Consider the following 57,671-nt stretch of genomic DNA (forward strand, 5'->3'; position numbering starts at 1 on the left):
TCTGCCTTCTGCCTTCTGCCTTCTGCCTTCTGCCTTCTGCCGTCTGCCGTCTGCCGTCTGCCTTCTGCCTTCTGCCTTCTGCCGTCTGCCGTCTGCCGTCTGCCGTCTGCTTAAAATGTAGCCCTCACCCCAAAATTGTAAGCCTTTATATTAGGATAAAAACCTCCCCTGGTAATTGTATTGGAGCTCGTCCCTGCATCATTCAACTCAGGGTCCCAATACTTCCAGGTTGAAGTAGTAAACAGATTGGTACCATTGAAAAACACCCGCAGGTTTTTGATCCGGTTCTTGCGCACTATACTGGCAGGCAGAGTATACCCCAGTTCAGCGCTCTTTAGCCTGATGAAATCAGCCGGGTGCAACCACCAGTCACTCACCAGGTAGTTGGAGTTGGGGTCAAGGTTACTGTTCAGGCGTGGATAGAACGCATGAGGATTGGGGTTCTCTTCTGTCCAGCGGTCTTTTACGATCGCATACAGGTTGGAACTGTTAGCGCCATTGTTAAAAGGAAGGGTGCCATCACCAGCGCCATACAACAACCACACTTTCCCGGTTCCCTGTATAAAGGCGCCGATATCGAACCCTTTATAACCAAAAGCGATATTCATCCCATACATCATTTTAGGCGTACCATTGGCATCCACGCGCGAGATATCATAGTTATTGATAACGCCATCTCCATTCTTGTCTAAGTATTTGATATCACCCACCTTTACGTTCCCGGTTTGTTTGGCCCATTTATCAATCTCCTCCTGACTTTCGAACAAACCAACGGCAGTATACAATTCTTTGGCGTCCACTTCATGTCCTTTCCATTCCATCCAGGGATATGGTTGCGGCGCTACGCCATCCTGCAGGTTTTTATTTTTATTATAAGTGAAGGTACCGGTGAATGTAAGCCAGGTTGTTTTGGCAAATGTTCTGTTATATGAAAGTGTTAGATCTACGCCCCTGTTCAGCACAATGCCAATATTCCGCACGGGCGTTACGCTACCGAAACCAGAGATCCCGGGAATGGTTGCATCGGAACGCAGGATCCCTTCTCTTCTTTCCCGGAACAATTCGGCGATCAACTTCAGGTCATTATGGAGGAAGTTCATTTCAATACCCAGGTTATGGCGGTATGAAGTTTCCCAGGTGGCATCGGTGGCTATTTGCGTTTGCGAATAACCGCTATAGTAAGTAGAGAGGGAGGTTGGCGTGCCGAATTGATACGCGTTGGTTGATTTGGTCAACATATCCAGGTACAAAAAGCGGCTGCCATTATAGCCACCATTACCAGTGAGACCATAGCTATAGCGTAGTTTGAAATAAGGCAATACATCGGCAAGCGGTTGAAAGAATTTTTCCCCCGATACGATCCAGCCTACTCCAAAGGAAGGAAAGAAACCATAACGCCTGGAGGGCGCAAAGTTTTCAGAACCGGTGTAACCAAAGTTGCCTTCTACAAAATACCGGCTGCTAAACCCATAGGTGGCACGGCCTGTTAAACCACGATTGCGGAACGGAATGGCGCTGGTAAAAGTAGTAGCATTGGCATCGGCGTACTCCGATTGATTGAACAGCAATAATGCGCCCACCTCGTGTTTTCCGCCAAAACTGGCCGAATAATTCAATGATGCTTCGGAATACATGCGATGATTAGCGGCTCGGGCAGAGGAATAGGAAAGCAGATCGGTAGCCGTATTGATAGCCCGGGTAAGCAGATTACCAGCTGAATCGCGTCCTTCTGCATATACCATAGAGGCAGCGCGTGCGGTGGCAACGGTAGCGCTTGTATATATGTCATAAGAGAACATTCCGGAAATCGATAATCCTTTTAATAACATCCCCAGGTCTTGCTTTATGCGAATATTAGGACGGATACTCGAAGAGTCATCATAACCGGAGCCAAAGCCAAAGGCAAAACGGGCGGGACTGCTAACGCCATTGGGTGTGCCTGGCCAGGAGCCGTTTGAATACCGCGCCGGAATAATATGCGGAGGCACGCGTAAGGAATATTCAAACAGGTTGTTCGACACATTCGCTACAGCCGCATCATACGGCCCGTTCCGTCTTTCAATGATCGCTGAAACCCCCAGATCGAGTTTAGTGGTACCGGTTACATTTACGCCAATGTTGGCGGTAAAATTATACCGGTGATAATAAGACTTCGTATCGTAGTTATCGTCTTTATAGGGTTTTATCATCCCGGTTTCATTATAATAACCGCCTGAGATATAATAGGTGGCCCTTTCTGCACCACCGCTTACATTAAAGTTGGCGCGTTGGGTTAAGCCATGATCACGGAACAATTCTTTCTGCCAGTTTGTATTAGGATACAGATCAGGATCAACGCCACTCCGGTGCAATTCAATTCTCTCATCTGTATAGAACGGATCACGGCCACGGGTTGTCAATGCTTCATTATACAGTCCCATCCAGGATGGCGCATCGAGCATTTCAGGCAACTGAACAAATTGTGTTATACCTGAGTTCATTTCTACATTGATGGAAGGTTTACCGGCCACGCCGCGTTTGGTATTGATAAGGATAACACCATTAGCGCCGCGGGTACCATATACGGCGGTGGAGGTGGCGTCTTTCAATACAGTCAGGCTCTGAATATCTTCGGGGTCCACATCATTAAAATTCCTGTCTGGCACCCCGTCTATGATGATCAGGGGAGTTCGGGTACTGGTGCCAAAAGTGGAAACACCACGTACCAGTACACTGGCATTATCTGCCCCGGGCCCACCGCCGCGGGAGGTTGTAATTATCCCGGAAATACGTCCGGCCAGCATACCGGCAATATCCCTGGCAGGTAGTTTCAGGTCTTCGGGATTCACCGTTGCCTGTGCCCCTACTACGCTTACCTTTTTTTGCTGGCCGTAACCGATCACGGTCACCTCATCCATACTCCCGGTAATAGGCGTTAATTTAACATTCAGGTCTACGCGGTTTTTTACCGGTTGTTTATCCATGCGATAGCCGGTATAAGAAAACTCAAGGGAATCGGCGGGGTTTACATTTATGGAATAGAGACCATCCTTATTGGTGGTAGTTGCTATAGCGGTGCGGGTAATTCTAATGGTTGCGCCCGTTAAAGGCTTATCCAGCTCATCGGTAATTTTACCGGTAACAGTTAACAGGCGGTCCTGGCCAATGGCCGTTGAGGCCAGGAATGCAAGCGCGGTAAGTGGTAACAGCATACACCACCTGACCATACGCAATGGCGATTTTTTCAGGGTCATAAGCGTTAGTTTTTAAAGCAGGCTTTTAGCTAAAACTTGGGTAAAATGAATGGGGACAGCATATAGGGGCTGAGTGGGTCATCCCAGTAAGCAGGTTGTTTCATGACAAGCGGTTTTGGCGTTAGTTTTGTTATTATGTTCTACATAACAAAAATGAAAGAAATATCCGAAATTCCAAAATATTTGTGTGTTATCATTCCAAAATGAGGCCTAAAGCATTCATTTTAAGGAGAAATGGCGCTCAAAATCAATTAGCGGGGAGCTATTATGTAGGTCTTATTATTTTCCTATGCTACGGTTAGCGGTTATGGTTTCAGCAGTCAGCGTTCATCACTCAAAGACCTTAATTCCTACCTGTTGGGTACACATTGGCACCTCGGCGCCCGAGGACCCAAAGTATAGGATCAGCGAAGGAACAGTGAAGGATCAGTATAGGCAAAGAGAAGGAATCAAAAAGCCATCCCCCGTTTTCGACCATTCGTCCCACCATTTGCCGCGAACCGTCCCAGCTAAATTGAAATTTCAGTGGAGAAATTACCAAACGTCCCACCGTTTTTCGAAGACCGTCCCAGCGGTTTCCGAAGGCCGTCCCATGATGAAGTTAATGACTAAAAGTAAAGAGTAACTTTGTATGGCATTCGTTAACGGCAGTTCTTTGACTTTTGGGGTGAGTTATATGCGACAAAAGAAAACAGGCACTATCATTTCCAATGAAACAATAGTGCCTGAAATAAATTATCTCCAGTGTTCGGCTAAGCCTTACAGACCGGCAACAATATCAAACTTGATGGTAGCTTTACCTTTCAGTTCAGTAGTTGTAGTACGACGAACGGAAGCAGAAAGTTTGTACGTAAATGAAGTTGAATTAAAATACTCTTTCAGGTCAACATCTTTTACCGGAATGTCGAAAGAAGCAACATTTGCGTCTGCAATGCTGGTAGTTCCGGCAATAACTGTATAGTCAGGCTTTGCGCTGGAAGCTAAGCTAACTTCACAAGCTGAAAAAGAACCGATGTGATCAGTTGCAGTTGCGTTTGAGAATGCCAGGCTGATACTTTTGATTTTTGCTGATTTAATGTTTGCACTACCCAGGCTCGAGTTCTGAAATTTAATAACCGAGTCGAGATTAAGTCCAACAGGCAGAGAAACTACAGCTTGTGCACCTTGTTGTTGAGGAGCAATGTAGAAATCTGCAGTTACTGTTTGAGTAGGCACATTAATAGAGATAGCATCTTTAACCTTATCGCAAGAATGTAAAAGGGTACTCAGGGCTAATACGGCAACTAAACCAAGTGTTCTGTACAAAATTTTCATGATACTGATTTGGGTTAAATGTGGTTTTAAAAACGCACAAATATAACATTTTCGTATACATGTTATATACCCAATGGTGCGAACACCGTGTTTTTGTATGCAAATAGCCTGTATTGTTAGTAAAACACCAGGGAAGAATTAAATTTTAATAAAAACACCGCATTCACTTGCACATTTCATTTTTTTTACACGACAATACTTCTTCAAAAAAAACAAATGCTGCCGCAAACATTTGTCGGCGGCAGCTAATTGTGTATGTCTGGCCCTTAGTCTACTTTCTTGGTCAAAGGCAATTTCACATACTGCACCAGTACTGAATCACCTTCATTCAGCAGTGATTGCAGATCGGGATTTATGATATTGATAGCCGGAACTTCAGTGGCAGTAATAGCGCAATCTTTAGTAACAACCGCGTAGGTTAACAGGGGTGCATAATAATTAGCGCCACTCATGATCAATGGGTATGTTTTGCGATAAGTTGCACAGTTTGCATCAGGACAATCAGAAAATGCTGAATATTGAGGAACATGGCCCAATAAAGCGCCACATGAAGTAGCATATACCGGGAAAGGAGTTGACGTATATTCAGTAACTAGCTGTACAGAATCTTTAGTACCGGTGATCTCCATATTAACGCCATTCACATTTACCCGGTTATTGTTCAAAAATTTCAGCGCCTGAGTTGATGAAGCCACTGGTACGGTGCTCATACCAACAAAGAAATTAGCCTTTGCCTCTGTAGTAACATTTCTGTTAATGAAATCCTGGATCAAAGCAGGATCAGTTACAGCGCCATTCTTGGTGCGAATAGACAACTCTTTCACTTCCATTGTAGAACCAGGATAATAAGTTGACAGAACGGTATCATCAGGAGTTGGGGTTTGCGTGTCTTTAGAACAAGAATACAAAACAATACCAGTTGTTACTACTAATACAGGAATCAGGATTTTGAATTTCATCGCGTTTGTTATTATAGTTTTTATAGAATACAATGATTTACCGTTTGGAGCGCATACGCTGGCCATTACAGGCGCAAAATAGGCGTCCATTCATTTTTCCTCCGGGCTAAAGCTTCGCTAATAATTCATTATTAAAGGATCTTTTCCTTCAATTTCAGGCAAGTAGAGGCAAACAACTGATTATAGTTGTAAAAATGGGCAACTCATCGTTCCTGCAATGGAAATGACAAGCGTTTGGCAGATGTTACTAAAGTTTTCGTGGCAAGTAAATTTCTGGTGGCAATCTGGATGCAATTTTCTGCAATCGGTGGGAAATGATTATCAGGGATGGCAGCAAGTATTTATAATTGTCAAAATTACACTAATCAGTTCGATTAAACAATAGTTGAGTGGAAATATTTTATAATAAGAGGCAATTCTATTATTCAAAAAGCATGCTATAATAATACAGGCAGAATGTAATCGGTTTAAAAAAAATAATTACCAATGCATGCAACCTTTTTGTTAACTATATTATAATAAAAGAAAACTCCCGTATTGAAATACAGGAGGTAGAGATAATCATTTTTACCAGGAATAGACATTCACAGTGGAACGATTATCGCTGTACGAAATAAAATGCAACTTATCCATAGTGCCATCAGGTTCAGCAACCTGATATTTATAAAACTGATTTATTGTTGAGTTTTTATACTTACATTAAAGAATGGGTCTGTAAAATCGGTTTCGGTTGCATTGAACAACAATGCCCCATACTTATTTTCAGGAGTTACAAAGTATACAACAACACCAGACACTACATTAGTAGTAGCGAATTTCTGATTGCAGTTGGCCGCTTTGGCAGCTGCTGCCAGTTTTGATGAGGTGGTAAGATTTAAAAAAGCACCTCCCTGCCCGGTTTTAGGTATTGAGAACAACGTACCGCGTTTTGTCCGGCCGCTTACATCAAATAAATCAAATGGCAGCGGATTGGCAGCCAACACCAGCAACAGGCAAATGGGTAATAAGCCGGTTTTCTTTCGTAATAAATTAACTTCCATGGGTTTACTGTTTTGAAATTAAGCACGGCTCATCTGCTTGCCACAGTTTGATAATTGCAATGCATTGCCCGGTCCGAGGTATCGGGAGAAAGTCACTAATGATCGGGATTGATAATAATGTAAGAAATGACTCTGTGTAAGAAAGCGGGTGCACATTCATATAGCAATCGTTATGGTTAATCGAAGACGCAGTTAGCGTACCGTATTGGTTTAAATAGTGCTGAGGGGCATTTTTCATATGGCATTTCCCCTGATAGCGATTACCACAAACCTATTATCTACCAGTGGTTTGCAGGTCAGGATTTTGGTTTTTATGGTTCAATTTTTGTTCAAATGCTTCTGTTTTTTTGTTTTTCCCAGATAAAAAGTCAGATTTACAATTATGAGCGGTTACATTTGACGTAGGACCGTTGAATCGATTGCTAATTGCACCACCTACTTGCAACACCATGAAATTGCCATTGAAATTTTTCAGGAACTTATTCCTGTTCCTGTTTATTCCCCTAACTGCCACTACGCAACCGCGATGCAGCATGGTACCATGATCCGGAATTCGAAATAGAGACCATGGCCACGTCGGTAAACATGAGCCGGTCGGCATTTTATAAGAAGTTCAAGAGCCTTACCAACATGGCGCCGCTGGAGTTTGTAAATGAAAGGCGGTTAAAAATGGCCAGACAATTGTTCGATGGCGACGAAATGAATATTTCAACCGTGGCATACACCACAGGTTTTAACAGCGCCAAATATTTCAGTACCTGTTTTAAAAAATATTACGACTGTTCACCCTCTGATTATGTAAAAAGCAGGAGCCAGCAACAGATCATTGGTAAATAAATTTTCCCTACTTTTAACCTCTAACGATTACTGAAAGGGGGACCACATGAGTTATAAAGCCATTGCAATACTTTCTTTATTGCTTACGCTTGCCATACACCTGTTCGCCGATAATTATCCGGTCAAATACCTCGGTATTGAACAGGGGCTGTCGAATAACGTTGTCACTACCATTTACCAGGATTACAAAGGTTTTATGTGGTTTGGCACCTACGACGGTCTCAACCGTTATGATGGGTACAATTTCCGGATATTCCGGAACATCATTGGCGACAGCACCTCTTTACATAACAATACCATTTATACCATCGAGGGCGATGCCGCCAACAACATTTGGGTGGGCGGTCTCAAAGGCGCCTGTGTATTCGATCCCGTGCGATCGAATTTCTCCCGTTTGCAATACAAAAGCTGGAACGATGCCACCCTGCATTACGTACAGGATAATATCCATACCATTCAGGCGGCAGCCGGGCTCATGCTTATCGGTTCTCAACAAAACGGGTTACTAGTTTTTGAAAACAAATCAAAAGCCGGTTGGCAAATACCACTGCAACAACATTCGAATTATGATGTAACCGCTATTGAACCCGATGTTACCCATAACACCGCATGGCTTTTTATTCAACAGGTAGGACTGTGTCAATACGACCTTGCCAAAAAGCAGATCCATATAATAAACAACACCATCAAACAAAGCAATTGTTTAAAGCTCGACAAACAAGGGAACCTATGGCTGGGAAACGAAAATGGATTGTATAAGTACAATCCCATTTCCAATCAATATTCCGGAAACTATCTTACCACGCGAAGCAAGGTGGTGAACCTGTATTTCGACAAACAGCAGATTGGCTGGATTGGCACAGATGGCAATGGCTTACTGATGCTGCCACGAGGTGCAGCCAAAGCATCCCCTTATATTTCCCCTACTGGCAAATTGATGGTAAACAGCAATGCGGTATATGCGATCTATGAAGACGCAGATGACCGCAAATGGATCGGCACCCTGCGCGGCGGCATCAATGTGATAGAACCTAAAACAAGTTCTTTTACACACATAACATACAATCCGTCGGGCAACGATAATCCCGTCAATAATTTTATCATGTCGTTTTGCGAAGATGAAAAGCAAAATGTATGGATCGGTACCGATGGCGCTGGATTGCGTTACTGGGACCGGATGAAAAACGAGTACACCCAATACACCAGTAACAACGGCCAAAACGCCATCAGTAGTAATTTTATCACCAGCATTGTAAAGGATAATAAAAATGAAGTCTGGGTGTCTACCTGGCTGGGCGCTGTCAATCGCTTTAACCGGCAAACCGGCACCTTCACCCGTTACGATTGTTACAACCCCATTACGCATGAAAAGGAAAACAACGTATGGTTGTTGTACCAGGACGCACAAAACAGGTTATGGGCCTGCGCAACCAATGAAGGCAGTCTGTATTTATTGAACCGGAAACACGATCGTTTTGAATTATTTGATAACACGATCACCAATTTACAATGTTTGGCCGAAGACCGGCAAGGCGCCTTATGGGGAGGTAATTATGCTACCCTTATCCGCATTGATCGCGACCATAAACAACATGTACGTTATAACATCGGACATACCATACGTTGCATCCATGAAGACCGCCATCATAACTTCTGGATCGGCACTCAGGATGGAGGTTTGCTGTTGTTCGATCGTAAAACAGGAAACTACCAACGATTTACCACCGCCGATGGATTGCCCGGTAATACCCTGCTGAGATTGTTGGAAGACGATGCCGGCAACTTGTGGTTAAGTACCTATAATGGCTTGTGCCGTTTTAAGCCGCAAACAAAAAAGGCGCGAAACTTTACCCAGTCAGACGGCCTGCAAAGCAATCAGTTCAGTTTTAATGCCGGCCTGGCATTATCGTCGGGTGAATTCCTGTTTGGGGGCATTAAGGGGTTTAATGTTTTTTATCCGGACAGCATACAAGATGCAACCGAACAACCTGCCATCTATTTAACTGGCCTTAAAATAAACAATACGGTTGCCGAAGGCTGCGATCGCTGTGTAACAGCCAGAACGTTGGACAGGATAGATGAGGTCACCATCCCTTTTGAGCGGGCGGTTTTGTCGCTCGATTTTCTGGCACTCGAATACGCCGGGGCCGACAAGATCAATTACGCATACTTTTTACAGGGCTGGGATAAAGACTGGAATTATGTAAACCACATCAGGACCGCAAACTATTCCCGCCTGCAGGAAGGGAAATACCTGTTCAAAGTAAAGATCATGGACCCTGATGGCACCTGGGGGCATGAGACCCAATTGCTGCAGATCAATGTACTGCCGCCCTGGTACCGCACCTGGTGGGCATACTTACTTTATGGCGGCTGCTTTGCCGGTGCTATTTACATTTACATTCGCTATACCAGAACACAGGAACGGCTACGGTACGAGATCAAGCTGGCGCATATAGAAAATGAGAAGGACAAAGAGCTGATGGAAAAGAAGCTGACCTTTTTTACCAATATTTCGCATGAATTTAGAACACCCCTGTCCCTGATCATAAATCCGGTAAAAGAAGCACTGCTTCATGAACAACGAAACGATCTGAAGATCGCTTATCGCAATGCCCGCCGGTTGTTAAGCCTGGTTGATCAGCTGTTGCTTTTCAGAAAAGCTGATAATGGGTCCGACAACTGCCAGATCTCTGCCATCGATCTCATTCAATTATGCGATGAAGTATATCAATGTTTTGCCCATCAGGCCCGCACAAAAAACATCAACTACCAGTTTACGTCCACCATTCCATCGCTGACCATTTACGCCGATCATGAAAAAATAGAGATCGCCCTGTTTAACCTGCTTTCCAATGCATTTAAGTTCACACCCGATAATGGAACGGTCTTGTTTAGCGTAGCGGAAACAAGTAATGAGGTGACCCTGTCTATCGAGGATACTGGTTGTGGCATCGATAATGCCGACAGTGAGCGCATATTTGAAAAGTTTCAACAGGGCCATCATGGCAAACGGCAATCAGGGTTTGGTATCGGGCTTTTTCTGGTTAAACAATTTATCGAAAGCCATAAAGGAACAGTAACCTGTAACAGCATACTGGGCCAGGGTACCACTTTTACCATTACTTTACTTAAAGGGATCAATCACCTGCCTGCCGGATTTGAATTTACTACCGGATCCTTTGGTGAGAAAAACAACCTGCTGCACGAACTGGCCGCCGGAACAGCACAACAACCCGATGAAGAGCCCACCTCCCAACGGATTATACAGGAAGGCAAACAAGCTGAAGAAGTGGTGACAAAGAAACGATCTATTTTGCTGATCGATGATAATCCTGAAATAACACAGTACCTGCAACAGATCTTTGAACCTGGCTACCTTATCTATACCACCAACAGCGGCGACGAAGGTTATAAAGTTGCCTTACAACATATACCCGACCTTATCATCAGCGATATCAATATGCAGGGCATGGATGGCATTGAACTTTGTTCTAAATTAAAACAGAGTGACCTATTAGGGCATATCCCGGTGATCCTGTTAACGGCTTCTACCGCTACAGAAATAAAATTAAAAGGTATTGAAGGCGGGGCCGATGATTACATTACCAAACCTTTTGACAAGACCTTGTTACAGGCCAAAGTAGAAACCATCTTGCGGAACCGGAACCTGTTACAGCGTTTCTTTTTTGATAGCATCACCCTCCGGGAAACGAATACAAGAGTGCCAGCCGAATACCAGGAGTTCCTGCGAAAATGTATTGCTGTTATTGAACAAAATATAGACACAGAAGATTTCACCATTAAGAAATTTTCCAAAGCAATGGGCATGAGCCACCCGGCCCTTTATAATAAGGTAAAATCCATTTCCGGACAATCGCTCAACGCATTTATCCGGTCAATCAGATTAAGAAGGGCTGCTGTGCTTATGTTAACGGAGAATATGAATATCCGTCAGGCAGCTTTTCAGGTAGGCATCAATGATGTCCGGTACTTCCGCGAACAGTTTGTGAAAGTTTTTCACATGACGCCGTCGGAATACATTAAGAAGTACCGCCACTCGTTTAATAGGGAATATAATATTATAAAGAGTTCCTTGTGATCCTTTAAGATGTTTTTGGGCTCGTGAGGCGTGAAACGTGAGACGTGAAAGGCCTCACGAAATCCGAAACTCACTTCGGCAATCGGCAATCGGCAATCGGCAATCGGCAATCGGCAATCGGCAATCGGCAATCGGCAATCGGCAATTTCCGATTAATAGCCAGACTTGCTTCGGGCAGACGGCAATTAGCTCGCGAAATTCAAGCCATCCGCCAGTCGTAAAACGGGAATCGGCTCGCGCCAATCCGGACGAACTAAACAACCTACAAACCTAATAACTCAAAAACTAAAGAACTAACAAACTAATAAACTGGCAGCTGGTATTTTCCTTGTTCCTGACCAACTGATCCAGCTGGTCAACTGATCAACTCGTCAACCCAAACCCACGAATTATTTCCGCAATAATCTCCGTCTGTTCCTCCGGTGCAAAATGTCCGCAGTGTGGAATTAATTTTGCGGTAAGATTAGATAATCCGCTCTTTTTTAATCCTTCTACATACTGACCCATATCGCCACTTTCCATTTCACCTCGAATATATAATACAGGTACATTTACAGACTCTCCTTTTGCATTGCTTTTTTCATCATGGAGGAAAGCCCGGTACCAGTCGAAACTTGTTTTTAAGGCAACGGCGTTACTATAGGCATTTGCATATTCATTCCGCCTGTCTTCACCGATCGCCTGTTTATGAAAAGAAAGGGTATTGTAAAAATAATCGAAGAGAATCCTTTGTTTACCGGCAAATACAGCTTCGGGTAAAGCAGGCACTGCATACAAAGCAAAATGCCAGAGGTATGGATTTCGTTTAACCTGCTCCCAGGGTTCTATTCCGGGGATAGCAGTATTCATAATTATAGCTTTGACTAATTTTTCGGAGAACTGCTTTATAAAAGAATAGGTTGTCATGCCGCCAATATCGTGACCCACCAAAATTATCCGTTCTATATGCAAGGTCTCTATGATATTTTTTATAAAACCGGCCATTGAACATTTGTCGCCTGAGGCTATTGGTTCAGACATCCCAATGCCTGGCAGATCGATGGCCAGCACGTAATATGTATCTTTTAAGATATTCATCACCCCTTCAAACTCCTGCCAGTTTTCCGGATACCCATGTAAAAACAAGATGGCCTGATTGGCCGAGTCGCCCGCCAGGGCCACATGCACAGAAATTCCGCCCACATTAATTTGCTGGTGGGTTATTAAGCTGGATGCATTCTCTTTCATATAGCATTAAAATAAAATATTATGCCACTATAGAAATGCCAGTTTGTTAGTTCTTTAGTTTATTAATAAACTAACAAACATTCGAGGCTCCAAAGCACCCCTTATCAAGAAACCATCCCTGGTAAAACAGGCTTCTCCCCTTAAAATACCCCCCTCTTTTTAGGAAATACCCCCCTCTTTACCCCCTGTTCCATACCTACTTTGCCATCAATCCATGTCACGGTTCCAAACCGTGAAACGGATACTGACTTAGCCAGGTTCAATTTATTAACCAAACGAGCTTGTTTGTATGAGACAATTTCTGCAACTGACCATCAGAGCAGCCTGTTACCCATTGTACAGGACGGCCCCCAAACTTCTATTTCTAACATTTTTCCTGTTAACCAATCTGGCACTTTTTGCGCAATCTGCCGTACAGGGCCGGGTTATGGCTGGGGATGCACCCCTTGCCGGAGTATCGGTCACTATTAAAGGCACACAAACAACTACAGTTACCGATGCGGAGGGAAAATTCACCATTCAGGCGCCAGAAAAAGCCATCCTGGTATTTACCCATGTAAATTATGCAGCCCAGGAAGTAGCGGTCACCGGCAGCAACCTGGAGGTCACCCTTTCACCTGCCAATACCAACCTCTCTGAAGTGGTTGTGATCGGTTATAACGCCCAAAAGAAAGCCACGCTCACCGGTTCTGTATCAGTTGTAAAAGGGACCGACCTGGTCAAAAGCCCGCAAGCGAATGTGTCCAACTCCCTGGCCGGCCGTTTCTCCGGTGTTATTCTCAACAACCGCAGCGGAGAACCCGGTTACGACGGTTCGGGCGTTACCGTGCGCGGACTGGCAACTACCGGTAATAATGATGTACTGGTGGTAGTCGATGGCGTACCCGGACAAATTGGGGGCATGGAAAGGTTGAACCCGAATGATATTGAAAGTATTTCCGTCTTAAAAGACGCTTCTGCCGCCATTTATGGCAGCCGGGCCGCAAATGGCGTTATCCTCGTTACCACCAAACGCGGCAAAACCGGCAAACCATCCATTTCGGCCAGTTACAATCATGGCTTTTCTTCCCCTACCCGCCTACCAGAAATGGCCGATGCCCAAACGTATGCCCAGATCAGTAATGAGATAGCTTATTATAATAACCCGGCCGGCGGTCTGAATCAACAGTATTCAGCTGCCGAAATTCAGAAATTTGCTGATGGTTCCGACCCATTGAATTACCCCAATACCGATTGGGCTAAAACCACGTTGAAAAACTCAACCGGGCAAGATCAGGCCAATGTATCTATAGCTGGTGGTTCAGATAATATTCGGTATTACCTGAGCGCCGGGTTGCTTGGCCAGGATGGGTTGTATAAAAATGGCGCTACCAAATACAACCAGTACAGCTTTCGTTCAAACATCGACGCCAGCATCACAAAAGATTTTAAAGTAAGTCTGTACCTGTCGGGCCGCGAAGAAGACCGGCAATTCCCGGCAGCATCTTCAGCCGACATTTTCCGTTCTATTTACCGGGCGTATGCTACCCTTCCAGCCTTCTACCCTAATGGATTGCCTTCCACTGGTATTGAAGGAAATAACCCGGCCATGATGGCCACCAGCGCTGGCGGATTGAATAAGAACCCAGGTCAGGTATTCAATGGCATTTTGAAAAGCAGTTACAATATTGCAGCTATAAAAGGCTTATCGGTTGAAGGCTTTGCCGCTGTAGATAAGTCGTGGTATTTCACCAAAACATTCGCTACCCCTTACTTATTATATTCCTACGACAAAGCCAACGACGTCTATAATTCAAGAATTGTAGGTGGTAACAACAATGCCGCCTCACTGAATGAAAGTCAGAAAAATCAAACGCAGTTAACAACCAACATCCGGTTGAATTACGCCAACAGCTTTGGCCAGCATAACCTCAACGCATTTGTCGGCTATGAACAATCAGAGCTAAAACGCGATTCATTGGGTGCATCCCGCATAAACTTTCCAACAGCCCAAACCCCTGAATTAACCCAGGGCGGTACCGCTGCTACCGATCGCGACAACGGTGGCAACAGCTATCATTATACCCGGAAAAGTTACCTGGGTAAACTCTCGTACAATTATGCTGAAAAATACCTGTTTGATGCCCAGCTGCGGATAGATGGTTCTTCCACCTTTCCTTCAGGTAACCGGTATGGTTATTTTCCCTCCTTTTCTGCCGGTTGGCGTATAAGCAACGAATCGTTCCTGCACAACGTTTCATTTATAAACGATTTAAAGGTACGGGCATCGTATGGCATGCTGGGTAACGACAATGTGGCCCTGTTCCAATACCTCCACAACTACACCTTCAACACCCAGGTGGTACTGGGTTCAAGCACAGGTTATAATATAGCCCCGGCTATAGACCTTACCAAACTGGCCAACAAACAAATTCACTGGGAAGAAGCACGCAAAACTGATCTTGCCCTGGAAGGGGTTGTATTCAACAACTTCAATTTTGAGTTTATTTATTTCCGGCAGCAGCGTACCAACATTTTGGCCACCCGAAATGCGTCCCTTCCTGCGGTGACCGGTATTGTAAATCCATATGGTTCCGATCCGCTGGTACCTTCCGAAAATATCGGCGAGGTAAACAGCAATGGAATAGAGGCGAGCCTCGGCTATAATAACCGCAAAGGGAAATTCCATTATGGCGCCAGTGGCAATATCACCTATGCCAAAAGCAAGATCGTATTCATTGATGAAGCCCCGGCGGTTTTGTCGTACCAAAAACAAACGGGCCGTCCTTTGAATACTTCTTTATTGTACAACTCCCTGGGCATTTTTCGTTCAACTGATGAAATTACCAAATACCCCCATCTGAGTGGTGCGCAACCTGGTGACCTTATATTGCAGGACGTCAATGAAGACGGAAAGATCACGGCCGATGACCAGGTAAGAACAAAATATGGCAACATTCCTGAGATCACTTATGGCATTCTGTTAAATGCCGATTACAGTTCATTTGATATCTCTATCGTATTTGCCGGTCAAACGCATGTAAGTCAGTTCGTGCTGCCTGAATCGGGCACAGTGGGTAACTTTTACAGCAGCTGGGCCGATAACCGCTGGAGCCCTTCGAACATCAATGGCGCCTATCCCCGGGTTGATACGCGTACCTCCGCCTCTGTAAACGGGGGCCTGTACCCAAGCACTTTCTGGTTAAACAATGCTTCGTTCCTGCGATTGAAAAATATAGAACTGGGTTATACGGTGGCAAAGCCAACCTTAACAAAAATGAAAATGCAATCCCTGCGGGTGTACCTGAGCGCCTTTAACCTGTTCACCATTACCAAAGTAAAAGACTACGATCCGGAAGGGAACCAATACAGCGGGCAGTTCTATCCCCAACAACGAATTGTAAACCTTGGGGTAGCCTTACAATTTTAAACAGCAAACCGGCAGACAATGAAAACAATTATTCGAAATATATTTTATACCGCTACTATTGCAACGGTTATTACTTCGTGCAAAAAAGACTTCCTCTCCATTCAGCCAACAGACAGACTTCCCCAGGAATACATCCTGGGCGACTCCTCCTTATTTGAAGACTATGTGGTTGCCCGTTATGTAGGCATTCGATTACAGGAGAAAGAAGGGGATGGTACCAATCCCGGGTTTGGCCGTGGTTTTGAATACGCCATGTGGAGCTCGTTGACCGATGAATCTATCTACAACAATGACGACAATACCTGGCTGGTGCAAAAAGGATTGCTGGCGCCGGAAAACACCGGCATCGCCGGCACCATCTGGAGTCGCAGCTATCGCGGTATCAGGGATTGCAATTTTGCGATCAGCAATATAGCGAACGTGAAAATGACCACCGCTCATAGAGCCAGGTTACTGGCCGAGCTGAAATTCATCAGGGCCTTTCGTTATCACGATCTCATCAGAAATTATGGCAGCGTTATCCTGATGGGTGATTCCGCTTATAACCTTACTGATAATTTACAGGACGATGCCCTGTTTAAAAGAGCCTCGCTGAAAGAATCGATCGATTACGCAGTAGCGCAGCTGGATGATGCAGCCAATGGATTGCCATTGAACAACGATGATGCCTGGTTATTGGGCCGGGCCACCAAAGGCGCTGCGCTCGCGCTTAAATCAAGATTGTTATTATATGCTGCCAGTCCGTTATATGGCACCGGCACCTGGCAGGCAGCCGTAACCGCCGCCCAGGCAGTGATAGGGTTGAACAAATACAGCATTTATACAGGTGGTTATGCCAATCTGTTCCTGACAAACGATAGTAAAGAAGGCATCTTTGAACGGCTGTATACTAAAAACTCCAACCACACCCATTTGGAAATAGCCAATGGCCCTAATGGTTATGGAGGTTGGGGCGGCAACCTGCCTTTGCAAAACCTGGTTGATGATTACGAGATGGATAATGGTAAACCCATCACCGATCCTACCTCAGGTTACAATGCCAACAACCCATACGTAGGGCGCGACAAACGTTTTTACGCTACCATCCTGTATAATGGCGCCAGTTATCGCGGCAATACCATTGAAACATTTACCCCAGGCGGTAAAGACAGCAAGGATGGTCCGGATAACTGGAACACCTCAAAAACCGGTTATTACCTGAAGAAATATATGAACGATGCCTATCCCCTTCAGAATCCCTGGGGCAATGCAGGCTTCCAACCCTGGTTCTATATTCGCTACGCAGAAATATTATTGAATTTTGCAGAAGCGGCCAACGAAGCATACGGCCCCGATGTAGTACCTTCCGGTTCAACCCTGAGCGCCCGTGCGGCTGTTAATTTGATCAGACAGCGACCCGGTGTAAATATGCCCGACCTGCCAGCCGGTTTATCACAAGCACAAATGCGGGATGCCATTCGCTATGAACGGCGCGTAGAACTGGCATTTGAAGAACATCGTTTTTATGATGTAAGAAGATGGAAGATCGCCGATGTAACAGAGAACAAACCAGCAGGTGGCATCACTGTTACCAAAAGCGGGGCTAACTTTACGTATGCGATCAAAGTGGCAATCGACGGCCGTCACTTTGAAACCAAACATTACTGGCTTCCAATACCCCGGGCTGAAATTCAGGCCAGCAATAATAAAATTCAACAAAACAGCGGTTACTAATGAGACGGAATTATTTTTTGTTTTTGCTTCTGTGGTTACCGGTATTAGTCCATGCCCATCCAATCAGGTACGATCGGCTCATTAACTACGATTGGCGTTTTTATAAAGGTGATGCGCCTGGTGCTGAAAAGCCTGCTTTTAATGATGCCAGCTGGCGTACGGTGAATTTACCACACGATTGGAGTATAGAAGGCCCGTTTAGTAAGGAATGGGCCAGTGGTACGGGCTATTCACCCGGTGGCATTGGCTGGTATCGCAAAACGTTCGATTATGGAATAGAAATGCCAGGGAAGCTGGTTTACATTTATTTCGACGGGGTGTATAAGAACAGCGAGGTGTGGATCAATGGGCATTATCTTGGTAAACGGCCGAACGGGTTCACCCCCTTTCAATACGAGCTTACCCAATACCTGTTACCCGGCAAAAACACCATTGCGGTAAAAGTTGATCATACCGACTTTGCTGATTCAAGATGGTATACCGGTTCCGGCATTTATCGCGATGTACACCTCATTATCACCGACCCGGTACATATTGATCAATGGGGCGTGGCATTCAGCACACCGGTAGTTACAAAGACAAAGGCTACTGCAAACGTAAAAGTAAAAGTGGTCAACAGCTCGAAAATAAAAAAAACGATCTCCGTAGCATGCAGATTTGCCACCAGGTCTGATGTCACCGTACCAGATGCCCAAAAAACAATAACGCTTGCACCCAACGCAACAACCGTGGTCGATTGTTCATTTACTATTGCCAACCCCAGGTTATGGTCAGTTGACAGTCCCAACATTTATAATTTAATTGTGGAATTGCGGTCAGCCGGTAAATTGCTGGATGCGACAATCGACATAGTAGGTATCCGCTCCATCCGGTTCGATGCCAATAATGGTTTTTTTCTAAATGGAGAACCCACTAAACTGCAGGGTGTATGTATCCACGACGATGCCGGAGTGCTGGGCGTAGCTGTACCGGAGGAGGTTTGGGTGCGACGGTTGCGCACATTAAAAGAAGCTGGTTGCAACGCTTTACGGCTGAGCCATAACCCGCATGCGGATTACTTATACCGCCTGTGTGACCTGATGGGATTTGTAGTGATGGACGAAGCTTTTGACGAATGGGAAGTGGGCAAGAACAAATGGGTGCAGGGCTGGAACAAGGGAACACCCGGCAAAGATGGGTATCATACATATTTTACGGAATGGGCCGACCGCGACCTGCGCGATATGGTCCTGCGCAACCGAAACCACCCGTCCATTATCATGTGGAGCATTGGCAATGAAATAGATTATCCCAATGATCCGTATACCCATGAGATCCTGAACACCGGTAACAATCCACAGATCTATGGTCGCGGACAACTCGCCGATCATCCACCCGCTGCGCGTCTCGGTGAAATTTCACAACACCTGGTAAAGGTGGTTAAACAATACGATACCACCCGGCCGGTAACCGCCGCCCTGGCCGGGGTAGTGATGTCAAACACCACCAGCTATCCCACCAACCTGGATATTGTGGGCTATAACTACCAGGAGTATCGCTACGCCGCCGATCACCAGCAGTATCCCAACCGCGTTATTTATGACAGCGAGAATGGCATGCGGCTCAGCGCCTGGGAAGCGGTTGAAAAAAATCCGTATATAGCCGGACAATTCTTATGGACGGGCATCGACTACCTCGGTGAAGCCGGCGCCTGGCCCAATCGCAGCAACCAGGCCGGTTTATTAGACCTCGGCGGGTTTGTAAAACCAGAATATTATTTCAGAAAAAGTATCTGGACAAAAGAACCGATGATCTATATGGGTACAACACCCATTCCCAAATCTGAAGACAACGGCATCTGGAGCCACAAACAGGCAGCCCCTGTGTGGAGTGGCACCGACGGTGATTCTATACGCGTGAACTGTTTCACCAACTGTTCGGAAGCTGAGCTGTTTTTAAATGGACAATCAGTAGGCAAAAGAACAATGGCCGATGCACACAACCGCATTCTCTTCTGGAACACCGTGTACCATCCTGGCGAACTGGTAGTAAAGGGTTACCGCGAAGGAAAGGAAGTGACCCATTACATCCTGAACACAACAGGCAAAGCAACCGCTATAAAAGCTACGGTCTACAAAGACCCGCAGATTTACGGGGTCCAACGTTTACAACAAATAGAAGTAGCCATTACAGATGAAAAAGGACAACAGGTGTACGAAGCAGACAATGCGGTCACTGTAAGTGTTACTGGCAATGCTGTCCTGAAAGGTATAGAAAACAGTGACGCTTATGACGTAAGTGATTATCATGCAGCCACCCGAAAAGTAAAACAGGGCAGGTTGATCGTTTACGTACAACCAACGCTTCCAGGTGGCGCCTATGAAGTAAAACTGGAATCACCGGACCTGGAACCAGTAAAGCTATCATTCAAATAAAAAAAGAGTCCCGACGGTTACTGTCGGGACTCTTTTAATAACCAATGTTTCCCACCCCAATACCAACAAGTGAGTATTTTCAAAAAGCTGTAAATGGCATTTATTTGCATTATTAATGAACCCATAAAATGCCAGTAGCGCTTTTAACCATTACAGGTATTGTATTCCTTATTCTCCTATTCGCTTATTTGTTAAGCCAAAGACCAGCCCTCCCCATTAGTTATTTGCCAATGGATGCTTCCAAAAACTATTGTACACCTGCCGGCTGGAAAGGGACACCCGTTGATCGAAAAGGGCGATTCCTGAATCATGAATATCCATTCTATCAGAATTATCTAAAGATCTTGCAATGGCTTCCTTCCCATTTATTTAATCTTATCAGGAACAGGAATATCTCTTTCGATGCCATTATACATTCAAATAATGAATTCCTTTACCAACCCAATACATTGATCTGGCTGGGTCATGCTTCTTTCTATTTAAATCTAAATGGCGTAAAAGTGCTGATAGATCCACACTTCTACAACACTTCTATTTATAAAAGACATACGCCCCCACCCATTACGCCTGAATTATTTACCGGCATAAACCTGATCCTGATCTCGCACGACCATGCGGACCATTGTGATAAAAAAAGCCTGCGGTTGTTGTTGCAAAAGAACCCTGCAGCAATGGTTTTAAGCGGGTCAGGCATGGAAAAGCTGTTACGGTCCTGCTCAAAAAATCCGGTGAAGATCATTACGGCTGAATGGTACCAGCAATACCCGCTGAGTGGTTTGCCCGAGATTTATTTTGTTCCCTCCCGGCATTACTGCAAAAGAATATTCGAGCGTTTTAACGGCAAACTTTGGGGCGGTTTTGTGATTAAATATACAACAGGGAACGAGGATGACCGCACGCTTTATTTTGGGGGTGATTCAGGTTATGGAAATCATTTTAAGGACATCCAGGCATTGTTTAAGCCCGATGTAGCCATCCTGGGCATTGGTGCCTATGAACCGCTCTGGTTTATGCACCCCAATCATATGTCGCCCCGCTATGCAGTAAAAGCTTTTGACGCTACCGGCGCCGTTAGTATGATCCCCATGCATTATGGTACGTTCAATTTATCGAACGAGAACATGCACTGTCCCATAGCCGCATTACAACAGGAAGCGGGCAACCGGCATATCATTGCGTTGCTGGCAGGTGAAATATTGCCCCTGGCCAAAACATCCTGAAAAGCGCCCAGACGATCAACAACAATAACAACTGGCAAAGGACCATTTTACCTAAAAACACCCAGAAATGCAATAAGCGTCTTTTCACAAATGTTCTCAACCGGGAATCGGGACGCCCCTTTTTATTTTCCACATGCACACTGGAGTAGTACAGCTTGAAGAACTGGGTCTTTAAAAACAGATCGGGTACCATCACCAATGTATGTACCCAGTTAAAGTAACTAAAAAACTTTCTGCGGATCTGGTGCAAGGGGAACAGTGATTTATAACAATACCAAACAAACTCTACACAGCTTAACCGTTTAAAATCAACAAAATTGAATTCGAAATCATACTGTTTTCCCAGCAATGCATTGGCCATATCAAGTACGAGGGTCACATATTCTTCACGTGGTGGAATAGTGGCCAGTCTCCCATCTGTAGAAAGGTCGCTTTTCAGGCTGTCGAACAAAGTGATCTCCCGGTTTCCGATCTGACTGATAATGGAAGATTTGTCCGCAACTACATCAGCAATAAACGATCTTACATCAAACGCCCGAACGATCTCATTGCTCAGCACACTTCCTCTACCTTCCGGTATAATATCCGGCAGCTTTTTAACGGCGCGCTTTCTGTGTTCCGCCACAAACGACATACTGGTGCTGCCTGGCCGCCTTATCTCATCCTGCTGCATTCTGGGGTCGATCTCGAACCGCAAAATTGCAATATCGTCACACCGGGCAAATTTATCCAGGTCAACCCAGCTTACCCCTGTTTTGCCAACGGCATGTATCACCTGGTTTTCCTTCTCGCCCACCTTACCATAATAGATAGCAGCATGGGTAAAATAAGTGGTCTGTGAAAGTATTAACCCATCGATATAATGATCATGTCTGCGCAATAACACATCTCCTGGTTGAATGATCCTGGTTATTTGATCAATTTCTTTGAATCGGTATTTTTTAGGCGGGTCCGCATCAAAATGAAAAAACAAGGGGAACCGGGTATTATATTTTATCCCGGTGATCTTACCGCCCACATCGGAGAACCCGCCATTTCTGATTATACATATCGTAATACTTATAAACGGCACCAATGCAACACCGGCCCCGACATATTCAGGTAAATGCAACACATAATTACAAAAAAGTAAAGGGAGCACTACCAGCGCAAAAAATACAATACCGGTAATGGCAAGCAGCTTTAAAACATTCCTGGAAATTGTTGGTGTTTTGGTAAGCATTAAGGGGTATGTTTAAGGGTTATTACAAAGTTTACATTTTTTTTGTAAATTCAAGGCCATTAATCCCTTATGGTCCCATTGTCATTTTTTAAATCCTGGCCAAAAGCCTGGTTTGCACTACTGCTTATACTTTTTCCCTTCATCACCAATGGAGAACCCATAATAATTAATGGACAACCTGTTTATACCTTTACCGGAAACAACTGGTCATATTGTTCAACAAATAGCAGGTCAATCACAGATATTGTTCAACGATACAAGGCCGGCCATTTTATTTCAACCGGCACCGATGTTTTTAATGGAGGAATACCCCGGCAGTATTTGTGGTTTCATTTCGAAGTAACTAACCGTGATACGTTGAACAGTAAGTTACTAATTGACATTGAAAGCCCCCGCATAAATGAAATGGAATTATTCGAAATTGACGCGGGTCAAGTACATTCCATTGGAAAGTGCGGCGACTTCTACCCTTTCAATAACAGAGCCATTTACAACAAGAATTTCGTATTCCCTGTATCTGTAAAAAAAGGACAATCAAAAGACTACTTTCTGTTTGTAAACCAGGTAGGACATACGCTGATGCTGCCGGTAAAGATCTTTAAAGAACCCGCCTGGCAAACCGCCACGGCTAAAAATTATCTGATAGATGGTATCACCTATGGCATACTGTTATTCGTTGCATTCTTTAGCCTGGCGTTTTTTATTAATACCTGGTACTCGCTGTATCTGTATTATAGCCTGTATATCATTACTGCCATCCTATGGCTACTGAGTTATTTTGGCCTGGGCTATCAATTTTTCTGGGGAAACCATCCCTGGATCAGCACCTTGTCATCGCCCTTCTTAGCTTGCATTAATATCTTTTTGAATATCCGCATTTGCCAGATCCTGTTACAGTTAAAAAAAGTAAATGGCTTTATTTACAAAGCCGGTAACTGGGCTTGTGGCCTGCTGGTAGCAGCGGCATTGTTTCCACTTATAGACATGAACCGATATGGATATACAACAAACCATGCCTATCTGATCGTATTCCTGGCTATCATTTGTCTGGCCGTGTTGGTTGTTTTCTTTTCCATCTTTTTGTATTCCATTAAAGGATCGTTCGTAGCCAGGTTTTACTTCATAGCCAGTTTGCTGAAGGTAGGCAGTATATTTAACCTGGCCCTGTTGGAGTTGGGTTGGACAAAAGGCTTTTATCAACTGGAAGGCATCTTGCAAATGGGGATCCTGATCGAGATCTCCTTACTTACTGCCGCCCTGGCCCAGCGTTATGCCACCTACAAACAAAAAACCATCCAGAGCGTGATCATTGGCCAGGAAGATGAACGCCGCCGGCTGGCCCAGGAAATACATGATGGTATTGCCAGCAAATTATCAGGTATCCGATACAGCATTGAGCCGCTATTGGTCGCTACCGGACCGGTAAACAATAAAGACCTTACCAGTTTCGCGGCTGCCATTAAAAAAGCCCAGGAAGAAGTGCGGTATGTTTCCCATTACATGCTGCCGGATTATATAGTAAAGAATACCTTACCTGAGATCATAAAACAATACATTGAAGAATTGCGTCCGCGATTGAGGCCATTGAACATAGAGCTTTCTATCAATGAACAAACGATCAACCTGTCTGAACAGGTCAAATTGAATATCTTCAGGATCGTGCAGGAATTGATCTCAAATATGTTGAAACATGCCCGGGCAGACAATGCCTATCTGAGTATTTCATTTGACAAAAAAGAATTACGGATCGTTTCAGAAGACGATGGCATCGGCTTTCACTACAAGGGTACCGATTCCATGGGTATTGGCATCAGAAGCATAAGGTCCCGGGTAAAGCTGCTCAATGGAAGTCTAAATATCAAGTCTCCGGTAAATATGCATAGCGAAAATGCGGGAACTCTAATTGATATAAGGATTCCGTTGGCACGAAGTATAAACGAAAAAATAAGCCTGCATGACTATTAAAAACAAATACCAGTTTATTATTATCGACGACCATCCCTTTTTCAGAGATGGCGTAAAAAAATACCTGGCAGATCACGAACAATATGAATTAATAAATGAATTCTCAGAGACCCGGCATTTACTAAATGCCAGTACCCAGTATTTTCCTGATTTCATTTTACTCGATCTGAATATTCCCGGGCTGGAAGGAAGGGCTTCCTGTCTGCAATTAAAAAAGAAGTTTCCCAATTGCAAGATCATAGCATTAACACAATACACCGGCATACAGGATGAGTTGGCCAAACTGCAATTTGATGGCTATGTGGTAAAAGACGATTCGCCGGCCAACTTACTAACAGCTATTGAAACTGTATTGCAGGGAAAAACACACTTCCCTGCAATACAGGAAAAAGATGATAAAAAACAAACGAACCAGCCAGATGATCACTTAAGAGTGAAACACCTGAACATCTCCCAACGGGAAATTGAGATCATCAGATTGGTTATTCAGGGTTTCTCCAATCCTGAAATAGCCAATAAATTATGTTTAAGCGAACTCACTATTAAAACCCATAGAAAGAACTTTTACAGCAAGGCGGGCGTCAGAAAAATACCCGACCTCATCAAATTCATGCAAAATCATGGCCTGGCCGAGCATTGAATAAAAGGCTATTTGCCCAATGCCTTTTTATAATCAGCTTCCCGGGCCTCTATGATCTTATCATATGCTGCACGGTCAGCAAAGGCTTCAGGATTATAAGCAGCCCCATCCTTTCTTTTTTCATGCATATCGAACTGACTGGCATGAGAAGCTACCCACAGGTCAAACTGCAGTTTCTTCATGGCATCCAGCGTATAGGCAAAATCCTTGCTGATGTCGTCATAACCAGGCATGCCGCTCATTTTGGTGTCGGGCAAAATGGTGGGCATATTGGCGATCAGCACCGCATAGCTTCTTTTTTCATCCTTAACAGTTACCAGGAAACTGCAGGAACCCTGAGTATGACCGGGGTGATGCAACAACACGAGTGTTGTTCCACCCAAACTAATAGAATCCTGGTCATTTAATAATTTATCGGCTTTTACCGGCACGTAAATGGGTCCTTTTCCGCCCATATAGTAATCAGAATTTCCACCATCAGCAAGTACTTTTGCGTCTTTTGCGTCAACCATCATTTTTGCATGCGTCCCCTTTTTTATCTCGGCCATCCCGGCGACATGGTCAAAATGCGCCTGGGTGGTCAACAGGATCTTTATATCGGAAAATTTAAAACCCAATTGTTCCATGTTCTTTTTGATCATGGGTACCGATTCAGCCAAACCGGTATTGATAAGAATATGCCCTTTTGGTGTGGCAATTAAATAACAACCGAGATCATAAGTACCCACATAATATAAATTACCGGCAATGCGAAATGGCTCGGTGGGTTTCGACCACTCCTCACTATTCATAGGCAATGGAGCCAGTTTTTGAGCATGTACGTTAGCGTGAACAGCAAAAAGAACAAGTACGGGAATTACAATTTTTCTAAACATTAAAATAAAGTTTAATCAGGTAATTGGGAAGCGTGGTAAAATTAAATGTTAAAATGTAAAAATGGTCTTTAAAGTGAGCAACGGTAACTGTATTTTTCGTGCCAATCCGTTATACGCTAATTGCATATGAAAATAACCCTGACCGCACTGCTTTTAATAACAAGCTGTGTTTTACTTTCGTCAACCTGCCAAAAAGAGGATCCAGATCCCATTTGTAAGAATCTTACAATAAATAATAATACTGATAAGGCGGTTTATACTCTTTTTAGTTTTGATTATCCCGATACCAGCCTGAATTTTCAAAATCCCGTCATCAGCCGGACTTCTAAAAAACTGGCGGCCCATTCCCAAGCCACCATCGATCCAAGATCAAATTGCCTGGAACAATTCTTAGACAATCCGGGTGTTCAGAAATTATCCGTATTTGTGTTCGATGCCGAACTGGTTGAGTCAACGCCGTGGGACCAGATAAGGACTCAGTACCAGATCATAAAGCGGCTTGACCTCACCCAGGATGACCTGATCAACAACAATTATTCATTCGACCTTCAATAACCCCTCTTATGAAATTCACCCACGCCAGCTTACTGCTGCTGCTCCCCTGCTTTTTTCTTTCTATGACGTGCCATAAATCGAATACAAGGCATTGCCATTACCAGATAGATTTTGAAAATAAGAGTGACAAATCCCTTACAGTGGTCCTTAGTTATGACTACCCAGACACCAGTATCAACTTTCAGAGTCCCTATATTGAACATGACTTTTATGGCGGCATAGCTCCTCATCAAAAGTGGTATGTTGAAAACGGGGAAATGTGCGTAGAATCAATTCTGTTAGACCACTCGTATGAAAGAGTGTCACTTTTTATCTTTGATTCAGAAGTACTGAGAACAACACCCTGGAGCGAAGTGCGGAAGAATTACAAGGTTTTAACGCGATATGATTTTACACTGGATGATTTGCGGGCGCTGGGTTGGTATGTTACCTATGAATGACTTTAAAACTGTCAAAACCAGCAATGCCTATGAAAATTTAACAGGGAGCCCTCATTGTGTTAACATCCAAATAACAAAATTATAATTAAGCCTATAAAGATGCTACAAGTCTCATTATGACTGCGTGATATTTTTGCAAACGGCTTGTTAAGGGGCGTTAATAAGTTTTTCTCACACAAACTACTTGTTAGTTTTGAGCCCAAATGAGAGTAGCCATAATTTTTGTATGCATGTTCTATATCCTTTTTGGAGGATATAACTACCTATATACAGGTGTGCATAGCAATAGCTACTCCTCGCTGCGCCTGGTAAAAAGTAATTTGAAGTTTACAGACAATAAACAAGGGGTGGCTGTCGTTAAGCCAAACGCCGCAGGCAAGCCAGGCGACAACAGCATTCCCGATATAGAGGATGAGGACTCCAACGACTCTACTGCAAGAAAATATAAAATACTGGCCAGGTGCTTATACGCCCTCGCCTATTCATTTGTTTTAACCTATCTCTTTACCCGTTTCAGATCTTCAAAACCGCATTACAGTCTTTTTGCTTTTAAATACATAACCCAACGTGTTTTAAGGATCTGATGACATTTTTTCAGCAACCCTGGGCCGATCGTTATTTTCTGCCGAACGTTTGTTAATAATACATTCCTCCTGCTTTACAATTTTGATTGTACCCGGGCGCGACTGATAATTCCATAGCATTCCCCCAATTAAACCCTTGCTTTTAAAAAGCGTTCAATCGCATAACACCCATTTATTGTCATGAAGAGAATTGTCTTGTTCACAAGCTTGATAGCATTATTGTGCAATACGAGCTGTAAGTCAACCAAGGAAGAAAAAGAGGAACCTGGTAAATATAAAGTTACCAGCCCTATGAGAATTGATACTTCCTTTACCAAGGAGTATGTTTCGCAGATCAGGTCTGTACGGAACATCGAGATCAGGGCCCAGGAAAAGGGCTTTCTGCAAAATATTTATGTGGATGAAGGCCAGTTTGTAAAGGCCGGTCAACTGTTATTCAGGATCATGCCCAAATTTTATGAGGCGGAAGTGCTGAAAGCACAGGCAGAGACCAAATCTGCAGAAATTGAACTGGCAAACTCTACCACCCTTGCGGAAAAAAATATTGTATCAAAAAATGAACAGGCGTTAGCCCAGGCAAAGCTCGACCAGGCAAAAGCTGAAATGGCGTTGGCCAAACTTCATTTGCAGTTCACGGAGATCAGGGCGCCATTTGATGGCACCATCGACCGCCTGCCTAAAAAACTGGGTAGCCTTATCGATGAAGGCGAATTACTAACCAGCCTTTCTGACAACAACCAGATGTTTGCTTATTTCAATGTAAGCGAACCGGAATACCTCGAGTACAAAGCCAACACAAAAGGCGGCGTAAAAGGCAGGGTAAACCTGCTTTTAGCAAACAACAAACCCCTGAAATATGCCGGTGAAGTAGAAACCATCGAAAGCGAATTCGATAACGAAACCGGTAACATCGCTTTCCGCGCAAGATTCCCCAACCCTGACAAACTGTTAAAACACGGTGAAACAGGTAAAATATTGATGACCGTTCCGCAAAAGGATGCCATGGTGATCCCACAAAAAGCCACCTACGAAATACAGGATAAAAGATATGTATTCGTAGTCGACAAAAACAATGCGGTAAAATCAAGACTTATCACCATTACTGGCGAATTGCCCGATCTGTATGTAGTAGCAACTGGTCTTAATGACGACGAAAAGATCCTGCTCGAAGGCGTGCAGAAGGTAAAAGAGGACGATAAGATCCAGTTTGATTTCGAAAAACCAGAAGAAGTTATAACGCACCTGCGGGTACATGCAGAATAGTCATGGAAGGGTTATGCATTTAGCTAACCCCCTGCGTGTAGTAACAGTAATTCATTCCCTAATTGCAAGTAAATGTTTAATAAATTTATACAAAGGCCGGTACTGTCGATAGTGATATCGCTTATCATTGTGTTTTTGGGCGTACTGGCCATATTCGGGTTACCGGTAACACAGTTCCCATCCATTTCACCACCCAAGGTGAACGTAACAGCTGATTATCCCGGCGCCAACGGTGAATTGATGATCAAATCGGTGGTTATGCCACTTGAACGGGCCATCAACGGTGTTCCAGGCATGAAATATATGGCCTCTGATGCGGGCAACGACGGTGAGGCATCTATCCAGGTGGTATTTAACCTGGGGACTGATCCCAACGTAGCCTCTTTGAACGTACAAAACCGCGTGGCTTCCGTGGTGAACAAACTACCGCCACTGGTTGTACGCGAAGGGGTAAAGATCACCCGCGAGGAGTCAAACATGTTGATGTACATTAACCTGTATAGTGAGGACCCCAATGCAGACCAGAAATTTCTGTTCAACTTCGCAGACATCAACATCTTGCCTGAGTTGAAACGTGTAGATGGGGTTGGTTACGCCGACATCCTGGGTAACCGTGAATACGCCATGCGTATCTGGCTGAAACCCGATCGCATGTTAGCCTATAAGATCTCAGCCGATGAGGTGATGGAATCCCTGAGTTCGCAAAGCCTGGAAGCATCACCTGGCAAAGCCGGGGAAAGCTCTGGTAAAAGATCACAATCCTTTGAATATGTATTGAAATATACAGGCCGGTTCACCACCAAAGAACAATATCAGAATGTTGTAGTAAAATCAACACCCGATGGAGAGCTCCTTCGGTTGAAGGATATAGCTGATATTGAGTTTGGCAGCTCCATGTACGACATTTATTCAAACCTGAACAGCAAACCCTCCGCCGCCATTGTTTTGAAGCAATCGTATGGTAGTAATGCGAGCCAGGTAATTGAGAATGTTAAGGAAAAACTGAAAGAGATCCAGGGCAGCTCCTTCCCAAAGGGAATGAAGTATGAGATCAGCTACGACGTATCCAAGTTCCTGGACGCGTCTATCGAGAAGGTGATACATACCCTGGTAGAAGCCTTCATTCTGGTGGGTATTGTGGTATTCCTGTTCCTGGGCGACTGGCGCTCTACCCTGATACCCGCCATGGCCGTACCGGTGTCATTGATCGGTACATTCGTATTCATGCAGTTCTTTGGTATTACGCTGAACCTGATCACGCTATTCGCCCTTGTAATGGCGATTGGTGTGGTGGTGGATGACGCCATTGTGGTTATTGAAGCGGTGCACGCGAAAATGGAAGAAGAGCACCTGTCGCCGCTGAAAGCCACCAAGAAAGCGATGCATGAGATCAGCGGGGCCATTATAGCCATCACCTTCCTGATGGCAGCGGTATTTATACCGGTAGCGTTCATGAAAGGCCCGGTGGGGATCTTCTATCGCCAGTTCTCTATCACCATGGCCACAGCGATCATCCTGTCGGGTGTGGTGGCGTTAACGCTTACCCCCGCTTTGTGCGCCATGATCCTGAAGAACAACCATGGTAAAAAGAAAAAGAAAAATCCTGTCGATAAATTCCTCGATGGTTTTAATAATGGCTTTAACCGGATCCAGGGTAGCTACGTGTCAATACTGGGGCGTATAATAACCCGACGGGGCGTTACCTTTCTTATTCTGGGTGCATTCTGCGCCGGTACTTATTTCCTCAATGGGAAAGTACCTTCGGGCTTTATTCCGAACGAAGACCAGGGGATGTTCTATGCCATCATTCAAACCCCGCCCGGTTCTACGCTGGAAAGAACAAACGAGATCGCTACCAGGCTACAAAAAATAGCAGAAGGCATTGAGGGCATCTCAACCGTTTCTTCACTGGCGGGTTATGAGATCCTGTCAGAAGGTACAGGCGCCAACTCAGGCACCTGTTTGATCAACCTGAAAAGCTGGGAAGATCGCAAACACTCCGCACAGGAAATTATCGACGAGCTGGAAGAAAAATCAAAAGACATTTCGGGAGCCAATATAGAATTCTTCCAACCACCGGCAGTACCCGGTTATGGTGCAGCAGGTGGTTTTGAATGCCGCCTGCTCGATAAAGCCGGAACCAGTTCCTACAAAAGAATGGAAGAGGTAAGTAATGATTTCGTGAAGGAATTGAGAAAGCGAAAAGAACTGACTTCCGTGTTCAGTTTCTACAGCGCCAGCTTCCCGCAATATATGTTGAGTGTGGATAATGACATTGCGCAACAGAAAGGGGTCTCGATCGAAAACGCGATGAACTCGCTTTCTACCCTCATTGGTAGTAACTACGAGATCAGCTTTATCACCTTCGGTCGCATGTACAAGGTGATCGTACAGGCTGCGCCCGGATATCGCGCGTTGCCCGAAGACATCCTGAAACTATATGTAAAAAATAACCGCGATGAAATGGTGCCCTACTCGGCATTTATGAAAATGGAAAAAGTGTATGGTTTGTCGGAAATCACCCGGCACAACATGTATACGGCCTCCGAGATCAGTGGTTCAGCGGCACCCGGTTACAGTAGTGGAGCGGCCATCAAGGCCATTAATGAAGTGGCAGCAAAGTCACTGCCCAGAGGTTTTGGTATTGACTGGGCGGGTATCTCCAAGGATGAGGTAGCCCAGGGTAATGGCGCTATCTACATCTTCCTTATTTGTTTGGGCTTCGTATACCTGATCCTGTCAGCACAATATGAAAGCTTTATTCTGCCACTGTCGGTGATCCTTTCGTTACCTACCGGTATTTTCGGCGCCTATCTGTTATTACAGGTAATGGGTCTTGAAAACAACATTTATGCCCAGGTGGCCATGGTAATGTTGATCGGTTTGTTGGGTAAGAACGCCGTATTGATCGTAGAGTTTGCGGTACAGCGGCACCGGGCAGGTGCAACGGTACTAAAAGCAGCCATGGAAGGGGCCCGCGTGCGGTTCCGCCCCATCCTGATGACCTCCTTTGCCTTTATTGCCGGTCTGATCCCGCTGGTATTTGCCAACGGTCCGGGCAAGATCGGGAACAGGACCATCGGTACAGCCGCTGCCGGCGGTATGTTGCTGGGTACCATATTCGGGGTATTGATCATCCCCGGTTTGTATTACATATTTGGCAGAATGGCCGAAAAACGCAGACTGGTTAGAGATGAAGATGAAAATCCGTTAACTGAAGAAATCGATCATAATGTTTAAATTGAGTATAAAGAGATCCGTTAGTCTGGCATACCTATGTTTGGCTATAGCTGGTTGTAAAGTACCGGCCCTTGTGGAAGTTCACGAAAACAAGTCGGTACCCGGGTCTTACGACGACAAACAAGACACCACCAATATCGCAGCCATCCCCTATCGTTCTTTCTTTACAGATAAGGACCTGGTGAGCCTGATAGATACTGCGTTGCAACGCAACCAGGAACTCCAGATCACTTTACAGGAGGTGGAAATTGCCAGGAACGATATAAAATTCAAACAGCAGCCCTTGTTGCCTCAGGTAGGCATAAGAGGCGGAATAGGCGTTGAGAAAGTAGGCCGGTACACCAGCCAGGGCGCCGGTGATGCCTCTACAGAGATAAAACCCGGTAAGGAAATGCCCGATCCATTAGGCGATTTTACCGTGGCTGCGTTCGCCAACTGGGAAGTAGATATCTGGCACAAACTGCACAATGCAAAAAAAGCGGCCGTTACCAGGTATCTATCAACGGTAGAAGGCAGGAATTTTGTGGTAACCAACCTGGTTGCTGAAATAGCTAATTCTTATTATGAATTACTGGGTTTTGACAACCAGCTGACGATCGTTCGGCAGAACATCGCGCTGCAAAAAGATGCGTTGGAAATTGTGAAGGTACAGAAGGAGGCCGCCCGGGTTACAGAGCTGGCCGTACGGAAGTTTGAAGCGGAAGTACTGAAAACGCAAAGCTTGGAATATGAGATCCTGCAGAACATAAAAGTTACCGAAAACCGGATCAACTTTTTGTTAGGCCGGTTCCCACAACCGATCGCCAGGGATACCAGCAATCTGGTAAATCTGATCCCTACGGTAGTGAACTCCGGGATCCCATCGCAACTGCTGATCAACCGCCCGGATATTAAACAGGCGGAACTGGACCTGGCAGCCGCGAAACTGGATGTAAAGATCACCCGTGCTGAATTCTTCCCTTCATTGGGACTTTCAGCAGCAGTAGGTTTACAGGCATTCAGCCCTACCTATCTGTTCCACTTACCTGAGTCTATCTTATACAACCTGGCCGGTGAAATGATGGGCCCGTTGATCAACCGGAATGCGATCAAGGCGGAGTTTAACAATGCCAATGCCCGGCAACTACAGGCCTTGTATAACTATCAGCGAAGTATAGTGAATGCCTATACAGAAGTATCAACACAATTATCAAACATCAACAACCTGGAAAAAAGCTACGACCTGAAATCAAAACAGGTGGAAGCACTGACTGCCTCGATCGGCATTTCGAATGACCTGTTCAAGAATGCCCGGGCCGATTACCTGGAAGTACTGATGACCCAACGGGATGCGTTGGAAGCAAAACTGGAATTGGTTGAAACCAGAAAAGATCAATTGAACGCCGTAGTAAATATATACAGGAACTTAGGCGGTGGCTGGAAGTAATGTGAAGCGTGAAAGCCTAAAAAACAAAGAAGGTGTCTCAAAGTATGAGGCACCTTTTTTGTTTTAAAGCTTTATGAAGCATGAAGTAGGATGTAGGAAGTAAGAGGTATGAGGTATGAAATACGAAGAGTCTGAAATTTCGGCCTCAAGAGTTTCGTGCTGATTGTAAAAAATTAGCGAACTTCTGACCTCATACTTCCTACCTGCTGTATTCCTCCCTCATCAACTGGTCAACCTCCTCGAGAAGCTATTTACTTGTAATAAGCTTGGTTATTTTTATGGAAAGTGGATAGTCTTTTCCCATTGACTGAACACTGCCTTCCAGAGCTATAGTTGTTTTGGCCTCCATTAAGAGGCCTGTACCGATGTCTGTAATGAACTTGCCTTTCTGACTACCTTTGATAGATGCCGGCACTTCTGTGCCTGTAATGGTCAATTTATCATCGGTATTTATTTGGGCGGCAGAGGTAACGGTGGCCAGTTTGCCATCCAGATCATCAAAAGTGCAGGTAGAGGAAGCATCGACTTCAACATCAGAAGAGAGTTTATTTTTCAAGATCCAGGAATCCCCCACCACAACAGCAGTGTCGGGAAACAAACTAAACTGGCTTGATAAATTATTCCTGATAAAATCGTCACCAATAAACTTCTTGAACTGCTCCCTGAGCCGGCTTTCACTGGCAGGATTTGTAACATGCAGGGTTGTCACTAGTTTATCAGCGATCTCCTTGTTGCCTGTTACCTCCAACACCTCTCCTTTCTTGTTCAGGACAACATATACAGAAGCGCCTTTGATAGCCGCTAACTGCTTCTCCATGTCATCAAATGAATGGCCTGAATTAGCCGCATCGATTTCTTTTTGGCCGTCTTTGCCCTTAATAGCAAACTTTAACTGGTCGTAGGTGATCTTAACCTGAATACTGTCAGGTGAACTGCCCACCACTTCATAGATCAAACCAATTTCAGACTGGCTGTTGGTCTCCATGTCTTTACCAGCTACCAAAACGCGTGATACCGTTTCTGTATTGATATTGAAATAGTATTTAGCACCGGCGCTCAGGTGTAATGCAAACTGGTATTTTTTGGTGGCATCTTGATGGCTGGTGTTTTTGCAGGAAAGCAGGAATAACGATAGAAAAAAGGAGATACTATAAAAATATAATTTCATTTGCATTCTTTGAGGGAGCAGTGTAAAATAAATTTTAATAGCTGGCGGGAATTAAATTACAGGCTTTTTGCAATTAATTTCCACCAGCTATATTTTAATAAAATTCAGAGTGCTTGTTCAGACTCATCCACTATTTCAATAATATTGAAATCTAACTTCCTGTCAACCCTTGTGTGCTCATCAATTGAAGGAATATAAAATTCTCTATTAATTGATTCGCCTATTCTTTCCCAGTTTGCATTGTCGAAAATAAAAATATTTCTTTGATCAACCTTGTATCTTGTCCCATCCTCTTTAATTGTTGAAATGCCCTCCCTGTTTACATAGGAGGCAACCACCATTGACTCCATTACATTATCAAAAACTTCAGGATTGGAACTCAATAAAAATTGCGCATCATTAAATACAATAACTCTTTTAGGCGGTTCTGTTTCAAAATTCAACAACGTATCATACAAAGCATGATAATCAGGTCTGAAATTATAACCAATCGGCATACTTAGATTTATCTGATAACAGCACGATTCCAGATTATTAATTTGTTTACCATACATAGGAACTACCTCATGCCCGCCAATAGTACATAAGTACTGAGTTAAATTTGTTCCAAACCATCTTAACCAATCAGAATTGTTGCATATTATGATAAAGTCATTTTGTGGAAGGTCAATAAACAGCTGTTCATACCACCTAGCGACAGCATTATCTATATTTAATTTCAATCTTTGAATGCTCATGTTAATGATAGTCAGTTATATCTTTTATAAATATTTCTTTGTTTGTTTCCCTGTAAACTATCCTTACACCACCTCTGGCTTTGCCCGTTCCTTTCAGATCAATTGCATTATACCCTTTTAAGTCTCGTCCCAGAACGTGCTGATTCCCCCCAGCCTCTCCACTTCGAACCTTTTGGATAGCCTCTTCAACTCTTGTCTGCATTTGCTTATCCATTTTATCATATACTTTGGCAGCATCCTTGGATTCAACAACTGTTCTTTGTTCCGGATCATATTTTCTACCCAGTCGCGACTTATCCTCTGGCTCCGGATCTTCCAAACCATCACGATCAGTGGTAACCTTAGGGTTTTGGGCAGACATGTATACCATCTCTGTCCTAAGGTTGTTAATCAACTCCTGGGTTTTTCCAATATCAATAATAGCTGTAGCTTCAACAGCAACACCATGCAGCATTACAAACCCAGATCCAGCAGCCCCTATACCTGTCCATCCGGTTGATAACATCCCAGCCCCACCTGCACCAATTTCAGTTCTAGCCAGCATCTGTACACCATAACTTCCTTTTAACTGGCCGTTAAGATAAGCTAATTGATCTATGGGATCAGTATAATCATCTAAATTAAATCCTCCAAAACGATTGTAAAGACCTACAGACATTGCGTTAGCCATGGCATCTTCAGCACCACGAGCTGCAATAAGACCTAAACGTGCCTGTTCTGTTGCCACTCGTATAACATTCTGTATGCTTTGTATAGCAACCGCCGTTAGTGAACGAGCTTTATGAACAACATAAACGGTTTCTAATACCTTATACTTTTCCAATCCATCCAAATCAATATTTGCAACTGGCTCGCAACCCGCAAATTGATAAGGTGTATAATAAGGATATTCAAATGCCAAAGGATCTAGCTGAGGGAACCGGCCAATTTGCGGATCATAATACCTAAACCCGTAATCATACCAGTCAAGGTCAGCATCGTCTATAAGCTCTTTATCATTATATAAGTTCCTGCTTCGATTTTTATGGACAGGAACGTACTTATACGGTAAATAATTTTGAGGACCGGTTTACTGAAAATTATGTTGGGTATGAGATAGAATGGCTTCCTGTTGGTGGTGAGGTTACTTATGATGACCAGACATCGTATCCTGCGCTCTGGCCGCAAAAGACACACATATAATAATAAACAGTAATAGCAATGGTATAGGACGCAGGCTCATTAACAGGTAAAAGGGTTTTGCTACAAATATCAATTTAACCTTATTAATACACGATTGTCACGCATATCAATACATGTAATTGCCGGCAAAGATAAGAAGGGAAGCTAACATGATAAGAAAAAGTATTGAACGTGAAAATTTACCAATAGGCGTGTCGTTTTGAGTAATTTTCGTGTAATCACTGTCCCATTACCTGACACATGCGGCCGCTTATGCCCTTAATTGTAACGCTATCCCCCATTAAGTCGTCAACCTTTTAACTTCCTACCTCTTGTATTTCTCCCTTGTCAACTAGTTAACTGATCAACTTACTCTCCTTTCATTTCTTAGCCTTCAACCCCAAGATAACCTGGTAAACGTATAACGGCACCGACCAGCCCATCCAAAACAGCGAGGGAGAAAGATCTTCAAACGTTCCGAACCCGATCGACAGCAGGTATTTAAGCGTTAAACCCGACACAATGAATGCCAGCGTTACCATATAGCTTCGCGTCATCCATTCTTTATGCAAAATGAATTTCTTTTGCAGGGCAGCCCGGTAAGCAATGATGGTTGAAATGATCCAAACACTTACCCAGACCTGCAGCGAGAATGCATAAGCCCAGTTGACCTTATAGGCGGTGGTAAAGCTTAAAACAAGTGCACAGCTGGAACTTACGAGTATCGCCAGCAGGTACCCAACACCTATCCAGCGGTGCAGTTTTATAAACCTTGTCCTGAAACGGTCCCAGAATTGAAGGGGCCCTAACACCAGAGCACCGCCACCGCCAGTAATATGGGCGATCAGCAGCCAGCGCAGGTTAAAATACTTCCCCAACGCGTCCTTTGTCATTTCCAGAAAATGATCGGCGCCCCTCATAAAATAGTGGGTTATGACAAAAACGAAGATCCAGAATATCATTTGAGGTATAGTTATAAGGCAATACCAGGACGTATGTTTGCGCAAAGATCCAGACATTTATAATACTTGAATGGTGAATAATTGCTGCAAATTCGAACGCCGCCCTCTTAAATAAAATAACCGAATTGATATTCGGGTACCGAATAATTTTTCGGTATGACCGGCAGAGAGATTAAAACCAGAAAAAGTTAACTTTACTGATATGTATGAAAGAAAAATAAAAGAAGACCTGGATTGCGGTATTGTAGTGGCCATGAAGGTGTTTGGCGCTAAATGGAAACCCTGCATCATCGATGCCATCAGCCGGGGTATAAAACGGCCCAGCGAGCTGCACCGCGAGATCACCACTACCAGTGCACGCGTAATAGACATGCAGCTGAGTGAACTGGTAACGTATGGAATCGTGTCAAAAAAGGTATTTTCCGGTTTCCCCTTATGGGTGGAATATTCCCTGACGCCGTTGGGCGAGACCATTGTGCCCATTCTGGCGCAGCTAAATGCCTGGGGATTAAAAAATAAGGACCTGGTAAATAAAAAGGGCGACCATAACGACCAGAGCGAAAAACTGGCTGATAACGCAGTACAATGGCACCCAGGCAGCGCCATTTGCCAATGACCAACTCTCTACAGATGACCAGAGCCGGTCAACCTCGTTTTCTATCACCTTTGACAGCCAAAACAAGCAACCGTTTACGGTTGATGGTTTGGTTACCCCAATAACCGGGGCTATCTTCAAACCGGGCAAGGGAGGCGTCAGACTGCTCGGCCAGCCATGCAACAAACGACTCCTTTGTTGACCATTGCAAAGTTGGCGGCTCAGCAAAATAGCCATCATTTATTTCTCCATATTTAAAAGTACCATCCCGGTACTCCAGACCCATGCCGCAATAATACGGGTGACCATACCCTACCCAACCGCCCTTCACCAATCCATTGGCTACTTTTTCCGCGAATGCCGGTCCGTACTTTTCAGTCTGCTGTCTCAATGCCTCCAAACTTATCTCCTCTTGACTCATAGGGGATCATTTTCCCAGAAACGAAAAAATCAGGTATTTGGTATAACTTAAAACATTACCTGTCCCGCTTAATATACGAAGCACAAAACCTTTTCAATTGGCATTTGTTCCAGGTTATATTACTTTTAATGTATGCAAAACCTGGAATCGTTCCTCAATCACTATAAACAAAATGATAAACTTCCCATACGGCTCATTTCTCCAAATTTCGGGCACCTTCCGCCAGAAATAACAAGTATCTATTGCCCGGCTCACCGCAAACCCCATTACTTTTTACTTTTTGTAATAGAGGGCCTCACTCGTCACGGGGTTGATCTTCAGCAATTCGATATAAAAAGTAACGAACTGCTCTTCGTTCTTCCCCACCAGATCCACCAGGTACCCGCCTCCAAACAAGGCATCGATTATTTCAAACTGGGCTTTGATGAAAAATGTCTTTCGTTGCTGCCAAAGCAATATCCCTTTCTCATCAACCCTTTAAACAATCAAAAAATTCAACTACCCCCATCCGCTGCAGCAAGACTAAGATCCATTTTCAAAATGCTGCTCGAATTATTAAGTACAATGGACACTGATCCCGAGCTTATTCTGGCTCATCTTAATAGCCTGTTAACAGAGATCAACACCGCTTATTTCTCTTTTGACAAAAAACCTACTGACGACAAACTCTCCCAATACATCAGTTTCAAACTGTATGTAGAAAATAACTACACAGATCATCCATCGATCAAAGATATCGCTGCAAAACTGGCGCTCAACACCAATAGTTTATACAACATCGTTAAACACTATTCCGGGCTTTCCCCTAAAGAATTCATCACCAACCGGCTTATAATGGAAGTAAAACGCCGGCTTTACTATTCAGAAAGCAATTCAATCAAGGAGCTGGCCTACGAGCTCGGTTTCAACGATCCAGAGTACTTCTCCCGTTTATTTAAAAAAGCAACTGGTAAAACCATTGCCACGTTTGTTCAGGATTTGTCAGGGAACTAATACGTTTTGTCCGGCTTCCCCTTTTGCCGTTACCGGACCTTTGTTCATGAAACAAAAAACAAATCCATGAACAGACAATTAGGAAAGAACGGCCCGCTGGTATCAGCAATAGGTTTAGGATGCATGGGAATGTCAGGCGTATACGGACAAGGTAACGATAAAGAATCCATTGCCACCATTGAAAGAGCCCTTGAACTCGGACACAACTTTTTAGACACTGCCGACTTCTACCGTACCGGACACAACGAAGAATTGATTGGCCAGGCCATCAAAGGCAGGCGGGATAAAGCTTTTATTTCGGTAAAAACAGGTTTGTTCCTTGCTCCCGGTCCCAATAGATCAATAAGTATCGGCCCGGTGAATACCCACCCTGACTATCTCCGCAACGCTGTACTCTACAGTCTCCAGCGACTCAAAACAGATTATATCGATTTGTATACTCCGGCACGGGTAGACCCCAACATCCCCATCGAAGAAACTGTAGGTGCGCTCTCAGACCTTGTGCAAAAAGGCGTGATTCGTTACATTGGACTTTCTGAAGCAGCCGCAACGACCATTCGCAAGGCAGCAGCCGTACATCCCATAACGGCGTTACAGATAGAATACTCCCTCTGGAGCCGTGACATTGAAACCGAAGTGCTTCCAACCATACAGGAATTAGGCATAGGCCTGGTCGCCTATTCCCCTTTAAGCCGGGGACTGCTAAGCGGTGAAATAAAAGCACCTGAGGACATCAAAGATAACCGGGCCAACATGCCACGATTCCAGGGCGAGAATTTTTACAAAAACCTTGAGCTGGTAGAAAAGATCAAAACGCTCGCTGCCGAAAAAGGCTGTACACCATCACAGTTAGCCATTGCATGGGTACTCGCGCAGAGTGAAAATATCATTGCTATACCTGGCACCAAACGCATTAAATATCTCGAAGAAAATATTGCAGCAGAAAATGTGCAGCTTACCAGGGAAGATCTGCAAAGTATCGAAGCGATCATGCCGGCCGGGATCGTTTCAGGAAGCCGTTACCCCGAAATGCTTATGAAGCACTTAAACCGGTAAGGAAAAATAGCGAGGCTTTTAACAACTTTATGATGCAATCACTTAAATAAGATTTTGTTAGAATATAAATTAACGAAGTAGGAAGTAGGAAGAGCTTGCAATTTCCGACGCCTGAGTTTTCTGCCGATTGCATAAAACTAGCGAACTTCTTGCCTCCTACTTCTTACCTCTTACTTCCTTTACCCCTGAACCTTATCAGCAAGCGTCGGTCTGCCTTTACCTGTAGTGATCAGTCTGAACAAACTCTGATGAATATACTCACTCCAGGCATTAGAACAGGCGTCGTAACATTCTACTTCGGGGGCCAACCCCTCATGAGTAAACCGCACCTGGGTCTTGCCATCCACCACAGCAGCTTCAAAAATTATCCGGGTATGGGTCCATTCGTGTTTGTCGCTAATGAAATTAAGGTGGCTATCAGTAACCAGCCACACTACTTTTTTATTGGGTATCACCTCCACTAACTTCTGCGTAGACCTGTGCACGTCCCCAAAAAACACGGTAAACTCATCGTTTAGTTGTTGAGAAGAACCTTCCAGATTTTCAGTCCACCAGCCAGGGACATTATTAAAAGCTTCAAAAGCGGCAGCCGGCGTTTGATCTACCAAAAATGCGGCCGTATAATTAGCTATCGTTGTCATTGAAATCAATTTAACCACAAATTTATTGTGTAACTATTTCCGGCACCGGGTGGCATCTGGACTTTCAGGAAGGGTGATTTGGACAAAATGGTGCTATTAAAAGATCAAGAAGCCACTTTAGCTATAACGTTAGAGAAAACATTTTGCATTGCGAACCGAGGAAACAGACCACATTTACAGGATTCGGGTAAGCATTAAGTTTCTATATCGATTTAGAATTTACATTAGCTATTTGTCACCCTAACCACCTTTATTCCACGCTTTAACGAAGTCCTGTATTCGCCCGTCTTTACTTCCAGGCTTATTTAGGCTAACAGTACGTGAGATATACCGGATATCCGATATATCTGCCACCATTCTGCCTCCAAACCCGCACTGTAATGCCACTGATCAGTGGCATTACAGTGGCATTCCAGTGGCATTCTGGTGGCATTATTACCGGGTAAATGGGCCTGTTTTAGTATATCTGCAGACGATCTGACTAGAATAAAACTACCATTTGAAGGGGGCTGAAGTGAATAAAACAGCAATCCGACGGCATCCTGAGCAGGAACTTGTATCAGTCTTACACCCCGAAAACACTGATGCCGGTAAACTTGTTTACCGGCATCTAATTATTGCTTACTTGTCAGTGGGCAAATTGCAGATAAAACCAGACCTGTCAGGGTCGCATAAACCCGCTAAAATGGCAAGCTCAAATGGCGAACCTTACAGGTCTTGGTACGGCATCGCCAGCTGGCGGACCGTTAGCCGACTGCTATAAGCGAGCCAGGCAATTAGTCGGAGACCGCCTATTGCCTTTTGCCCACTGCCTTATCTTTCTGCCCGCTGCCTTCTGCTTGGGGCTCTAATACCGCGCTGAGGTGTATTCCCCATTGCCTATTGCCCACTGCCTATTGATTATACCCATCATTCTGGTACATCATAGTAGGATTCAGCAAATATTCCTTTAAGGGAATTGGGAAATAAATATCCTTGGTGGTGATATTTGTTAAAGGCGAATTATCGTAATCGGCCTGCTTTTTGGCCCGGAAATAATCAACCAGTTCGGTTGGGGTAAAGAACCTTGTCAGGTCATGCCAGCGATGGTGCTCAAATGCCAGCTCTACCCTTCTTTCGTGCAATATAGCCAATTTCAGCGTTGGGTATTTTGCTGCATAATTCACATCTGTCGCTTTCATGGTGGCATAATCGGGCCGCTGGGCACGTGTACGCACCATATCCAGGTAGGTAGTGGCGGTAGCCGCATCGCCCAGGTTCAAATATACCTCAGCGAGGTTTAAGATAACATCGGCATAACGGATCAGGATCCAGTCGTTTCCGCCATAACCAAGATCACCGGCGCCGGAAGTAGCATCCCTGAATTTTGAAATGAACCACACTTTACTGCCAGTTGAATAATAAACGGAGAAATTAGTGCGTACATCGGTTGCTTCAAATTCATTCAACAGGTCCTTGGTGAACAAACCGCCAGCACCTTGTGATTTAAATTTAGACAACAATGAATCTCCTTTGGGCTGATTGTTCCTTGCCAATGAAGAGGAATAATTGGCATCGCCCTGTTTGTAGGCGATCTGGAAAATAATCTCGGGGTTGGTTGTCTTTTTAGCTACATCAAACACATCGGTAAAAGGTATGTCGCTTAGCTTGTTGAACGTTTTCTGATTGTAACAGGCCAGCAAATAGTTTTTGGCATTGTTAAAATTACCGCTTTTATCGTTGGCCAGCGTAGCACCCATGGTTAAATACACCTGTCCTAATAAGGCATTGGCAGCCTGTAACGATACCCGGCCTTTGCTGGCCGCCGGTTGTATTACCGGTAAATTGCTGCTTACTACATCCTTCAAATCGGTTACGATCTGGGTATATACATCTTCCTTTTTCACGCGGAAGGCAGCAGCAGTAGCCTGCTCTGTGGTCACAATGCGGTCGGTCACCAGCGGCACATCACCGAACTCCCGTACGAGGTTAAAATACATCAACGCCCTGATGAATTTCAACTCGGCAACATATTGGGTCTTGGTATCGTTGCTGGCAAAAGGTACTTTATCAATTTTAGATAAAATAATATTTGCTCTTGAAATCGGTGTATACAAAGCCGCCCAGTGGCTGTACAAATAACTGTTGCTGGGAACTATGGCAAAGGCAGAGAACTGAAAGGGCTCGCCATTGTTCGACTGGTTATCTGTTGTATTCACATCATCTGCGCGGTCGTCTGTCCACAACTGAGCGCCTTCACCAATACAGTTGCTGCTCCTTAATGCCTGGTATACCCCGTTCACGCCTGTTGTAATATCAAATTCTGTATTATAAGCATCCTCTACGGGCGCTGCATTGGGATTTGATTGCTCCACAAAGGATTTGCTGCAACTGGCAATCCCCGCCAGTGACAACATACCTGCAAATAGTAAAACCTTATTACGCATAAATATCTTTTAATAGTTTTTGTTTAGAATTGCACCGTTACACCTGTGTTAAATGAACGCACCAATGGATATTTACCATAATCCACGCCTGGTGTCAGGTTAGAACCGTTGTTAAAATCAACCTCAGGGTTATAACCCAGGTATTTGGTAACGGTAAATGCATTATCAACCGATGCAAACCAACGCAGCCCGCTCAGATTTAGTTTTTTAACCGCCGCCAGCGTATTCAGGTTCACGCCAATGGTCATATTGGTACAACGGAAATAAGAGCCATCCTGCAAATAATAATCGCTTAACCGGGTACTGTTACTTTGTGAACCACCGCGTGAGCTTCTGTATTCATGGCCATTGCCGGGTTGGTCCTCGCTGCGATAGCGTTGATCTATCAACGCATACTGGTTGCCTGAACCTTCCATATTCCTGATATAGTAATCCTGGCCATCTACGATCTTGTTGCCTTGTGAACCGTTAAAAGAGGCACTGAAGTCGAACATCTTATAGTTCATGCTGATGTTAAAGCCATAGGTGAATTTGGGATAGGGTGAACCGATAACATCTTTATCAGCATCGGTGATGAGGCCATCGCCATTTTTATCCTTGAAATACAGATCACCTGGATTTAAAGGCGTGGTGGAGAAGGTTGAAATGGGGAATGCTTTTACTTTGTAACCAGCAGGAAATTTATTGCCATTGCTTTTATAGGTTGCCCAGTCTGCATTTACATTGTCCATATCGCTTTGACGTACCATACCGGCAACTTTCACCCCATAAAAAGAACCTACAGGGTCCCCAACCCGGGTCACGTGTGTAATATAACTTCTTTCAGCACCGGCAGTCTGAATTTCACTGGCATCGCCCAGACTGATCACTTTGTTCCTGTTGGCCATTATATTGCCACTCACATTCAAATTGAAATCTTTTGTTTGTACCGCTTTCACATCCAACTGCAAGTCAACCCCGGTATTACGGATGTTTGAATTAGCCAGATTGGTAAGTACCTGAGAACCTCCGGTAAAGGCAGATACGTTTTTATTGAACAGCAGGTTATACGACTTACTGATATAATAGTTGGCAATGATTGACACCCGGTTATTCAACGTGGTTACATCGGCACCAAAATTAAATTGAGAGGTAGACTCCCAACCCAGTTTGGGATCGGCAATACCATTGGCCCAGTTTGCATTACTCACTGTGCTTCCAAATACATAACCGCCTGCCCCTACTACGCCTTGTTCATAGCCGTAGTTAGGAATATTGTTGTTACCGGTCAAACCCCAGCTGGCGCGCAGTTTCAAAGTAGAGCCAGCGCCTAACCAGTCTTTATAAAATGATTCATTTGAGACAGCCCAGCCTGCAGATACTGATCCAAACTTACCCCAACGATTCTCCGGACCAAAGCGCGATGATGCATCTGTACGGAATGAACCGGTCAAGGAATAACGTCTGTCATAGCTATAGACTACCCGGCCTAAATATGAGATCAGCGAGGTAACGGATTTGCCGGTATTGGCAACGTTTACCCCAGCTGTAGCACTGTTGGTGTTTTGGATCAGCGAAAAATCACCAGGGGTAGAACCTACAGCAGTTACTTCAGGGACCAGGTCATTGATGTAGTTCTTGGCCGCTACCGACAACACATCGGTGGAAGTTTGTTGAGCGGTATAACCAGCCAATGCATTAAAGCTGTGTTTACCCATTTGTTTGGTGTAGTTCAGGGTATATTCCGCCAGCCGGTCCTGAATGTCTAATGTTTGTGCGGAAGAGTTGGCCGCCTGCGTAGCCTGGGTTGTACCCGGACCATTAGTCCCACTACTTAAATTGGTAGGGAAATAATATTCATATTTCTCGCGGTATGACTGTCCGCCCAGGTTTACTTTAAAGGTAAGCCCCTTTAAGATCTCATAAGCCGCACTGGCATTGGCGGTAGTACGAACACCTTTACGGGTGATCTTTACGCGTTGAGCCAGCGCCAGGGGATTTTCAATGCCCTGAAAGGCATACGTAAATCCATCAAATGATTTTCCTGCATTATCATAAGACAAAGCCAGCGAACCATCTGGATTATAAGCAGGGAAAATAGGCATATACACCAGTGCACCTAAAATGGGCCCCTGGTTAAAACGGCCTTCCTGTACTTCTCGATTATTGGTGCTGGTCACAAATACGCTTGATGAGATCCGCAGTTTTGGTGACACATCGGCATCGATATTAGTGCGGAGGTTTATTCTTTTTTGATAGGTACTGTTTAAAATACCCGGCTGATCGAGATAACCACCGCTTACCAGGTAGCGCACGCCATTATTACCGCCTGAGAAGGTAAGATTGTGCCTTGTTACCAGGGCATTGTCATACAACACATCCTGCCAATCGGTATTATACCTGGGGGCGATTATTTTTTGTGTAGGGAAATCATACAGGTCTTTGATAATACAAACACTACAGTTATTGGCAGCCTGGCCTGATTTGGCTACCCGGGTAGCATTATCATCAGAGTAAAAGGCATCATTCCAAACAATACCTTTTGCTATCAGGATGTCTTTATAGTTGGCATTACGGCCATTTACAAACAGATCGGTAAACTGATCGGCATTTAACAATTTTACTTTTTTGGCCAGCGACTGGCTGCCCAGTTGGAAATCATAGCTCAATTTACCTTTGCCTGATTTTCCTCTTTTGGTAGTGATCAGCACTACGCCACCGGAGGCGCGTGAACCATAGATGGCAGCTGAGGCCGCATCTTTTAAGATCTCTATTGATTCTATATCATCCGGGTTAATAAAGACATCGTTACCTGAGGTGGCGGAATTATAACCGTTGGTGCTATTGCCACCGTTGCCCTGTCCCTGTGTAACGTTACCGCCCACGGGATATCCATCTATAACATATAATGGTTCTGAGCTGGCATTGATAGAACCAACCCCACGTACACGAATTTTAGCACCAGAATAAGGTGCGCCACTTACCTGCGATATCTGTACGCCTGCTACTTTACCAACCAACGCCTGACTGATAGTAGGTGTTGACAAGTTCAGCTCACTGGCTTTTACACTGGAAATGGCGCCGGTAACATCGCTCTTTCTGAGCTTTTGATAACCAACAGAAACCTCATCCAGCGTTTTTATATCGTCTTCCAGTTTTACATCAATCACTGAGTGGTTAAAAACGGCCACTTCCTGTTTTGCAAAACCGGTATATGAAAAGATCAGGGTACTGTTTACACCTGCTTCAATGCTGAACTTACCGTTTTCATCGGTCATAACCGCTTTGTTCGTTTTTTTATCCTGCACACTTACAGCAGCTAATGGCTGTCCTTTTGAATCGGTTACCGTACCGGTGACTTTACTGGTTTGCGCCAGTACCGGTACTGAAATTACCATACAGAGCATGCATGTCCACCACCAGAGGTTCCGGTATATGCTTCTGTAACTTGCTGTGAAACGTTTGTATTGAATTACCTTTCCCATTTTTGATTTTATTTGTGAGTAGATGCTTATTTATGAGTGGCTCCTTAATTAAAATGCTTTTGTTTACTTTGACCAGACCTGTCAGGTCTGCCATCGGGTGTTCAACAATCAGAGGGCCTAAGCGGTCCCCGCAAAGCGGGGCAGGCTCTGACAGGTCGAGTTTTAATAAAGCGAACCAGACCTGTCAGGTCCAAGCCATCAGACTGTTAGGGCAAGACCCAATGATGGACCTTACAGGTCTTGACCCTACTTCCAACTAACCATCATATTATTTACATTATCCTTTCTCGAAGAACTAACCGCTATGCCTTTTGATCCATCATTCAGAAAGGTAAATCCTTCCAGTTCATCGGTACGATCAAGGTCTACTACTTTTATCACCTGTTGCGTGCCTGTTTCTATAGACTTATTAAAATCCAGGTAAGTGAACCGCCATTTTCTACCCTCGATCTGGTTTTGAATAAGCACCAGGATATTTTTGCCGGGCACCCATAGAAGGTTTTGTACCCAGGGCGTACAGGTGAACTTTTTCACCAGCACGCCTTTCTCACTGGTCCTTTTTGCATGTTGTAACAAGGCAGGATCGTAGAGCCTTACTTCATTTCCTTTATCGCCATAATCAGCGGTGGCCACATACCACTTTCCTTTGTATTGTATATACTCAGGGCGGGTACCCTGTATACAGGCATCGTCTTCGATGGTATTAAGCAGATTGCCATCCAGGGTGCCGGTGGTCAATAAACCGGACCAGTTTACACAATAGATCACAGCTTTCCATTTGGAACCGGCAGCATCGAGCCGAATACTGTTACCAATAAACGTAGGCGATTGTCCATTCCAGGCAATACCGGTTGGGTGATTGATCACATCGGCGCCATTCTCAGTAAGCCGGCATTCTTTATTTATATACACTGGCGAATCGCCGATCATTTTAAACTCCCTGATCATACCTACTTCCCGGTCGCCATATAAAAAAAGCCGTCCCTTTTGAAAGGAAGCACCCTGACAGGCGCCCAGTGAATCGATCGTGTGCGCCTGACCGAACTGCATATTGATATTGACAGGATGGTCGGAGGAGAACAGGAAGAACAGGCTTGTTGTCACGATGGAGATAAGTTTCATAAACAGTGTTTTGAAGAATAAATAAAATGATGAGGTAAGAGGTAAGAAGTAGGATGTACGGCGAAGGCAATACAGATCCGAAACCATAACGAGGCTATGATCTTCAAGAATTTCTTACTTCCTATTTCTTACTTCCTATTTCTTACTTCCTATTTCTTACTTCCTATTTCTTACTTCACCAGGACTAAGGATCTAATGGTTCTGTTGGATTGATGTGCAATGCATCAATGGCCGGATAAAACTCCGCTTCTGTTTCAGTCAGGCGTTTGCCATTCTGAAAAGGCACTTCATTTAATTCCTTTAAGCATCTTGCGGCAAGTGTGTTAGTGATCATCATACTTTGCCCACCTGAAGTGGTAGTGATACAGGCTTTGTTGAAGGGCATTCCATACCGGTAAATGAGCCGTACACAGTTTCGTAAGTTGGTAGTGGTATGCCGGGCATGTGGTTCTATAATGATGGCATTCTCAGGTATGTTCAACTTTTCAATCAGGAACTTTTTCATTTCAATGGCTTCGCACCAGGTAGTCTTGTACGGATGTACTTTACCACCCGACACTACCACAAACGGCGCAGCGCCTTTTTTATATTGCACGGCAGCCAGCCGGCACCGCAACATCCCTTCTGCACTTAATGGGGTATGAAGATCTTCAGGTCCCGCCCCTGGTACCAGGATCACAGAATAGGGATAAGCGGCCCATTTAACTGTTTTTACCTTGTTAAAGGCGGCTTTGTTCACGGTTTCCATCATGGGTTCATAATCAGCAGCCTGTTCGCGCTCATTTATTTCCAGGTATCGAAGGGCACAGGTGAGTGAGGGTTCAAAAAACAAACGGCTATCGGCACATTCGCTGGCTACGGTATACGTAGTAGTATATAATAAAGAACCGTATCGTTTGTCGTTTACATTGAAACTGATAGAATCTATAAGGGGATAATTCGGCTTTTTTCCTTCTGCATATACACCAATGGCAAAATTCACGCCCCGTGCATCCTGTTCCCAGGCTTTTACCAGCAATTCTGCCGGCGAACTGTTTTTAAATAATATGTAGGCACCTGAAGCGATCAAATGTTTTTGTACCAGTCGGCCCAACACATTGCTTGTATTATATAATGCCGTTAAACGGGCGCTTACCTCCCCTATTTCTTTTTCGCTAAACTCCATGCGTGCTGCATAGCAGGGTAAACTACCGGTGCATTCTTTTCCGGCTTTTGAAAGGCCTGTCAATTTATTGGTTGCGATAGCTGCCAACACCGTGTCGTGCTCCAGCATTTTGCGCACGGCAGTATCCTGTTGCAAAAGTGTAAGTAAATAGTAATTCTTTGTTTGCACAATACTGTTACCCCTGATCAATTTATAGTGGGGATCGGGAGCGGTCTGTTGACCATTAACCATAATACCAATACCAAATAATAGTGTAGTCAGTACGAATATTCTCATGTTGCCTGGTTGGAATAATTGAGCGCAAAATTGGTTTAGTTGGGTTATGCTATTGTCAAGAAGACATTATGCAATTATTAAATGTAAGAAAGACATGGGGCAATGGGTCGCCTACACCAACGCTTCGGCGACCGAAGGCAGAAGGCAATAGGCAGTGGGCAATGGGGAATACACCTCAGCGCGGCATTAGAGCCCCAAGCAGAAGGCAAAAGGCAGAAGGCAGACGGCAGAAGGCAAACAAAAGGCTATAGGCAAAGGCACTCAAATTTTGCGAAATCGACCTGTCAGGATCGCTTCATCAGATCGCGGGTTTTACACCCTATGGCGAACCTCCACAGGTCTGGTCAATCCAATTGCTTAAACTATTTAGCACAATTGATTTTCAAACAAGTAAGAAAAAGCCAGTCAAACATACTTGTAATCGGTTACATCTTGATAATAAAAGACGCCCATACAATTCCTGTCTTTTTGAAAACGCTGTCTGGCAGTTAATTAAATACGCTTTTTTGCAAAAATCCTATCATACCCCACATCAAATCAGCGCCGATAACGGTAATTTTTACACTTTTTAAACCGGGATAGCCCAAATTTCTATAAATAATTGACAGATATCAGTTTACTATCCACGCCGGGTTTTTAAACCCTACCTTTGGAATTAACCCCAGGATCTTCGCCGGCTGAATCATTTTCCTTTCAAATTACCCCTGCTTAAACCTGTCACTGCCTGCCCTTATTAAACCCGCTGATCCAGCTTAATGAGCCTCTTGGCCCTATCAGGCAAGCTTTGGCCGAAAAAAACCGAATTATTTTTGTAATCGGTTACATTTTCTTTCAAAATGATATAATTTCGTTCCTGATAGCGGCTTCGCTGTCACCATGATTGACAACGATTGAGTATTGAATAACTAATTGCTTGTATGATGCTTGCGGATAATCATTCAATTGCCAAACCGGGTATATCCCCTTCTCTCATCACCAATTTTCCCGGAGGCACTCCCATTGATAATACTTTATTAATAATTGTTGACTTCAATCTGATCCTGATTGGAGCCACAAGCCGGTTACCTGAACCAATTACCACCCCTGTATATCACAAATTATTAGTAACGTCTTAAAATCAAACTATGCGTATGCAAAAGTTAACCAGGCAAAAGATAGTAACCAGCCTGTTCCGGTTGTCTACCGGGCGGTTATTATTTGCTCTTCTGTCCACTGCTTGCTTATTGAGCGGGCCACTGCCAGCCGCAGCCCAGCAAAAAACCATTCATGGCCGGGTTACCAATGATTCCGGCTCGGTTATAGTTGGTGCTACTGTTTCCATAAAAGGGAGCAGCAACGGCGCTTCCACCAACGAAAAAGGTGAATTTACCCTCTCAGCCACTAAGGGGGCCGTTCTTGTTATTTCAAACGTTGGATTTAAACCAAAAGAAGTAACAGTAGGCGATGGCGATCAGTTGAACATTCAATTGTCTACTAATACCCAAAGTTTTGATGAAGTAGTGGTGGTAGGTTATGGTACCCGCCGCAAAAAAGACCTTACCGGTTCCGTTGCGAGCGTAAACCTTGAAACAATGGCCAATTCTCCCAATACTAACGTTGGTCAGTATTTGCAGGGGACCGTCCCTGGGTTGAACGTGGGCTTGTCAACCTATGCCGGTGGCTCACCGCCCATTTCGGTACGCGGTCAAAACACCCTTAGCGGTAACCAGAATGTATTGATCATCGTTGACGGTATTCAATACACGGGTTCGCTGTCCTCCATTAATCCAGATGACATTTCTTCTATAGATGTATTAAAAGATGCCAGCTCTACAGCTGTATACGGAGCGCAGGCCGCCAATGGGGTATTACTGATCACAACCAGAAAAGGCCGCGCCGGCAAACCACGGATCTCTTTCTCCAGTTCTTATGCCAACCAACGGCCTACCAGCAACCTGCGGCCAATGAACCGCGAAGAATATTTAAAGAATATCACAGAGGCCTACTGGGATAAGGCTTACCTGGCCCCCGATTATACTACCCCCGACCCGACCTTTAATGTAGCGAATTATGTAGATGCTACCATGAAAGTGAATGGCGTCTTATTGCCCAATGACTATAACTGGTACGAGGCTGCCACCAATACCGGAAGCATTTATGATAATAACCTGAACATTTCCGGCGGCAGCGACCGGGTAACTTACCTGATCTCGGGTGGACTGACCGATCAAAAAGGATTCGTAATAAATGACATCTTTAAACGCAAAAGCATCCGGGCCAATATTGAGGTAAAACCACTGAACTGGTGGAAGGTGGGCATAATCTCAAGTGGATCATTTGTAAATCAGGATGGGGCCGAACCTTCTTTGAACAGCATCATGCGCTGGTCGCCCCTACAGGTGCCGTACGATTCATCTGGTAAACTGATCCCCTTCCCTACCAATACCCTGGAGCCAAACCCGTTCACTACTTATTATGTTGACGACAAAGAAAGACACAATTATATCTTTGCCAACATCTATACCGACATCGATCTGCCTTTTCTGAAAGGACTCAATTACCGCATGAACTTCGGTAATAACTACACGGTTGACCAGCATTTCTTTAGCAGTATTTATGGTGCCAACTCAACTGGTGAAGCGTCAAAATACAATAGAGAATATTACGATTACACGTTCGACAACATCCTTACCTATAGCAAAACATTTGGCAAACATGACATCTCAGGCACCTTGTTATATGGCGCTATAGAAAGAAGAGCTGACTCAACGTACGCAAGAGCGACCGGGTTCGACCGCCTTACACTTAGTTATAATAATCTTTCCCTGGGTACTGTTTTTAATGATACTTCGGGCCAGTGGACAGAAAGATTGAACTACCAAATGGCCAGGTTCAACTATAAATACAACGATAAATACCTGTTAACGGCTACCATTCGCCGCGATGGCTTCTCGGGTTTTGCCGCCAACAATAAGTATGCATACTTCCCTACAGCCGCCCTGGGGTGGATCATGTCCTCTGAAGACTTTATGAAAGAGGTGTCGTTTGTTGATTACCTGAAACTAAGAGCAGGGTTTGGCTTAAGTGGTAACCAAACGCCCCGATATACGTCCATAGCAAGGGTTAATGTTAATCCTGCTTATGTATTTGGTGATGGCAGCAGCCCTGCCATTGGTCAACAGGTGGTGGCCCTGGGTAACCCCGATCTGAAATGGGAAAAAACGCGGGGGCTCAACTTCGGCGTTGATTTTAATATGCTCAAAAACCGCCTGTACGGTAATATTGATGTGTATTTTAACAGCACCAAAGACCTTTTATACAGTATTGCCATCCCCGATATTACCGGTTTCTCCATCATACAAACCAATGTGGGTGAATTGCGCAATAACGGGATAGAAGCCTCCATCTCTTATAAAATTCTGGACCAAAAAGATTTTCGCTGGACGGCTACTGCCAATGTATGGCACAACAAGAACAAGATCGTTACCATTACCGGCACCGATGCCGATCATGATGGTAAAGAAGATGACCTGCCGGCAAGTGGCTTATTCATAGATAAATCACGCAATGCCATATACGATTATCAACCCGCTGGCATTTATCAGGTTGGAGAAACCCGGATCCCCGGCTTCCAGGTGGGTACGGAAAAATTGGTTGATCAGAACAAGGACAACGACATTACCCCCGACAAAGACCGGGTTTTCCTGGGCAGAAGAGAACCAGCTTACCAGCTGAGCCTGTATAACCAGTTCTCCTGGAAGGCACTGTCTGTAAGTATTTTCTTTAACTCCGTTCAAGGTGGCAAAGACGGCTACCTGGGCCCCAACAGCCCCTTCTACTTCCGTGACGACAATGCTATCCGTAATAACTATCCGGTGCAAACCAATTTCTGGTCGCCTGCTAATCCTTCGGGCAAATATCCCCGCAATATTACAGGCACCCATGCCAAGATTGAACCCGCTGCTGCTACCAGCAATCCTACGGTGCACCAAATATGGCAGAAAAGAAACTTTGTCAGACTGCAGGACGTTTCCGTTTCCTATAATCTTACCAGCCTGATCAAGACCGTAAAATTCCAGTCATTAAGTGTATTTGTAAGCGGTAAGAACTTAAAAACCTGGACCAACTGGGAAGGTTGGGACCCTGAAGCGCTCGATCTGAATAATCAACCTATGGGTTTAATAACAAATGGTCGACCAGTAATGAAAGCATTTTCAGTGGGTATTAACATTACATATTAGTAGTCTATTACGGTTAAAAAAAATATCATGAAACGATACGCATATATCTTATTGGCGACGCTTACGACCGGAAGCCTTTCCTGTAAGAAAAGCTTTCTCGATGAAAAACCTTCGTCGTTCTTAAGCACCAGCAACGCCTTTAAAACCGAGGCCGATTTTAACGCCTCCATAAATGACTTATACGGTCTGGTTAGAAGTCACTTTTATACTGTTAATGACTTCAACCCCTTCTGGTACGAGTATCGCACCGATGCTTATTATGATGCCACGGCAACTGCGGCGAACCTGCCGGGCGAAATTGCCGCCAGCGCTACCGCCATTACTAATTTTGCCTGGGGGCCTAATTATAAGATCGTGGAGGAAGCCAACACGATCATTCACCGGCTTCCTGCATCAACCCTCACAGCTGCCCAACAAACCTTGTTTGAAGCAAAAGCCAGATTTTTCAGAGGGCTGGCTTACCGCACGCTTGGCTATTTATACGGTGGTGTTCCCCTGAATTTAAATGAAATTGAAACACCCAAAACAGATTTCACCCGCGCTACCAGAAGCGAAGTGTATGCCCAGGTGGAACAAGACCTGGAATTTGCAGCGGCTAATCTACCAGACATTACCAAGGTAAAAGATGGAGAGATCTCCAACGCGGCCGCTTATCACCTGCTGGCTGAAGTATACAATACCGACAAACAATATCAGAAAGCGGTAGATGCGGCCTCAGCAGTTATCAATAACCCGGCCTTTGCATTGATGACAACCCGGTTTGGCACCCGAAAAACAGTTACCCCCGGTGATGTGTATTGGGACCTTTTCCAACGCGGCAATCAAAACAGACATGGTGGCATCAACACCGAAGGCATTTGGGTCATACAAATTGAAACAGATGTACCTGGTGGCGGTGGTAGCACCACCGGCGGATCTCAATTTGGTGTATATGCTGCAGAACGGGTACATGCCCCATTGGTGCGTGATCTGAAATCCGTTGTAAACGGCCAGCAGGTTGGCTTGTTTAACTGGCCTATGGGCGATTATACCGGTGGCCGCGGCGTGGGTTTTCTGGCTCCTTCTTACTGGTTCAGCGATACCGTTTGGCAAAGCGATTTCAACAATGATATCCGCAATGCGAATAACAACTTTGTAAGGGAATTTGTATCTAACAATCCGAAAAGCCCTTTTTACGGTCAAAAAATTTCCACCATCAACCCGCCCGCCGGTTTAATAGGGATCAATGGCAACATTACAAAAGGGAAATGGGACCGCGCTTTTTATCCTTACCAATCCAAGTGCTCACAGGCATATGATTATCCAACATCTTTATATGTAAACCCAACGGACCCTGACCCGGTGCAAAAATATGCGCTGAAGGCAGGTGCCGGCGGCACTTATATCGACCAATATTTTAGCCGGCTGGCCGAAACCTACCTGCTCAGAGCCGAGGCATATGTAGGGTTAAGTAATCCGACTTCAGCGGCAGCTGATATTAACAAAGTAAGGTCCAGGGCTAACGCCTTACCAGTGTCAGCCGCAAATGTGAATCTCGATTACATACTCGATGAAAGACTCAGGGAATTGGGCATTGAAGAAAAAAGAATGTTAACCCTGATGCGGTTGGGCTTATGGGTAGCCAGGACCCGGAAATGTAATCCATTTTATGGCCCTCAAATGAAAGACAATTATAATCTCTGGCCAATACCAGTTACTGAAATTGAAAAGAACAACACCGCAGTACTGGAACAAAACCCAGGGTATTAGGGATTTGGAGATTTCGGGATTTATGAGCAAACTCAAACAGCGGTAAATCTCTAAATCACAAAACCTCAAAATCAGCAATCCACAACGAGTCACTAAGGAGGGACAGCATCTCTCCTTAGTTTTTTTTTAATTCAGTATATTCAATTTTGAAAAATAGTTGTCCATGCAGTTGATCACAGCCCGGTGTCTTCGTTCTTCAGTCAGGATACTTTGTTTATGCCTGGTAATAAATGGCGGTCTGTTACCAGTGACCACTGCCCAGGTGAACAAGGCCAGGGAACGCATAGCCATCAACGAAGGCTGGAAGTTTATGAAATATTCATCCACGCCCGACAAACTGATCTACGACATCAGACCCGAGGTCGCTGACCGGAATGACAATATAGTGGCTGATTCAAAACCTACCGAGGCGGTCACTGTTACTTCCACAACAAACGTATTAAAGAACTGGATCCTCCCTTCTGCCAACGAATTCATAAAAGACCCAACCAAACATCACCAACGACCTGCTGGCAACCCCGGGAGTGACTTCCCCTTTGTACAAAACCACTTTAATGATGCCGACTGGGAACAGGTGACGCTGCCGCATGACTGGGCTATCAAAGGCCCTTTCTTCAAAGGCGAGCCGGCAGAAGTGGGTGGCGGCATGGGCCGGCTGCCCAGTCCTGGCGTGGCCTGGTATCGCCGCAAACTGGATATTCCGGTTACAGATAAAGGAAAGATGATCTACCTGGATGTGGATGGCGCCATGTCGTATGCTTTGGTTTGGCTGAATGGCAACCTGGTTGGTGGCTGGCCGTATGGCTACAATTCTTTCCGGCTTAACCTCACCCCTTATATCCAACCCGGTGGCGAAAATCAACTGGCCATTCGGCTCGATAATCCCAACAATTCCGCCCGCTGGTATCCCGGTGGCGGTTTATATCGCAATGTATGGTTAACCAAACTGTCACCCCTGCATGTGGCCCAATGGGGCACATTCGTACATACAAAAAATGTTTCTTCCGCAGCAGCCACCGTTGACCTGGCTGTTACCCTGGAGAACAGCGCTACCTCCGATCAGCGCATTGAACTGGTTACACAAATATTTACCGTCAATGAAAAAACCGGGAAAGCAGGCAATAAAGTAGCCACCTTTCCCCCGGCTCCCCATACCATTCCCGCCGGTCAGCAAACACAGATCAATAACTCAATAATCATTAAAAACCCCTTGCTGTGGGGGCCAGCGCCTTTACAAAAACCCAACCTGTACCTGGCCGTTACCCGGGCGTACAGCAATGGTAAACTTATAGATGAATATGAAACCCGTTTCGGCATCCGGACGCTTGTATTCGATGCCGAAAAAGGCTTGCAGGTAAATGGAAAACCGGTGCACTTACAGGGGGTTAACCAACACCATGATCTGGGCGCTCTGGGTGCCGCCTTTAATACGCGGGCGGCAGAAAGACAACTGGAGCTGTTGCGTGAGTTGGGTTGTAATGCCATCCGCTTATCGCACAACCCACCCGCCCCTGAATTGCTGGAACTAACAGACAGGATGGGTTTCCTGGTGATCGATGAAATATTCGATAGCTGGGAAAGAAAAAAAACACCGCATGACTTTCACCTTATCTTCCCCGACTGGTATGAACCCGATACCCGGTCATTTATCAGACGCGATAAAAACCATCCTTCCATCATTGCCTGGAGTTTTGGCAATGAGGTGGGCGAACAATATACCGGCGACACGGGAGCCGTAGTAGCCAGGAAATTAGCTGACATTGTACATGATGAAGACAGCACCCGGCCGGCCACCGCTTCCATGAACTACGCCAAACCCGATATGCCCTTCCCCAAA

The 57,671-nt window shown here is 44.7% G+C and carries 36 protein-coding genes and 1 pseudogene (1 of these 37 running past the window's edge); 20 read left to right on the top strand and 17 right to left on the bottom strand.

What is annotated here, in order from left to right; all coding sequences use genetic code 11:
* Window positions 1-110: 110 nt before the first annotated feature.
* The 4 genes from J7I42_RS29135 to J7I42_RS29150 all read right to left on the bottom strand — a co-directional run bounded on the left by J7I42_RS29135 (window position 111) and on the right by J7I42_RS29150 (window position 6,546).
* Window positions 111-3,233, bottom strand: coding sequence for a SusC/RagA family TonB-linked outer membrane protein (locus J7I42_RS29135; protein WP_209142918.1), 3,123 nt, complete (start codon window positions 3,231-3,233; stop codon window positions 111-113).
* A gap of 759 nt (window positions 3,234-3,992) precedes the next feature.
* On the bottom strand, window positions 3,993-4,547 hold the full coding sequence (locus J7I42_RS29140) for a hypothetical protein (protein WP_209142920.1): 555 nt from the start codon (window positions 4,545-4,547) through the stop codon (window positions 3,993-3,995).
* Window positions 4,548-4,813: 266 nt separating this feature from the next.
* A complete protein-coding gene (locus tag J7I42_RS29145) occupies window positions 4,814-5,506 on the bottom strand; it encodes a hypothetical protein (RefSeq protein ID WP_209142922.1) in 693 nt (230 codons plus the stop codon).
* Between the two features lie 674 nt (window positions 5,507-6,180).
* A complete protein-coding gene (locus J7I42_RS29150) occupies window positions 6,181-6,546 on the bottom strand; it encodes a hypothetical protein (protein WP_209142924.1) in 366 nt (121 codons plus the stop codon).
* A gap of 567 nt (window positions 6,547-7,113) precedes the next feature.
* Between J7I42_RS29150 and J7I42_RS29155 the strand changes: the two genes are divergently transcribed.
* A complete protein-coding gene (locus J7I42_RS29155) occupies window positions 7,114-7,383 on the top strand; it encodes a helix-turn-helix domain-containing protein (RefSeq protein WP_209142926.1) in 270 nt (89 codons plus the stop codon).
* A gap of 46 nt (window positions 7,384-7,429) precedes the next feature.
* Window positions 7,430-11,485 carry a two-component regulator propeller domain-containing protein gene (locus J7I42_RS29160; RefSeq protein ID WP_209142928.1) on the top strand — a complete coding sequence of 1,352 codons (4,056 nt, stop codon included), beginning with the start codon at window positions 7,430-7,432 and terminating at the stop codon, window positions 11,483-11,485.
* Window positions 11,486-11,848: 363 nt separating this feature from the next.
* Here J7I42_RS29160 and J7I42_RS29165 read toward each other — a convergent pair whose 3' ends face one another.
* Window positions 11,849-12,712, bottom strand: coding sequence for an alpha/beta fold hydrolase (locus J7I42_RS29165; protein ID WP_209142930.1), 864 nt, complete (start codon window positions 12,710-12,712; stop codon window positions 11,849-11,851).
* Window positions 12,713-13,001: 289 nt separating this feature from the next.
* On the opposite strand from J7I42_RS29165, the gene J7I42_RS29170 reads away from it, so the two are divergent.
* From J7I42_RS29170 to J7I42_RS29185, 4 genes are all read left to right on the top strand, one after another.
* Window positions 13,002-16,121: a SusC/RagA family TonB-linked outer membrane protein gene (locus tag J7I42_RS29170; RefSeq protein WP_209142932.1), complete on the top strand. Its 3,120-nt coding sequence runs from the start codon at window positions 13,002-13,004 to the stop codon at window positions 16,119-16,121.
* An 18-nt stretch (window positions 16,122-16,139) separates the two neighbouring features.
* On the top strand, window positions 16,140-17,834 hold the full coding sequence (locus tag J7I42_RS29175) for a RagB/SusD family nutrient uptake outer membrane protein (RefSeq protein WP_209142934.1): 1,695 nt from the start codon (window positions 16,140-16,142) through the stop codon (window positions 17,832-17,834).
* Window positions 17,834-20,248: a sugar-binding domain-containing protein gene (locus J7I42_RS29180; RefSeq protein ID WP_209142936.1), complete on the top strand. Its 2,415-nt coding sequence runs from the start codon at window positions 17,834-17,836 to the stop codon at window positions 20,246-20,248. The genes J7I42_RS29175 and J7I42_RS29180 overlap by 1 nt, the downstream gene beginning before the upstream one ends.
* Before the next feature lie 128 nt (window positions 20,249-20,376).
* Entirely contained in the window at window positions 20,377-21,468 is a 1,092-nt protein-coding gene (locus J7I42_RS29185; protein WP_209142938.1) for an MBL fold metallo-hydrolase, read from the top strand.
* Here J7I42_RS29185 and J7I42_RS29190 read toward each other — a convergent pair.
* Entirely contained in the window at window positions 21,419-22,690 is a 1,272-nt protein-coding gene (locus J7I42_RS29190; RefSeq protein WP_209142940.1) for a YiiX/YebB-like N1pC/P60 family cysteine hydrolase, read from the bottom strand. The two genes, J7I42_RS29185 and J7I42_RS29190, sit on opposite strands and share 50 nt — an antisense overlap.
* 69 nt (window positions 22,691-22,759) lie before the next feature.
* Between J7I42_RS29190 and J7I42_RS29195 the strand changes: the two genes are divergently transcribed.
* Together J7I42_RS29195 and J7I42_RS29200 are read left to right on the top strand one after the other, a co-directional pair.
* The gene (locus J7I42_RS29195) at window positions 22,760-24,655 is read left to right on the top strand and encodes a sensor histidine kinase (RefSeq protein ID WP_209142942.1); all 1,896 of its coding nucleotides are present in this window, start codon (window positions 22,760-22,762) and stop codon (window positions 24,653-24,655) included.
* Window positions 24,645-25,295 (top strand): response regulator, encoded by a 651-nt coding sequence (locus J7I42_RS29200; RefSeq protein WP_209142944.1) that lies wholly within the window; start codon window positions 24,645-24,647, stop codon window positions 25,293-25,295. The genes J7I42_RS29195 and J7I42_RS29200 overlap by 11 nt, the downstream gene beginning before the upstream one ends.
* An 8-nt stretch (window positions 25,296-25,303) precedes the next feature.
* Here J7I42_RS29200 and bla read toward each other — a convergent pair whose 3' ends face one another.
* Window positions 25,304-26,170: a subclass B3 metallo-beta-lactamase gene (gene bla / locus J7I42_RS29205; protein WP_209142946.1), complete on the bottom strand. Its 867-nt coding sequence runs from the start codon at window positions 26,168-26,170 to the stop codon at window positions 25,304-25,306.
* Between the two features lie 126 nt (window positions 26,171-26,296).
* Here bla and J7I42_RS29210 point away from each other — a divergent pair, with 126 nt between their 5' ends.
* The 6 genes from J7I42_RS29210 (at window position 26,297) to J7I42_RS29235 (ending at window position 33,678) form a co-directional block, all read left to right on the top strand.
* Entirely contained in the window at window positions 26,297-26,725 is a 429-nt protein-coding gene (locus tag J7I42_RS29210) for a hypothetical protein (protein ID WP_209142948.1), read from the top strand.
* Window positions 26,726-26,733: 8 nt separating this feature from the next.
* Window positions 26,734-27,165, top strand: a complete 432-nt coding sequence (locus J7I42_RS29215) for a hypothetical protein (protein WP_209142950.1) — start codon at window positions 26,734-26,736, stop codon at window positions 27,163-27,165.
* A 230-nt stretch (window positions 27,166-27,395) separates the two neighbouring features.
* On the top strand, window positions 27,396-27,749 hold the full coding sequence (locus J7I42_RS29220) for a hypothetical protein (RefSeq protein ID WP_209142952.1): 354 nt from the start codon (window positions 27,396-27,398) through the stop codon (window positions 27,747-27,749).
* 291 nt (window positions 27,750-28,040) lie between these two features.
* Window positions 28,041-29,012 carry an efflux RND transporter periplasmic adaptor subunit gene (locus tag J7I42_RS29225; RefSeq protein WP_209142954.1) on the top strand — a complete coding sequence of 324 codons (972 nt, stop codon included), beginning with the start codon at window positions 28,041-28,043 and terminating at the stop codon, window positions 29,010-29,012.
* Window positions 29,013-29,084: 72 nt separating this feature from the next.
* The gene (locus J7I42_RS29230; protein WP_209142956.1) at window positions 29,085-32,252 is read left to right on the top strand and encodes an efflux RND transporter permease subunit; all 3,168 of its coding nucleotides are present in this window, start codon (window positions 29,085-29,087) and stop codon (window positions 32,250-32,252) included.
* Window positions 32,245-33,678, top strand: coding sequence for a TolC family protein (locus J7I42_RS29235; RefSeq protein WP_209142958.1), 1,434 nt, complete (start codon window positions 32,245-32,247; stop codon window positions 33,676-33,678). The genes J7I42_RS29230 and J7I42_RS29235 overlap by 8 nt, the downstream gene beginning before the upstream one ends.
* A gap of 247 nt (window positions 33,679-33,925) precedes the next feature.
* Here J7I42_RS29235 and J7I42_RS29240 read toward each other — a convergent pair whose 3' ends face one another.
* The 4 genes and pseudogenes from J7I42_RS29240 to J7I42_RS29255 all read right to left on the bottom strand — a co-directional run bounded on the left by J7I42_RS29240 (window position 33,926) and on the right by J7I42_RS29255 (window position 37,706).
* Complete coding sequence (locus J7I42_RS29240) at window positions 33,926-34,846, bottom strand: DUF6263 family protein (RefSeq protein WP_209142960.1); 921 nt, start codon at window positions 34,844-34,846, stop codon at window positions 33,926-33,928.
* 104 nt (window positions 34,847-34,950) lie between these two features.
* Window positions 34,951-35,583: a hypothetical protein gene (locus J7I42_RS29245; RefSeq protein ID WP_209142962.1), complete on the bottom strand. Its 633-nt coding sequence runs from the start codon at window positions 35,581-35,583 to the stop codon at window positions 34,951-34,953.
* Window position 35,584: 1 nt separating this feature from the next.
* Window positions 35,585-36,592 (bottom strand): annotated as a pseudogene (locus J7I42_RS29250) (RHS repeat-associated core domain-containing protein); the annotation flags it as partial.
* Between the two features lie 532 nt (window positions 36,593-37,124).
* Entirely contained in the window at window positions 37,125-37,706 is a 582-nt protein-coding gene (locus J7I42_RS29255; RefSeq protein WP_209142964.1) for a DUF2306 domain-containing protein, read from the bottom strand.
* Window positions 37,707-37,908: 202 nt separating this feature from the next.
* Between J7I42_RS29255 and J7I42_RS29260 the strand changes: the two genes are divergently transcribed.
* Window positions 37,909-38,322: a winged helix-turn-helix transcriptional regulator gene (locus J7I42_RS29260; RefSeq protein WP_209142966.1), complete on the top strand. Its 414-nt coding sequence runs from the start codon at window positions 37,909-37,911 to the stop codon at window positions 38,320-38,322.
* A 28-nt stretch (window positions 38,323-38,350) separates the two neighbouring features.
* Here J7I42_RS29260 and J7I42_RS29265 read toward each other — a convergent pair whose 3' ends face one another.
* Window positions 38,351-38,722 carry a hypothetical protein gene (locus tag J7I42_RS29265; RefSeq protein WP_209142968.1) on the bottom strand — a complete coding sequence of 124 codons (372 nt, stop codon included), beginning with the start codon at window positions 38,720-38,722 and terminating at the stop codon, window positions 38,351-38,353.
* Between the two features lie 132 nt (window positions 38,723-38,854).
* Here J7I42_RS29265 and J7I42_RS29270 point away from each other — a divergent pair, with 132 nt between their 5' ends.
* A complete protein-coding gene (locus J7I42_RS29270) occupies window positions 38,855-39,715 on the top strand; it encodes an AraC family transcriptional regulator (protein ID WP_209142970.1) in 861 nt (286 codons plus the stop codon).
* A gap of 66 nt (window positions 39,716-39,781) precedes the next feature.
* A complete protein-coding gene (locus J7I42_RS29275; RefSeq protein ID WP_209142972.1) occupies window positions 39,782-40,771 on the top strand; it encodes an aldo/keto reductase in 990 nt (329 codons plus the stop codon).
* A gap of 179 nt (window positions 40,772-40,950) precedes the next feature.
* Here the strand turns inward: J7I42_RS29275 and J7I42_RS29280 are convergent, their stop codons facing one another.
* The 5 genes from J7I42_RS29280 to J7I42_RS29300 all read right to left on the bottom strand — a co-directional run bounded on the left by J7I42_RS29280 (window position 40,951) and on the right by J7I42_RS29300 (window position 49,865).
* On the bottom strand, window positions 40,951-41,412 hold the full coding sequence (locus tag J7I42_RS29280; RefSeq protein WP_209142975.1) for an SRPBCC family protein: 462 nt from the start codon (window positions 41,410-41,412) through the stop codon (window positions 40,951-40,953).
* A gap of 893 nt (window positions 41,413-42,305) precedes the next feature.
* Window positions 42,306-43,838: a RagB/SusD family nutrient uptake outer membrane protein gene (locus J7I42_RS29285; RefSeq protein ID WP_209142977.1), complete on the bottom strand. Its 1,533-nt coding sequence runs from the start codon at window positions 43,836-43,838 to the stop codon at window positions 42,306-42,308.
* Window positions 43,839-43,861: 23 nt separating this feature from the next.
* Complete coding sequence (locus J7I42_RS29290; RefSeq protein WP_209142978.1) at window positions 43,862-47,302, bottom strand: SusC/RagA family TonB-linked outer membrane protein; 3,441 nt, start codon at window positions 47,300-47,302, stop codon at window positions 43,862-43,864.
* Window positions 47,303-47,548: 246 nt separating this feature from the next.
* Entirely contained in the window at window positions 47,549-48,424 is an 876-nt protein-coding gene (locus tag J7I42_RS29295) for a hypothetical protein (protein ID WP_209142981.1), read from the bottom strand.
* 184 nt (window positions 48,425-48,608) lie between these two features.
* Window positions 48,609-49,865: a YdcF family protein gene (locus tag J7I42_RS29300; RefSeq protein WP_209142983.1), complete on the bottom strand. Its 1,257-nt coding sequence runs from the start codon at window positions 49,863-49,865 to the stop codon at window positions 48,609-48,611.
* Between the two features lie 1,130 nt (window positions 49,866-50,995).
* Here J7I42_RS29300 and J7I42_RS29305 point away from each other — a divergent pair.
* The 3 genes from J7I42_RS29305 to galB form a co-directional block, all read left to right on the top strand.
* Window positions 50,996-54,085, top strand: a complete 3,090-nt coding sequence (locus tag J7I42_RS29305) for a SusC/RagA family TonB-linked outer membrane protein (protein WP_209142985.1) — start codon at window positions 50,996-50,998, stop codon at window positions 54,083-54,085.
* A 27-nt stretch (window positions 54,086-54,112) separates the two neighbouring features.
* Window positions 54,113-55,834 (top strand): RagB/SusD family nutrient uptake outer membrane protein, encoded by a 1,722-nt coding sequence (locus tag J7I42_RS29310; RefSeq protein WP_209142987.1) that lies wholly within the window; start codon window positions 54,113-54,115, stop codon window positions 55,832-55,834.
* A gap of 163 nt (window positions 55,835-55,997) precedes the next feature.
* Window positions 55,998-57,671 carry the 5' portion of a beta-galactosidase GalB gene (galB, locus tag J7I42_RS29315; RefSeq protein WP_209142989.1) on the top strand. 1,071 nt of this gene lie beyond the right edge of the window, so the window shows 1,674 of its 2,745 coding nt (coding positions 1-1,674); the start codon lies at window positions 55,998-56,000; its stop codon lies off the right edge, out of view.

This window comes from Niastella soli, assembly GCF_017742245.1.
GTDB classification, from domain to species: domain Bacteria; phylum Bacteroidota; class Bacteroidia; order Chitinophagales; family Chitinophagaceae; genus Niastella; species Niastella soli.

What these genes read in the sequence shown, in the direction of transcription:
- J7I42_RS29135 (WP_209142918.1), bottom strand. Translation starts at nt 3,233, where the DNA reads ATGACCCTGAAAAAATCGCCATTGCGTATGGTCAGGTGGTGTATGCTG.
- J7I42_RS29140 (WP_209142920.1), bottom strand. Translation starts at nt 4,547, where the DNA reads ATGAAAATTTTGTACAGAACACTTGGTTTAGTTGCCGTATTAGCCCTG.
- J7I42_RS29145 (WP_209142922.1), bottom strand. Translation starts at nt 5,506, where the DNA reads ATGAAATTCAAAATCCTGATTCCTGTATTAGTAGTAACAACTGGTATT.
- J7I42_RS29150 (WP_209142924.1), bottom strand. Translation starts at nt 6,546, where the DNA reads ATGGAAGTTAATTTATTACGAAAGAAAACCGGCTTATTACCCATTTGC.
- J7I42_RS29155 (WP_209142926.1), top strand. Translation starts at nt 7,114, where the DNA reads ATGGCCACGTCGGTAAACATGAGCCGGTCGGCATTTTATAAGAAGTTC.
- J7I42_RS29160 (WP_209142928.1), top strand. Translation starts at nt 7,430, where the DNA reads ATGAGTTATAAAGCCATTGCAATACTTTCTTTATTGCTTACGCTTGCC.
- J7I42_RS29165 (WP_209142930.1), bottom strand. Translation starts at nt 12,712, where the DNA reads ATGAAAGAGAATGCATCCAGCTTAATAACCCACCAGCAAATTAATGTG.
- J7I42_RS29170 (WP_209142932.1), top strand. Translation starts at nt 13,002, where the DNA reads ATGAGACAATTTCTGCAACTGACCATCAGAGCAGCCTGTTACCCATTG.
- J7I42_RS29175 (WP_209142934.1), top strand. Translation starts at nt 16,140, where the DNA reads ATGAAAACAATTATTCGAAATATATTTTATACCGCTACTATTGCAACG.
- J7I42_RS29180 (WP_209142936.1), top strand. Translation starts at nt 17,834, where the DNA reads ATGAGACGGAATTATTTTTTGTTTTTGCTTCTGTGGTTACCGGTATTA.
- J7I42_RS29185 (WP_209142938.1), top strand. Translation starts at nt 20,377, where the DNA reads ATGCCAGTAGCGCTTTTAACCATTACAGGTATTGTATTCCTTATTCTC.
- J7I42_RS29190 (WP_209142940.1), bottom strand. Translation starts at nt 22,690, where the DNA reads ATGCTTACCAAAACACCAACAATTTCCAGGAATGTTTTAAAGCTGCTT.
- J7I42_RS29195 (WP_209142942.1), top strand. Translation starts at nt 22,760, where the DNA reads ATGGTCCCATTGTCATTTTTTAAATCCTGGCCAAAAGCCTGGTTTGCA.
- J7I42_RS29200 (WP_209142944.1), top strand. Translation starts at nt 24,645, where the DNA reads ATGACTATTAAAAACAAATACCAGTTTATTATTATCGACGACCATCCC.
- bla (WP_209142946.1), bottom strand. Translation starts at nt 26,170, where the DNA reads ATGTTTAGAAAAATTGTAATTCCCGTACTTGTTCTTTTTGCTGTTCAC.
- J7I42_RS29210 (WP_209142948.1), top strand. Translation starts at nt 26,297, where the DNA reads ATGAAAATAACCCTGACCGCACTGCTTTTAATAACAAGCTGTGTTTTA.
- J7I42_RS29215 (WP_209142950.1), top strand. Translation starts at nt 26,734, where the DNA reads ATGAAATTCACCCACGCCAGCTTACTGCTGCTGCTCCCCTGCTTTTTT.
- J7I42_RS29220 (WP_209142952.1), top strand. Translation starts at nt 27,396, where the DNA reads ATGTTCTATATCCTTTTTGGAGGATATAACTACCTATATACAGGTGTG.
- J7I42_RS29225 (WP_209142954.1), top strand. Translation starts at nt 28,041, where the DNA reads ATGAGAATTGATACTTCCTTTACCAAGGAGTATGTTTCGCAGATCAGG.
- J7I42_RS29230 (WP_209142956.1), top strand. Translation starts at nt 29,085, where the DNA reads ATGTTTAATAAATTTATACAAAGGCCGGTACTGTCGATAGTGATATCG.
- J7I42_RS29235 (WP_209142958.1), top strand. Translation starts at nt 32,245, where the DNA reads ATGTTTAAATTGAGTATAAAGAGATCCGTTAGTCTGGCATACCTATGT.
- J7I42_RS29240 (WP_209142960.1), bottom strand. Translation starts at nt 34,846, where the DNA reads ATGAAATTATATTTTTATAGTATCTCCTTTTTTCTATCGTTATTCCTG.
- J7I42_RS29245 (WP_209142962.1), bottom strand. Translation starts at nt 35,583, where the DNA reads ATGAGCATTCAAAGATTGAAATTAAATATAGATAATGCTGTCGCTAGG.
- J7I42_RS29255 (WP_209142964.1), bottom strand. Translation starts at nt 37,706, where the DNA reads ATGATATTCTGGATCTTCGTTTTTGTCATAACCCACTATTTTATGAGG.
- J7I42_RS29260 (WP_209142966.1), top strand. Translation starts at nt 37,909, where the DNA reads ATGTATGAAAGAAAAATAAAAGAAGACCTGGATTGCGGTATTGTAGTG.
- J7I42_RS29265 (WP_209142968.1), bottom strand. Translation starts at nt 38,722, where the DNA reads ATGAGTCAAGAGGAGATAAGTTTGGAGGCATTGAGACAGCAGACTGAA.
- J7I42_RS29270 (WP_209142970.1), top strand. Translation starts at nt 38,855, where the DNA reads ATGCAAAACCTGGAATCGTTCCTCAATCACTATAAACAAAATGATAAA.
- J7I42_RS29275 (WP_209142972.1), top strand. Translation starts at nt 39,782, where the DNA reads ATGAACAGACAATTAGGAAAGAACGGCCCGCTGGTATCAGCAATAGGT.
- J7I42_RS29280 (WP_209142975.1), bottom strand. Translation starts at nt 41,412, where the DNA reads ATGACAACGATAGCTAATTATACGGCCGCATTTTTGGTAGATCAAACG.
- J7I42_RS29285 (WP_209142977.1), bottom strand. Translation starts at nt 43,838, where the DNA reads ATGCGTAATAAGGTTTTACTATTTGCAGGTATGTTGTCACTGGCGGGG.
- J7I42_RS29290 (WP_209142978.1), bottom strand. Translation starts at nt 47,302, where the DNA reads ATGGGAAAGGTAATTCAATACAAACGTTTCACAGCAAGTTACAGAAGC.
- J7I42_RS29295 (WP_209142981.1), bottom strand. Translation starts at nt 48,424, where the DNA reads ATGAAACTTATCTCCATCGTGACAACAAGCCTGTTCTTCCTGTTCTCC.
- J7I42_RS29300 (WP_209142983.1), bottom strand. Translation starts at nt 49,865, where the DNA reads ATGAGAATATTCGTACTGACTACACTATTATTTGGTATTGGTATTATG.
- J7I42_RS29305 (WP_209142985.1), top strand. Translation starts at nt 50,996, where the DNA reads ATGCAAAAGTTAACCAGGCAAAAGATAGTAACCAGCCTGTTCCGGTTG.
- J7I42_RS29310 (WP_209142987.1), top strand. Translation starts at nt 54,113, where the DNA reads ATGAAACGATACGCATATATCTTATTGGCGACGCTTACGACCGGAAGC.